The sequence below is a fragment of the Oerskovia enterophila genome, from assembly GCF_001692445.1.
Lineage (GTDB): Bacteria > Actinomycetota > Actinomycetes > Actinomycetales > Cellulomonadaceae > Oerskovia > Oerskovia enterophila.
This window is the reverse complement of sequence record NZ_MAQA01000019.1, coordinates 1-57,671: the sequence shown is the minus strand read 5'-3', so window position 1 is coordinate 57,671 and position 57,671 is coordinate 1. Positions and strand designations below refer to the sequence as shown.

Annotated in this window: 49 protein-coding genes and 2 pseudogenes (1 of these 51 running past the window's edge); 26 read left to right on the top strand and 25 right to left on the bottom strand. The window is 72.2% G+C overall.

Features of this window, described 5'->3' with window-relative positions; translation table 11 throughout:
• Positions 1 to 92: the start of an ATP-dependent helicase gene (locus OERS_RS09540; protein WP_169834206.1), read on the bottom strand. The gene continues 3,355 nt to the left of window position 1, outside the view; the window shows 92 of its 3,447 coding nt (coding positions 1-92); the start codon lies at positions 90 to 92; its stop codon lies beyond the left edge, outside the window.
• A 129-nt stretch (positions 93 to 221) separates the two neighbouring features.
• The gene (locus OERS_RS09535; protein ID WP_068625584.1) at positions 222 to 1,067 is read right to left on the bottom strand and encodes a DUF3152 domain-containing protein; all 846 of its coding nucleotides are present in this window, start codon (positions 1,065 to 1,067) and stop codon (positions 222 to 224) included.
• A 222-nt stretch (positions 1,068 to 1,289) separates the two neighbouring features.
• On the opposite strand from OERS_RS09535, the gene OERS_RS09530 reads away from it, so the two are divergent.
• Positions 1,290 to 1,973, top strand: a complete 684-nt coding sequence (locus OERS_RS09530; protein WP_068625599.1) for a TetR/AcrR family transcriptional regulator — start codon at positions 1,290 to 1,292, stop codon at positions 1,971 to 1,973.
• 133 nt (positions 1,974 to 2,106) lie between these two features.
• Complete coding sequence (locus OERS_RS09525; RefSeq protein WP_056647744.1) at positions 2,107 to 2,331, top strand: DUF3107 domain-containing protein; 225 nt, start codon at positions 2,107 to 2,109, stop codon at positions 2,329 to 2,331.
• Positions 2,332 to 2,548: 217 nt separating this feature from the next.
• Here OERS_RS09525 and OERS_RS09520 read toward each other — a convergent pair whose 3' ends face one another.
• Positions 2,549 to 3,286 carry a ferritin-like fold-containing protein gene (locus tag OERS_RS09520; RefSeq protein ID WP_068625583.1) on the bottom strand — a complete coding sequence of 246 codons (738 nt, stop codon included), beginning with the start codon at positions 3,284 to 3,286 and terminating at the stop codon, positions 2,549 to 2,551.
• 420 nt (positions 3,287 to 3,706) lie between these two features.
• On the opposite strand from OERS_RS09520, the gene OERS_RS09515 reads away from it, so the two are divergent.
• Positions 3,707 to 5,446: a DEAD/DEAH box helicase gene (locus OERS_RS09515; protein ID WP_068625582.1), complete on the top strand. Its 1,740-nt coding sequence runs from the start codon at positions 3,707 to 3,709 to the stop codon at positions 5,444 to 5,446.
• Between the two features lie 127 nt (positions 5,447 to 5,573).
• On the top strand, positions 5,574 to 6,044 hold the full coding sequence (locus OERS_RS09510; RefSeq protein WP_056762486.1) for a VOC family protein: 471 nt from the start codon (positions 5,574 to 5,576) through the stop codon (positions 6,042 to 6,044).
• Between the two features lie 48 nt (positions 6,045 to 6,092).
• On the opposite strand, the gene OERS_RS09505 is transcribed toward OERS_RS09510, so the two are convergent.
• The 4 genes from OERS_RS09505 to OERS_RS09490 form a co-directional block, all read right to left on the bottom strand.
• A complete protein-coding gene (locus tag OERS_RS09505) occupies positions 6,093 to 7,874 on the bottom strand; it encodes a beta-N-acetylhexosaminidase (protein ID WP_068625581.1) in 1,782 nt (593 codons plus the stop codon).
• A gap of 223 nt (positions 7,875 to 8,097) precedes the next feature.
• Entirely contained in the window at positions 8,098 to 8,712 is a 615-nt protein-coding gene (locus OERS_RS09500) for a MarC family protein (protein WP_225220218.1), read from the bottom strand.
• A 31-nt stretch (positions 8,713 to 8,743) separates the two neighbouring features.
• Positions 8,744 to 9,583, bottom strand: coding sequence for a PHP domain-containing protein (locus OERS_RS09495; protein ID WP_068625580.1), 840 nt, complete (start codon positions 9,581 to 9,583; stop codon positions 8,744 to 8,746).
• Between the two features lie 124 nt (positions 9,584 to 9,707).
• Entirely contained in the window at positions 9,708 to 10,160 is a 453-nt protein-coding gene (locus OERS_RS09490) for an Lrp/AsnC family transcriptional regulator (RefSeq protein WP_068625579.1), read from the bottom strand.
• Positions 10,161 to 10,278: 118 nt separating this feature from the next.
• On the opposite strand from OERS_RS09490, the gene OERS_RS09485 reads away from it, so the two are divergent.
• Complete coding sequence (locus tag OERS_RS09485; RefSeq protein WP_068625578.1) at positions 10,279 to 10,896, top strand: LysE family translocator; 618 nt, start codon at positions 10,279 to 10,281, stop codon at positions 10,894 to 10,896.
• A 91-nt stretch (positions 10,897 to 10,987) separates the two neighbouring features.
• Positions 10,988 to 11,893: an alpha/beta fold hydrolase gene (locus OERS_RS09480; RefSeq protein WP_082848834.1), complete on the top strand. Its 906-nt coding sequence runs from the start codon at positions 10,988 to 10,990 to the stop codon at positions 11,891 to 11,893.
• Positions 11,894 to 12,048: 155 nt separating this feature from the next.
• Here the strand turns inward: OERS_RS09480 and OERS_RS09475 are convergent, their stop codons facing one another.
• Positions 12,049 to 14,742 (bottom strand): GH92 family glycosyl hydrolase, encoded by a 2,694-nt coding sequence (locus OERS_RS09475; protein ID WP_083201346.1) that lies wholly within the window; start codon positions 14,740 to 14,742, stop codon positions 12,049 to 12,051.
• 379 nt (positions 14,743 to 15,121) lie between these two features.
• Between OERS_RS09475 and OERS_RS09470 the strand changes: the two genes are divergently transcribed.
• Complete coding sequence (locus OERS_RS09470) at positions 15,122 to 16,663, top strand: aminopeptidase P family protein (protein ID WP_056647714.1); 1,542 nt, start codon at positions 15,122 to 15,124, stop codon at positions 16,661 to 16,663.
• A 111-nt stretch (positions 16,664 to 16,774) separates the two neighbouring features.
• On the opposite strand, the gene OERS_RS09465 is transcribed toward OERS_RS09470, so the two are convergent.
• Positions 16,775 to 17,524 carry a class I SAM-dependent methyltransferase gene (locus tag OERS_RS09465; RefSeq protein WP_068625597.1) on the bottom strand — a complete coding sequence of 250 codons (750 nt, stop codon included), beginning with the start codon at positions 17,522 to 17,524 and terminating at the stop codon, positions 16,775 to 16,777.
• A gap of 130 nt (positions 17,525 to 17,654) precedes the next feature.
• Here OERS_RS09465 and OERS_RS09460 point away from each other — a divergent pair, with 130 nt between their 5' ends.
• The 3 genes from OERS_RS09460 to OERS_RS09450 all read left to right on the top strand — a co-directional run bounded on the left by OERS_RS09460 (position 17,655) and on the right by OERS_RS09450 (position 20,596).
• Complete coding sequence (locus OERS_RS09460) at positions 17,655 to 18,680, top strand: ATP-binding cassette domain-containing protein (RefSeq protein ID WP_068625576.1); 1,026 nt, start codon at positions 17,655 to 17,657, stop codon at positions 18,678 to 18,680.
• Positions 18,677 to 19,516 carry an ABC transporter permease gene (locus tag OERS_RS09455; RefSeq protein ID WP_082618279.1) on the top strand — a complete coding sequence of 280 codons (840 nt, stop codon included), beginning with the start codon at positions 18,677 to 18,679 and terminating at the stop codon, positions 19,514 to 19,516. Before OERS_RS09460 ends, OERS_RS09455 begins: the two co-directional genes overlap by 4 nt.
• Before the next feature lie 84 nt (positions 19,517 to 19,600).
• On the top strand, positions 19,601 to 20,596 hold the full coding sequence (locus OERS_RS09450) for a TetR/AcrR family transcriptional regulator (protein ID WP_068625575.1): 996 nt from the start codon (positions 19,601 to 19,603) through the stop codon (positions 20,594 to 20,596).
• 76 nt (positions 20,597 to 20,672) lie between these two features.
• Here the strand turns inward: OERS_RS09450 and OERS_RS09445 are convergent, their stop codons facing one another.
• A complete protein-coding gene (locus OERS_RS09445; protein WP_197487017.1) occupies positions 20,673 to 21,164 on the bottom strand; it encodes a MarR family winged helix-turn-helix transcriptional regulator in 492 nt (163 codons plus the stop codon).
• Between the two features lie 92 nt (positions 21,165 to 21,256).
• Between OERS_RS09445 and OERS_RS09440 the strand changes: the two genes are divergently transcribed.
• On the top strand, positions 21,257 to 21,646 hold the full coding sequence (locus OERS_RS09440; protein ID WP_068625573.1) for a cupin domain-containing protein: 390 nt from the start codon (positions 21,257 to 21,259) through the stop codon (positions 21,644 to 21,646).
• A gap of 26 nt (positions 21,647 to 21,672) precedes the next feature.
• Here OERS_RS09440 and OERS_RS09435 read toward each other — a convergent pair whose 3' ends face one another.
• From OERS_RS09435 to OERS_RS09395, 9 genes are all read right to left on the bottom strand, one after another.
• Positions 21,673 to 22,524, bottom strand: coding sequence for a general stress protein (locus OERS_RS09435; RefSeq protein WP_068625572.1), 852 nt, complete (start codon positions 22,522 to 22,524; stop codon positions 21,673 to 21,675).
• 139 nt (positions 22,525 to 22,663) lie between these two features.
• Positions 22,664 to 23,500 (bottom strand): class II fructose-bisphosphate aldolase, encoded by an 837-nt coding sequence (locus OERS_RS09430; protein WP_056647705.1) that lies wholly within the window; start codon positions 23,498 to 23,500, stop codon positions 22,664 to 22,666.
• Positions 23,501 to 24,481: a 1-phosphofructokinase family hexose kinase gene (locus OERS_RS09425; protein WP_068625571.1), complete on the bottom strand. Its 981-nt coding sequence runs from the start codon at positions 24,479 to 24,481 to the stop codon at positions 23,501 to 23,503.
• Positions 24,478 to 25,527, bottom strand: a complete 1,050-nt coding sequence (locus OERS_RS09420; protein WP_197487018.1) for an ROK family protein — start codon at positions 25,525 to 25,527, stop codon at positions 24,478 to 24,480. The genes OERS_RS09425 and OERS_RS09420 overlap by 4 nt, the downstream gene beginning before the upstream one ends.
• Positions 25,524 to 26,420, bottom strand: coding sequence for an SIS domain-containing protein (locus OERS_RS09415; protein ID WP_068625570.1), 897 nt, complete (start codon positions 26,418 to 26,420; stop codon positions 25,524 to 25,526). Before OERS_RS09415 ends, OERS_RS09420 begins: the two co-directional genes overlap by 4 nt.
• A 104-nt stretch (positions 26,421 to 26,524) precedes the next feature.
• Entirely contained in the window at positions 26,525 to 27,385 is an 861-nt protein-coding gene (locus OERS_RS09410; protein ID WP_231907682.1) for a DeoR/GlpR family DNA-binding transcription regulator, read from the bottom strand.
• On the bottom strand, positions 27,382 to 28,296 hold the full coding sequence (locus tag OERS_RS09405) for a carbohydrate ABC transporter permease (protein WP_231907683.1): 915 nt from the start codon (positions 28,294 to 28,296) through the stop codon (positions 27,382 to 27,384). Before OERS_RS09405 ends, OERS_RS09410 begins: the two co-directional genes overlap by 4 nt.
• On the bottom strand, positions 28,293 to 29,237 hold the full coding sequence (locus OERS_RS09400; protein WP_056647697.1) for a carbohydrate ABC transporter permease: 945 nt from the start codon (positions 29,235 to 29,237) through the stop codon (positions 28,293 to 28,295). The genes OERS_RS09405 and OERS_RS09400 overlap by 4 nt, the downstream gene beginning before the upstream one ends.
• A gap of 105 nt (positions 29,238 to 29,342) precedes the next feature.
• The gene (locus tag OERS_RS09395; RefSeq protein WP_056647694.1) at positions 29,343 to 30,584 is read right to left on the bottom strand and encodes an extracellular solute-binding protein; all 1,242 of its coding nucleotides are present in this window, start codon (positions 30,582 to 30,584) and stop codon (positions 29,343 to 29,345) included.
• A 284-nt stretch (positions 30,585 to 30,868) separates the two neighbouring features.
• Here OERS_RS09395 and OERS_RS09390 point away from each other — a divergent pair, with 284 nt between their 5' ends.
• From OERS_RS09390 to OERS_RS09380, 3 genes are all read left to right on the top strand, one after another.
• Entirely contained in the window at positions 30,869 to 32,191 is a 1,323-nt protein-coding gene (locus tag OERS_RS09390; RefSeq protein ID WP_056647690.1) for a magnesium transporter MgtE N-terminal domain-containing protein, read from the top strand.
• A complete protein-coding gene (locus OERS_RS09385) occupies positions 32,184 to 32,816 on the top strand; it encodes a DUF1003 domain-containing protein (RefSeq protein WP_068625569.1) in 633 nt (210 codons plus the stop codon). The genes OERS_RS09390 and OERS_RS09385 overlap by 8 nt, the downstream gene beginning before the upstream one ends.
• 100 nt (positions 32,817 to 32,916) lie before the next feature.
• Positions 32,917 to 33,762: a hypothetical protein gene (locus OERS_RS09380; protein WP_068625568.1), complete on the top strand. Its 846-nt coding sequence runs from the start codon at positions 32,917 to 32,919 to the stop codon at positions 33,760 to 33,762.
• A gap of 107 nt (positions 33,763 to 33,869) precedes the next feature.
• On the opposite strand, the gene OERS_RS09375 is transcribed toward OERS_RS09380, so the two are convergent.
• On the bottom strand, positions 33,870 to 34,667 hold the full coding sequence (locus OERS_RS09375; RefSeq protein ID WP_068625567.1) for a maleylpyruvate isomerase N-terminal domain-containing protein: 798 nt from the start codon (positions 34,665 to 34,667) through the stop codon (positions 33,870 to 33,872).
• A gap of 34 nt (positions 34,668 to 34,701) precedes the next feature.
• Here OERS_RS09375 and OERS_RS09370 point away from each other — a divergent pair, with 34 nt between their 5' ends.
• The 11 genes and pseudogenes from OERS_RS09370 (at position 34,702) to galK (ending at position 48,261) form a co-directional block, all read left to right on the top strand.
• A complete protein-coding gene (locus OERS_RS09370) occupies positions 34,702 to 35,871 on the top strand; it encodes an Mrp/NBP35 family ATP-binding protein (protein WP_068625566.1) in 1,170 nt (389 codons plus the stop codon).
• A gap of 417 nt (positions 35,872 to 36,288) precedes the next feature.
• Positions 36,289 to 37,308 (top strand): efflux RND transporter periplasmic adaptor subunit, encoded by a 1,020-nt coding sequence (locus OERS_RS09365; protein ID WP_068625565.1) that lies wholly within the window; start codon positions 36,289 to 36,291, stop codon positions 37,306 to 37,308.
• The gene (locus tag OERS_RS09360; RefSeq protein WP_082848837.1) at positions 37,305 to 38,198 is read left to right on the top strand and encodes an ABC transporter ATP-binding protein; all 894 of its coding nucleotides are present in this window, start codon (positions 37,305 to 37,307) and stop codon (positions 38,196 to 38,198) included. Before OERS_RS09365 ends, OERS_RS09360 begins: the two co-directional genes overlap by 4 nt.
• Positions 38,195 to 39,394, top strand: coding sequence for an ABC transporter permease (locus OERS_RS09355; RefSeq protein WP_068625564.1), 1,200 nt, complete (start codon positions 38,195 to 38,197; stop codon positions 39,392 to 39,394). The genes OERS_RS09360 and OERS_RS09355 overlap by 4 nt, the downstream gene beginning before the upstream one ends.
• A gap of 558 nt (positions 39,395 to 39,952) precedes the next feature.
• Positions 39,953 to 40,927 (top strand): hypothetical protein, encoded by a 975-nt coding sequence (locus tag OERS_RS09350; protein WP_068625563.1) that lies wholly within the window; start codon positions 39,953 to 39,955, stop codon positions 40,925 to 40,927.
• A gap of 23 nt (positions 40,928 to 40,950) precedes the next feature.
• A complete protein-coding gene (locus OERS_RS09345) occupies positions 40,951 to 42,594 on the top strand; it encodes an efflux RND transporter periplasmic adaptor subunit (RefSeq protein ID WP_248948488.1) in 1,644 nt (547 codons plus the stop codon).
• Complete coding sequence (locus tag OERS_RS09340; protein ID WP_231907684.1) at positions 42,591 to 43,388, top strand: ABC transporter ATP-binding protein; 798 nt, start codon at positions 42,591 to 42,593, stop codon at positions 43,386 to 43,388. The genes OERS_RS09345 and OERS_RS09340 overlap by 4 nt, the downstream gene beginning before the upstream one ends.
• Complete coding sequence (locus OERS_RS09335; RefSeq protein ID WP_082848838.1) at positions 43,388 to 44,689, top strand: ABC transporter permease; 1,302 nt, start codon at positions 43,388 to 43,390, stop codon at positions 44,687 to 44,689. Before OERS_RS09340 ends, OERS_RS09335 begins: the two co-directional genes overlap by 1 nt.
• Before the next feature lie 195 nt (positions 44,690 to 44,884).
• Positions 44,885 to 45,745: a DeoR/GlpR family DNA-binding transcription regulator gene (locus OERS_RS09330; protein ID WP_197487019.1), complete on the top strand. Its 861-nt coding sequence runs from the start codon at positions 44,885 to 44,887 to the stop codon at positions 45,743 to 45,745.
• Positions 45,742 to 46,923 (top strand): annotated as a pseudogene (gene galT / locus OERS_RS21985) (galactose-1-phosphate uridylyltransferase); the annotation flags it as partial. The gene OERS_RS09330 and the pseudogene galT, both read left to right, overlap by 4 nt.
• Positions 46,897 to 48,261, top strand: a complete 1,365-nt coding sequence (gene galK, locus OERS_RS21735) for a galactokinase (protein WP_409365923.1) — start codon at positions 46,897 to 46,899, stop codon at positions 48,259 to 48,261. The pseudogene galT and the gene galK, both read left to right, overlap by 27 nt.
• Here galK and OERS_RS09320 read toward each other — a convergent pair.
• The 3 genes from OERS_RS09320 to OERS_RS09310 all read right to left on the bottom strand — a co-directional run bounded on the left by OERS_RS09320 (position 48,238) and on the right by OERS_RS09310 (position 54,801).
• A complete protein-coding gene (locus OERS_RS09320; protein WP_068625561.1) occupies positions 48,238 to 50,427 on the bottom strand; it encodes an MMPL family transporter in 2,190 nt (729 codons plus the stop codon). The genes galK and OERS_RS09320 overlap by 24 nt on opposite strands.
• A 266-nt stretch (positions 50,428 to 50,693) precedes the next feature.
• Positions 50,694 to 53,891 carry a family 16 glycoside hydrolase gene (locus OERS_RS09315; protein ID WP_068625560.1) on the bottom strand — a complete coding sequence of 1,066 codons (3,198 nt, stop codon included), beginning with the start codon at positions 53,889 to 53,891 and terminating at the stop codon, positions 50,694 to 50,696.
• A 295-nt stretch (positions 53,892 to 54,186) separates the two neighbouring features.
• Positions 54,187 to 54,801 carry an ArsR/SmtB family transcription factor gene (locus OERS_RS09310; RefSeq protein WP_231907685.1) on the bottom strand — a complete coding sequence of 205 codons (615 nt, stop codon included), beginning with the start codon at positions 54,799 to 54,801 and terminating at the stop codon, positions 54,187 to 54,189.
• A gap of 221 nt (positions 54,802 to 55,022) precedes the next feature.
• Between OERS_RS09310 and OERS_RS09305 the strand changes: the two genes are divergently transcribed.
• Entirely contained in the window at positions 55,023 to 56,150 is a 1,128-nt protein-coding gene (locus OERS_RS09305) for an MFS transporter (protein WP_248948486.1), read from the top strand.
• Between the two features lie 21 nt (positions 56,151 to 56,171).
• Here the strand turns inward: OERS_RS09305 and OERS_RS09300 are convergent, their stop codons facing one another.
• Positions 56,172 to 56,975, bottom strand: coding sequence for an exodeoxyribonuclease III (locus tag OERS_RS09300; RefSeq protein WP_068625559.1), 804 nt, complete (start codon positions 56,973 to 56,975; stop codon positions 56,172 to 56,174).
• Between the two features lie 271 nt (positions 56,976 to 57,246).
• A pseudogene (locus OERS_RS09295) lies at positions 57,247 to 57,671 on the bottom strand (hypothetical protein); the annotation flags it as partial.

Sequence of the window (57,671 nt, the reverse complement as noted above, 5' to 3'; positions counted from 1 at the left end):
TCGAGCGCGGCCCGCTGGGTCGCGTCGAGCAGGACGGGCACCGTGGAGGCGGTGTCCGGCAGGACGAGGCGGAGGTCCGGGTGGTGCAGCACGGGAAGATCTCATCACGAGCCACCCACACTCCCGCGCACCCGGCGAGGGCCTCGCCCGAGCCCGCCCCGGGCTCGCGGACGGCGCCCCGGCCGCTGCCCGGAAGGTGCCCCGGACGACACCCCGCCCGGCTACCCGAACGTCGGCCACCCGTTGGGCAGGCAGCCCTCGGTCGACATCGACTGCTGCACCATGACGGGGGCGAGCGTCCCGGGTGCGGGGCAGCTCACGTGCCGGTGGCCCAGCACGTGCCCGACCTCGTGGTTCACCAGATAGTGCCGGTAGAGCCCCATGTCGCCGTCGAAGTCCGAGGCTCCCTCGACCCAGCGCGAGAAGTTGAGGATCGCCGCACCCGTCACACCGCACGAGTACGTCCCGCCGGTCTTGAGCGGGGCGCACATCCGGTCGGTCGTCGCCGGGCTCGCCAGGACCACGCGGATGCTCGCGTCGCCCCCCGTCCGGGCGAACGTCACACCGTCGACCGGCCCCCAGCCCCGTGGGTCGTTGAGGGTCGCCATGACGGCCGCGGCGAACGTCTCGCCGTCCACGGGCAGCCTCGCCTCGACCTCGATCCGCACGGTCTTGACCGTCCCGGCCCCCGGCGCGGCGACCTCCGCGGGCACGACCACGAGCGCGCCGCCGAGGTCCGGCACCACCTCGGTCCCGACCAGGCCCGACCCCGCCTCGACCTCCCGTTCGAGCACGAGCGGGAGCGACCCGGGCCCGTCGAGCCCCAGCTGGGGGTCGCGGACGGACCGGCTCGCGACGTCCTCGCCCCGGTTCTCGGGAGCCGCGGGGGCCTCGTCGACCGCCTGCCCGACGGCGCCGCTCACCGGGGCTTCCGACGCACCGTCCGCCACCGCGACGTCGGTGGCACCGGGTGCTCCCGGCAGGAGCGACCCCGCTCCGAGCCCCCCGGCCCCGAGCCCGGCCAGCAGCCCGACCGACGCGAGGACGAGAGCAGGACCGCGACGCATCCCGCGCCTGCGGACCCGTCCCAGACGCGCCCGGGCGCGCGACCTGCGCGAGGTGCGCGGCGCCGTCGGGCGCGAGAACGGGGCCTGGCCTGCACCTTCATGCCACTGCGGGGACCCCTCCGGGCGTCCCCTCGATCCGTCGTGGGGGGCTTCCGGGGGCATCACGTGTCCATGATCGCACCGCCCGTCACGGCCCGACGCCGCGGCCCGTACTATCGCCGCATGTCGGGGGTCGCAGAGAAGTCGAGAACCACACGGTCCATCGCCGTGCGCATGCCGCGGGACGAACGGCGCGCGCAGCTGCTCGCCGTCGCCGAGCGTCTGTTCTCCGACCACGGCTACCACCACATCACCATGGACGACATCGCGGACGGCGCCGGGGTCAGCAAGCCCGTGCTCTACCGGCACTTCCCGTCCAAGCTCGACCTCTACATGGCCCTGGTCGACGAGCAGGGCGCTGCGCTGGTCCGTTCGGTGCGCGCCGTCCTGGCGCCCTTCCGCTCCGCGGCCCCCGGCACGTCGTCCGGGGACCTCGACGCCCTCGCGGTCGACGGGCTCGCCGTGATCGAGGGGATCGTGCGGGCCTACGTCGACTACGCGCGGTCGGCCGGGCCGTCGGCCGGGCTCCTGTTCGAGTCCGACGTCATGCGCGACCCCGGTGTCCGGGCTCGCGTGCTCGAACCCGACGAGGTCAACGCGCGCGAGTTCGCCGAGGTCCTCGGCCGGCTCACGTCGCTCACCGGGCAAGAGGCGCTCGTGGTCGCCCGGACCTGCACCGCGATCGCCCGGACCGCGGCGACCGAGGCCGTCCGCGCCGAGAGCGACGTGACGACCGCCGAGCTCACCCGCCTGCTGCCCGCGCTCGCCTGGCGAGGCGTCCACGGGATGCTCCGCCGCGACGCCTGAGGATCGGGGCCGCTCGGGACTCCCACCAGCGCGGGAGCACCCGAGGTCCTCGGGAATCTCGTTAGTATCGGAGGAGTTGTCGACCAGTGGCCGGCGGGATCACCCGCGGGCGACGCTCGCGAAGGAGAATCACGTGGAAGTCACCATCGGTGTGCAGAACTTGGCCCGCGAGCTCGTGATCGAGACGGAGGAGACCACGGAGGCCGTCGCCGCCGCCGTCTCGGCCGCCCTGGCGGGCGGTCCGGCACTCGAGCTGCTCGACTCGCGCGGTCGCCGCGTCATCGTCCCGACGTCGTCGATCGGCTACGTGGAGATCGGAACCGAGGAGCAGCGTCGGGTGGGCTTCGGCTCCCTCTGAGAGCTCACGCAGAACGAGGGCGGTGCCCCGGCCGGTCGGCCGAGGCACCGCCCTCGTCGTACGTCGCGACGTCCTGAGGTGCTCAGGCCGCGAGGCTGTCCCGGACCGCTCAGGCCGCGAGGCTGTCCCGGACCGCTCAGGCCGCGAGGCTGTCCCGGACCGCTCAGGCCGCGAGGCTGTCCCGGACCGCTCAGGCCGCGAGGCTGTCCCGGACCGCTCAGGCCGCGAGGCCCAACCGCCCCATCCTGCGCGTGTGCTCCGCCGTGAGCTGCGAGAAGACCCACGCCTGGCGGTCAGCGGCCGTCCCCGTCGCGTCCGCGGCTCCCGGGGTCCCCGCCTCGGTGCGGTGCCCAGCGCCGTCCGCGAGGAGCCTGCTCAGCCCCTCACGCTCGGAGAGCAGCGTCTGCACCAGCCCGAGCGCCTCGCCCACGAGCCGCCGTCCCCACAGGGCGAGCCGCGACGCGAGCACGGGGTCTGCCGCCGCGGCGTCCGCGATGACGGTGGCCGAACGCTCGGAGTCGACGCCGTCCGAGAGGATCTCGAGCACCAGGTCGCGCGACTCGTCGTCGAGCCCGTCCGCGGCGAGGCGGCAGAAGTCGTCGGCGACACCGTGACCGACGTACCCCTTGAGCACGCCTTCCCACCAGGTGCTCGACGGCGTCCGCGCCTCGAAGTCGTCGAAGATGCCGTCGAACGCGCCCATCTCGGCCTCGGGGTCGGCGCCCAGGTCGGCGATGCGCTCGAGGACGCGCTCGTGGCGCGCGAGCATCTTGCCCGCGTGGCGCGAGAGCTGGTGGCGCTGCGCGAGGGTCGGAGCGTGCGCCGCGTCGGCCGCGAGACGGCCGAAGGTCGCGAGCTCGGTGTACGCGATGAGGCCCAGCAGACCGACCGCGTCATGGTCCGTGGCGAGCTTCTCGGTAGCGACGGACGGGTCGTGGTGCTGCGGCTCGCTCATCGGGTCAGGATAGTCGAGTCGCGCCGAGCGTCCCCCGTCGTGGGACGCGACATGACGGGCAATGATCGGCTTGACGGGTGCTGTCCGATAGTATGGGGGGGTACATCGGTTGCCCGGTCGTCCGAATCCCCGGTCCCCGGTGGGTGCTCGTGAGCCCCACCCCGTGCCGAAAGACTTGCGAACGACACTGCACGACGCCGACCTCGGTCGGTGCGCGCGGGCGGAACCGGGGTTCGCGCCTCACGGCCGACGACCCCCGACGACGTCTTCGCGGCGAATACCCACGATCGGCTGCCGGCCACTAGGCGCGAGAGACCGTACCTGCCTGGGATCTTCCCGGAGCATCGTGGACCCGCCAACCGTCGGGTCGATCACGCACGTGCGGGGCCTCGCGCCAGACATCAGAACCACGAGGCACCAGTGACCACCACCGAAACACCTGTCGAGCCCACCGAGCTCGACCTCACCCCTGCCGAGGCCCCTGTCGACGACGCACAGGGCACGCTCTCGTCGAGCGTCCAGGCCAAGGACGTCTCCTTCGCGGACTTCGGTGTCCGCCCGGAGATCGTCGAGGCGCTGGCCGACGCCGGCATCACCCACCCGTTCCCCATCCAGGCCATGACCCTGCCCGTCGCGATGTCGGGGCACGACATCATCGGCCAGGCCAAGACCGGTACCGGCAAGACGCTGGGCTTCGGCGTGCCGCTGCTGCACCGCGTCATCGCCCCGGGCGAGGAGGGCTTCGACCAGCTCCCCGCACCGGGCAAGCCGCAGGCCCTCGTCATCGTGCCGACCCGTGAGCTCGCGGTCCAGGTCGCCGGCGACCTCGAGGCCGCCTCGGCCAAGCGCAGCGTCCGCATCATCCAGCTCTACGGCGGCCGTGCGTACGAGCCGCAGATCGCAACGCTCAACGCGGGCGTCGAGGTCGTCGTCGGCACCCCCGGTCGCATGATCGACCTCATGAACCAGGGGCACCTCAACCTCACGCGCGCTCGCTGCGTCGTGCTCGACGAGGCCGACGAGATGCTCGACCTGGGCTTCCTGCCCGACGTCGAGAAGCTCCTCTCGCGCACGCCCGCGGCCCGCCACACCATGCTGTTCTCGGCGACCATGCCGGGCGCGGTCGTCTCGATGGCCCGCCGCTACATGACGCAGCCGACGCACATCCGGGCCAACGACCCGGACGACGGCGGCCAGACCGTCAAGAACATCAAGCAGGTCGTCTACCGCGCGCACGCGCTCGACAAGGTCGAGGTCCTCGCTCGCATCCTCCAGTCGGAGGGTCGCGGCCTGACGATCGTGTTCGCGCGCACCAAGCGCACGGCCGCCAAGGTCGCCGACGAGCTCGCCGACCGCGGCTTCGCGTCGGGCGCGATCCACGGCGACCTGGGCCAGGGCGCCCGCGAGCAGGCGCTGCGCGCCTTCCGCTCGGGCAAGATCGACGTGCTCGTCGCGACCGACGTCGCGGCCCGCGGCATCGACGTCGACGACGTCACGCACGTCGTGAACTACCAGTGCCCCGAGGACGAGAAGACCTACCTGCACCGCACGGGCCGTACGGGCCGCGCGGGCAACAAGGGCACGGCCGTCACGTTCGTCGACTGGGACGACGTACCCCGCTGGTCGCTCATCAACAAGGCCCTGGACCTGAACATCCCGGAGCCCGTCGAGACGTACTCGACGTCCCCGCACCTGTACTCGGACCTCAACATCCCCGAGGGCACCAAGGGCCGACTGCCCAAGTCCGCGCAGACCCGCGCGGGCCTGGACGCCGAGAAGCTCGAGGACCTGGGCGAGACCGGCAAGCGCGGCGGCTCGCCGTCGTCGGCGCGCGGCGGTCGGGACGCAGGCCGCGACGCGGGCCGCTCGGGCTCGCGCGACGCCGGTCGGTCGGGTGGCCGCGACAGCGGTCGCAGCAGCTCGCGCGACGCCGGCCGGTCCGGTGGACGTGAGGGTGGCCGCAGCTCCGAGGGCGCGCAGCGTTCCTCGGCACCGGCCGTCTCCACGGGTGCGGAGCAGGCTCCGCGCGCCGAGGCTCCGGCCGCCGGGGCGTCCGCGGACGGCGCTCCGTTGCGTCCGCGCCGCCAGCGCAACCGTCGCCGCACGCACGGCGGCGGCTCGGGCGCCGGCACCACGGGGGCGCCGGCTCCGGCCGAGTGACCCTCGACGCACGACACCGACGGCGGGCCGTCGCTCCTCGGAGCGGCGGCCCGCCGTCGTCCCGGGAACCGTCATGCGCGCGGGCGCAGCGGCGGCGTGCCCGGCGGGTCGGGGCTAGCGTTGATCCATGGAACCTCGCGTCAGCCTGATCACCCTGGGGGTGCGCGACGTCGCCCGGGCACGCGCCTTCTACGTCGACGGGCTGGGCTGGGCACCCGTCAACGAGGTGCCGGGCGAGGTCGTCTTCCTCCAGGTCGGTCACGGCCTGCTGCTGTCGCTGTGGCGCCGGGCCGACCTCCTCGAAGAGGCCGGTCCCGGCATCCACGAGGGGCACCACGGTCCCGAGCCCGTGACGCCCGTCGCGCTCGCGCACAACGTCGGCTCGCCCGCCGAGGTGGACGACGTCCTGGCGAGCGCGCTCGCCGCAGGAGGCTCCGTCGTCGTGCACGCGCAGGTGCGCGCCTGGGGCGGCTACTCGGGGTACTTCGCGGACCCGGACGGGTTCCGCTGGGAGGTCGCCCACAACCCGGGCCTCGTGGTGTCCGACGACGGGCGGGTCACGTTCGTCGCGGCCGAGCCCGACCCCGGGGCCTGGTAGGTCCTGGCGGGACGCCGTCAGCCGAGGCGGGTGCGGCCCCTCACGCCGTCACGGGGCCCAGTCCACGTCGGCGACCTGGTTCCACCCGATGCCCGCCGCGGTCCAGCGCGGGGACACCTGGACGAGCCGGTCACGGAAGTCCGGATAGCTACGGTCGGCCTGCTCCGACCACGCGACCTCCGCCGTCGCCGGCAGGCGCGGGAAGAGCATGAAGTCGGCGTACTGGTCGACGGGCACGAACACGTCGGTGCTCGTCGGCAGGCTCGCGAGGCTGTCGGGGTAGGAGCGGTCGGACCACAGCAGCACCTCGACGCCCGCCATGTCGGACTCGTCCGCCAGGGTGCTCTTCCCGTCGGGCGAGGTGAGCTCGGTCGCCGGGTCCCAGCCGTACGCCTCCTCGAGCGTGATGCGCGAGGCCCACTCGAGGCCGTACGGGGTGTCCTCGTCGTACTTCATGTCGAGGTACGTGCGGTCGGCGGGCGACATGATGAGCCGGGCGCCCTTGTCGAGCGCGGCCTGGACGTCGACCAGGTCGGCGTTCGTCGCCTCCCCGCCGATGACCGGGCGCAGCCGTTCGCCGACACCCCAGTACTGGATCAGCGCGCCGGGCGGGAGCGCCTCGGACGCCCCCCACTGGTGCCAGCCGATCACGGTCTTGCCGTGACCGGTCGCGATCTCGTTGGCCGCCTCGGCGTAGCTCTGGTACCAGCCGGGCGGGCTGGGCGCCTCGTCGCCGCCCAGGTGCAGGTACGGGCCGGGGTTCTGGCCCGCGACGGACGCGAGGACCGTCTCGAGGAAGCCCTGGACGTTGCCCAGGTTCTCGTCGCTCGCGCAGACGATCGGGTTGTTGACCTCGGGGCCCCAGTACAGCGGGGTCGGGACGCCGTCGCAGGTGAGCGAGCCGAGCGACGCCTGCGCCGCGAGGGTGTGCCCCGGCCCGTCGATCTCCGGGACGACCGTCATGTACTTGTCGCGCGCGTAGGCGACGATCTCCGCGTACTCGTCCGCGGTGTAGTACCACCGCTCACCGTCCCCCGTCCCGGGCTCCCACCCCTCCTGCGTGGTGGAGCCGACCTCGGTGAGCTCGGGCAGGGCGTCGACCGCGATGCGCCACCCCTGGTCGTCCGTCAGGTGCAGGTGGAGTGCGTTGAGCTTGTACGTCGACGCGTGGTCGATGAACCGCTTGACGGACTCGACCGGGTAGAAGCGGCGCGCGACGTCGAGCATCGCGCCGCGGTAGGCGAACCGGGGCTCGTCGGAGATGGTCACGGCAGGTGCCGTCCACCCGCCCGCCGGCTCCTCCTGGACCGTCGTCGCATCGATCTGCGCGGGGAAGAGCTGTCGGAGCGTCTGCACGCCCCGGAACAGACCGGGGGGCGACGTGGCGGTCAGGACGATCTGCTCGTCGTCGACCGTGAGCTCGTAGGCGTCGACACCCGTGTCGTCGAGCAGGCCGTCCCGCTCCCAGACGACCTCGGTGTCCGGCACGAGCTCGAGGCGGATCTCGCCCACGGCGCCGTCGACCGCCGGGCCGAGCGGCAGGTCGAAACCGGTCGCGGTCCCGAGGTGCTCGGCGAGCTCCTCACCGACGTGGTGGACGTCCGGGGCCATGACCTCGGGCGTGACCAGCGCGATCGTGGAGTCCGCGTCGAGCACGAACGCGCCTCCCCCGTCGACCCTCACGTCCGTGGGCACCGGCACGAGCCCGAGGCCGGCCGAGGCGACGTCCTTCTCCTCGGGAGTGCATCCCGCGACGAGCGAGACGGCGAGTACGCCGAGGGTGATCGTGGTGGTGAGGGCGACCGGTCGACGGCGACGCGGTGAGTTCATCAGCACTCCTTCGATACTCATGACGGAAGGATGCGACGCGCCCTCCGGGACTCACCCTAGGACGTGGGTGCGATACCAGGACGGGGACGTCCGTACCGATCGGGTAACGCCCGTCGGGCTCGCGGACCGTCGCGCGTCGGCGCCGACCATCGTGCCTGGACAGCACGACGCCCGCGAGACCATCAGGTCTCGCGGGCGTCGGGGCGCTACGGTCGGCCGGGCGTCAGCTGGCCGCCTGGACGAACGCGGTGACGGCGTCCGCGACGAGCTGCACCGCGATGGCCGCGAGCAGCAGACCCGCGATGCGGGTCACGAGGATCGTCCCCGAGTCCCCGAGGACACGGTGGATGACGTTCGCGAAGCGCATCGCCAGGAAGAGCGTGATGTGGACCGCGACGACGCCCGCCGCGATCGCGACCCAGTCCGCAGCGGACCCGTCGGCTCGCTGGACGAACACCATGGTCGCGACGATCGCACCGGGGCCCGCGAGGAGCGGCGTGCCGAGCGGGACCAGGGCGACGTTGACGCCCTTGTTGCCCGACGGCGTCGGCTCCTCCATCTTTCCCGTGAGCAGCTCCATCGCGACCAGCAGCAGCAGGAGCCCGCCGGACGCCTTGAGCGCCGGGAGCGAGATGCCCATGTAGTTGAGGATCTGCTGGCCGAACACCGCGAACGACACGATCACGCCGAACGCGACGAGGATCGCGGTCCTGGCGGCCTGGTTGCGCTGCTTGGCGCCCATGGCGCTCGTCAGGCCCAGGAAGATCGGTACCGTCCCGGGAGGGTCCATGATCACGAACAGCGTGATGAACACCTCGGTGAAGAGGCGGAGGTCCATGATGTCGTTCACGACATCACCGCCCGCGCCGTCATCGGATCACGTCCAACGTGCCTAGCTCCTCGATCGTCTCCAGCACTCGTGGTGCTGTCGTGTTCTCGCCGAGCCGGTTCGGTTTGCCGGCTCCGTGGTAGTCGCTCGAACCCGTCACGAAGAGGCCCAGGGTGTGGGCGATGTCCTCGAGACGGGCAACTTGCTGTGCGCTGTGGTCGCGGTGGTGCACCTCGAGCCCCAGCAGTCCTGCGTCGGCCATCTGCTCGATGACCGCGTCCGGCACCACGCGCCCTCGCCCGTCGGCGCCCGGGTGGGCGAAGACGGGCACCCCGCCCGCTGCGCGCACCGCGCGCACGGCGTCCAGGACGTCAGGGGCGTAGTGCGGCACGTAGTAGCCCGTGCCGGGGTGCAGGATCGTGGCGAATGCCGCCGAACGGTCGCTGACGTGGCCGGTGGCCACCAGGGCGTCCGCGATGTGCGGGCGCCCGATCGTGGTCCCCTCCTCGGTCTGCGACAGGACATCTTCCCACGTCAGCGGGTAGTCCTCGCCGATCCGCTCGACCATGCGCCGGGCCCGCGAGACGCGGTCGACGCGCGTGCGCTCGGTCTCGGCCAGCAGGTCGGGGTGCGTGGGGTCGTGCAGGTAGCTCAGCAGGTGGACCGAGACGTGCCCCGAGCGGGCCGAGATCTCCGCGCCCCGCACCAGCGCGATGCCGCTGCGGGTGGCCGCTCGCGCGGCGTCGGCCCAGCCCGCGGTCGTGTCGTGGTCGGTGAGGGCCACGACGTCGAGCCCTGCGGCGGCTGCGTCCTCGACGACCTGCGCCGGGGCGTCGGTCCCGTCGGACGCCGTGGAGTGGGTGTGGAGGTCGATGAGCACCCCCTCAGGATAGTGAGCGCGCGCGTCGAGGCCCGCCGGGAGGGCCCGACGGCGGCGCTCACCGGAGAGGACCGGTCCGGCCGGTCTGCTGCGGCCTGCGTGCGGCACGGCACCGCGAGGCCACCTACAGCGGCAGCGGCCTGTCCTCGACGACGCTCTTCATGACGAGCGTCGAGCTCAGGCGCATCACGCCGGGCAGGGTCGAGAGCCGCTCGTCGTACAGCACCTGGAAGCCCGGCAGGTCGCTCGCGACGACGCGCAGGAGGTAGTCGGGGTCGCCGAAGAGGCGCTGGGCCTGCAGGACGTTCGGGACCTCGACGACCGCGGTCTCGAACGCCTCGAGCGTCTCCCGCGTCGCGGACTGCATGGTCACGAAGAGGAGCGCCTCGAAGGTCAGCCCGACCGAGCTCGCGTCGAGGTGCGCGCGGTAGCCGCTGATGACCCCGGAGCGCTCGAGCGCCCGCAGCCGCCGGTGGCACGGCGAGACGCTCAGGCGGACCCGTTCGGCGAGCTCGGTGAGCGTGAGCCGGCCGTCCTGCTGCAGCTCGGCAAGGATCTGCCGGTCGATGTCATCCATGCGAAGGATCTTTCCACTCGGTCACGATCCAGGGCAAGAAGTTGGAAGCACTTTTGCCGTGTTCCGACCTAACGTTGCTCTCGCGCCGGAGGTCGGCGCACACGCCCCTGGAGGAACGATGCCCGTCGCCACGATCGCCGCGTTCTGGGCGGTGTCGCTCGTCTTCGTCGTGACGCCGGGAGCCGACTGGGCGTACGCGATCACGGCCGGCCTGCGCCACCGGTCGGTCCTGCCCGCGGTGGGCGGGATGCTGGCCGGCCACCTCGCGGCCGCGCTGGTCGTCGCAGCCGGGGTCGGCGTCCTGGTGTCCCGCTCCCCGGCTCTCCTGACGGTCCTGACGATGCTGGGCGCGGCGTACATCGCGTGGCTCGGCGTGACGATGCTCGCCCGTCCGGGTGGACCCGTCACGGAGGGAGACCACGTCGCGGGGTCGTGGGTGCGCCAGGCCGCGAAGGGCCTCGGGACGAGCGGGCTCAACCCCAAGGTCCTCCTGCTGTTCCTGGCGCTGCTGCCGCAGTTCACCGACCCCGCGGGGCGCTGGCCCGTCGGTGCGCAGATCGCGGCGCTGGGCGCGGTGCACATGGTCGGCTGCGCCGTGGTCTACCTGCTCGTGGCCTGGGGGGCGCGGCACGTCCTGCGCTCCCGGCCCGGGGCGTCGCGGGTCGTGACACGGGTCTCGGGCGTCGCGATGATCCTGATAGGCACCGCGCTCGTCCTCGAGCAGGCGATCGGCTGACGGCCTCGTCCCAAGGCCCGCACAGGACGTTCACGGGAGGCTCCCCGTGCTTTCGCACTGCTCCCAGGTGGCGCTGGCAGCATCCGAAGCGATGCGAAACAGCCAGCCCTCCCTCCGGGCCTCCGCCTTCCCGTCCGACCCGTCGATCGACCTCCTCCCGAGCCTCGCGCAGGCGTCCTCGGCCGGGCCCCCTGCCGCCGTCGTGTTCGTGCACGGTGTGCGCACCTCGAACGCGATCTGGGGGCGTCAGCTCGCCCACGTGCGCGAGGCGGGCCACCTCGCGGTCGCGGTCGACCTGCCGGGGCACGGCGAGCGCAGCGACGAGCGGTTCACGCTCGCACGGGCCTTCGAGATCCTGGACGATGCCGTCGCGTCCTTCCCCGACGACGTCCCCGTCGTCGTGGTCGGGATGTCGCTCGGCGGCTACACGTCGCTCGCGTACGCGGCGAGCCACCCCGACCGGCTCGCGGGCATCGTGGCGTGCGCGTGCAGCGCCGACCCGCGCGGCAAGCCCGTCGCGCTCTTCCGCGAGGCCGCGAGCCTCATGGACGCTGCGGGCACCGCGACCCGTCGCGCGCTGGGCCGCGTCCAGGACGTGCTGCGCGCCGGAAGGTCGCTGCCGGGTGGAGCACGCGCCTCGGCCCAGCTCACCGGGGCCGGCACGTTCGCCGACCCGCGGCTCCCCGGCCGGCCCGCGTGGCAGGTCGTGACCGACGTGCTGCACGAGCTCGCGGGCCGCTCCTCGCGCGCCGACCTCCGCGCCGCCAAGGTGCCGGTCTGGCTCATCAACGGCCAGCGCGACCACCTGCGCCTCGACGAGAAGCGCTACCTCGACACGGCCCCCGACACAGCCCTCGTGGTCGTGCCGCGCGCGGGCCACGACGTCAACCTCGACGCCCCCGACGCGTTCAACGACGCGCTCTCGCGGGCGCTGGGCGACCTCACGAGCCGCTGGTCCCCCGCTCGACGCCTCGAGCCGGTCGGCGCGGCCGCGTGACACGACCGTCCTGAGCGCCACGCCCGGCGACCCCGGGCCGTGACGACCCAGGACCGACAAGGCCCCAGGCACCCGAGGCGAGAACCGCCGTCGGGCACCTGGGGCCTTCTTCCTGCTACCTGCTCACCTCCCGCACCGGCACGTGCGGGCCGGCGTCAGCCGCAGGACGTCGCCGGGTAGGCGACCTCCACCGTGCGCGGCTCGGCGCCCGGGAGCGTCACCGTGACGCTCGCCGTCCCGGCCTCGACCGAGCCCGAGCGCGCGTTGAACGTCTGCGCGGCGCTCTTGCCGGGCTGCAGCCCGTGGAACGACTTCGTCCCGAACGGCGTCGCCAGGACGACGTCGACCGCGGTGTCGGCCGAGCTCGTGGCCTTGACCGACACCTGGGCGTTCTTGCCCACGCAGCGCACCGTCGCGGTGACCTCGACGGGCAGCGGCGGGAGCGGCGCCGACAGGCTCGGGATGCGGTCAGCGGGCGCGGTGCCCCACGTGAGGCCCGCGCTCGAGTCGGCCAGGTCGAACTCGAGCGTGCCGCCGTCCTGGATCGCCGAGGCGTCCATCCACGCGGCCGTGTGCTCGGCCCCGTCGAGCGTGACGCCCGAGACGTAGCTCGGCAGGTCCTCGTTGGCCCCCTCGGCCGAGATGGCGAACGTCGTGCCCGCGTCGGTCGTGACGGTCGCGGACTGGACCTTGGGCGCGTTGAGCGCGAGCATGCCCGAGCCCGGCAGGACGGGCTCGAACCCGAGCGCGGCCATGACGTACCAGGCGGCCAGGGTGCCCAGGTCGTCGTTGCCGACGCCCCCGCCCGGCGTGTTCGGGAACCGGTTGAGGTTCGCAGCCAGCACGTCGTTCGTCTTCCACGGCTGCCCGACGTACCCATAGAGCCACGCGTTGGTGATCGTCGGCTCGTTGCCCGGGTTGTAGCGGATCGTCTGGTAGTACGAGCTGCCACCGCGCGCCCACGTCGAGGGCGAGACGCCCGGCTTCGCCGCGAGCGCCGGCATGTCGAAGTAGTAGTCGAGACGCTCGACGAACGCGTCCTCACCACCCATCGCCTCGGCCAGACCCGTGACGTCCTGCGGGACCATCCACTGGTACTGCCACGGGACACCCTCGTGGAAGCCCGTGCGCGTGACGTCGGTCAGCTCGGGGAGAGTGACGAACGTACCGTCGGGGCGCTTGGCGTTGACCATGCCCTGGAAACCGCCCGAGAGCTCGACGTCCGGGTTCCACAGCGTCTGCCAGTTGCGGCCCTTGGCGAGGAAGGCCTCGGCGTCCTCGGTCTTGCCGAGGCGCTGAGCAGCCGCCCCCAGGCCCGCGTCGGACAGCGCGAACTCGAGCGTCGACGAGCCGCCGTGACGGTACTCCTCGTACTGCCCGCCCAGGCCGCCCTCGTTCTCGGGGTAGAACGGGATGTGGCCGTTCTCGTTGTAGAAGGCCGCGCTCTGGCGACCCACCGACGCGACGCCGGCAGGCGGGGCCGTCGTGGCGTTCTCCACGAGATAGCCCCAGAGCTCGTCCGAGATGTCGTCGGGCACGGTGCCCATGGCGAAGTTCTCCGCGAGCCACGGCGTGACCGGGTCGCCGGCCATGATGTTGGTCTCGAGCGCGCCCAGCGACCAGCGGGGCAGCCAGCCGCCCTCGACGCGGTGCTGGTACATCGAGCGGACGATGTCCTCGGCGCGCTCGGGGAGCAGCAGGGCGTGCAGCGTCGCCTGGGTGCGGTACGTGTCCCAGAGCGAGAAGTTCTGGTAGTAGTCCCAGCCGTCGGCCTGGTGCTCCTCGAGGTCCATGCCGCGGTACCGGCCGTCGACGTCGTTGCCGATCGTCGGGGACAGCAGCGTCTTGTAGAGCTGGGTGTAGAAGATCGTGCGCTTCTCGGGCGAGGCCTCGATGTCGACGCGGCCCAGCTCGGTGTTCCAGGCGTCGCGCGCCTCCTCGCGGATCTCGTCGAACCCGACCTGGACGCCGTCGCGCACGGCCTCGGCCTCACGGTTGCCGCGAGCGCCGTCGACGCTCACGAAGGACACGCCCACGCTCACCTCGACGTCGCGGTCCGTGGTCGTGTCGAACACCGCGACGGCGCCGTTGCGGCCCGTCGTGACCTGGCTCGTGGTCGAGCCCGCGGTGTAGACGCCGGTGGTGCCCCACGTGCCCGACGAGGACACGGGGCGGTCGAACGTGGCACTGAAGAAGTAGCGCTGCTTGGCGGGCGTGCCGCCGCAGAAGCCGCCGTTGTCGACCCAGCCCTCGAGCGTGTGGTCGTCGACCCACGTGACCGAGCTGGCGCCGGCGTCGCGCAGCGTCTGCCCGACGTTGAACGACAGGTGCGACGTGGTCGAGGCCGGGAACGTGTACCGGTGCGCACCCACGCGGGTGGTCGCGGTGAGCTCTGCGTGCACGTCGTTGGCGAGCGTGACCTCGTAGAAGCCGGCGACCGCCTTCTCGGTGCTCGCCTGGTCCTTGATCGCGATGGGGGTCCGGGCCGTGCGCGGGGCCGCGGTGGTGTCCGGGGTCACGAGCAGCTCGCCCGCCGCGGGGCAGCCTGCGCTGTTGACGTGCCGGTGGCTGAAGCCCCAGACCCGCCCGGCGTTCTTGCTGTAGGAGGTCGAGGCGTAGGAGTTGGAGTTGTCCGGGCTGAGCTGGACCATGCCGAACGGGACCGTGGCGCCGGGGTAGGCGTTGCCCTCGCTCTCCGTGCCGACGAAGGGGTTCACCTCGAGGGAGTGGTCCACGGGCGGGCGCGGTTCAGACGGGTCCTGCGGAACTGCGGCGACCGGGGAGGCGATGCCCGCCCCGATCAGCAGCGCGAGCCCCGCGGAGAGCGTGGCGAGTCGTGATCGTCTCATGTGTGTTCGTCCTCTTCGACGTCCGAGCGGGCAGCGATGCCCACGACGCTCAGGCCTCGTCCGGCGCGCACCGGTGCGCGGTCCGGCGCCCGTCCGACGACGACGTGGGGTCGCGAGAGCGGCTGGCACCGGTGCCGGACGACGAGCGTCCGCGGCCCAGCATTCCCGCGAATGACTGCGCTGTCAATTATGAATGACAGCGCAGTCATCTTTTGCTGCGGCAGGGCTGCTCGACAGCCGCACGCGCTCCCCGAGAGCATCCGGAGCACATCCGAGCGCCGCCCGGGCGCGCCGCGCGCCACGGCACCTCTGCGCCCGAGGAGTGCTCCGCCGTCGGGCCGCACGCGCCCTCCCGGCGACCGATGGGAGACTGGTGGCCATGAGCAACGACACCACCCCCGTCAGCGCCCCGGCCGCGGAGTCCGAGCAGGAGATCGCCGCCCGGAACGACAACCGGTCGCACCGGCCCGACTCCGAGGCCTTCAAGGCGTTCATCACGAGCGGCTGGGCGCCACGCGCGAGCAGCGACGTCGAGGCCGGCGCCGCCGCCCCGTACACCGCCGCCCGCCGCGCCGAGCTGTCCGCAGGCTTCGCGGGTGCGCGCCTCGTGATCCCCGCCGGCCCGCTCAAGGTCCGTTCGAACGACACCGACTACCGGTTCCGCCCGCACTCGGCGTTCGCGCACCTCACGGGACTCGGCACCGACCAGGAGCCCGACGCGGTCCTGGTCCTCCACCCCGTCGAGCCCGGCACGGGCGACGACGGCTCGAACCACCACGCCGTCCTCTACGTACGCCCTCTCGCGGCGCGCGACACCGACGAGTTCTACGCCGACTCGCGCTACGGCGAGTTCTGGGTCGGGGCCCGCCCCAGCCTCGACGACGTCACGACCCTCACCGGGATCGAGGCCGCGCACGTCGACGAGCTGCGCGACGCGCTCGCCAAGGACGTCGGCGAGCACGTCGTGCTGCTCGTCGTGACCGGGGCGGACGAGAACATCGAGGCCCTCGTGGAGGCCATCCGCCTCGAGAACGGCCAGGCCGACGACGCCGCCGCGGACGCCACGCTCGTCGAGGCCGCCTCCGAGCTGCGCCTGGTCAAGGACGCGCTCGAGGTCGCGCACATGCGCGAGGCCGTCGACGCGACGATCGCGGGCTTCGCGGAGGTCGTGCGCAACCTGCCGCGCGCGACCGGGCACCGCCGCGGCGAGCGCGTCATCGAGACGACGTTCGACGCGCACGCCCGCCTCGAGGGCAACACGGTCGGCTACGAGACCATCGCCGCCGCGGGCGAGCACGCCACGACGCTCCACTGGATCCGCAACGACGGCCAGGTCCGCACGGGCGAGCTCGTGCTGCTCGACGCCGGCGTCGAGGTCGACTCGCTCTACACGGCCGACGTCACGCGCACGCTGCCCGTCGACGGCACCTACACCGACGTCCAGCGCCGCATCTACACCGCGGTGCTCGACGCCGCCGACGCGGCCTTCGCGGTCGCAGTCCCCGGGGCCCGCTTCCGCGACATCCACGCGGCCGCGATGGAGGTCATCGCCGAGCGCCTCGCCGAGTGGGGCCTGCTGCCCGCGACCGCCGAGGAGTCCCTCGCCCCCGAGGGCCAGTTCCACCGCCGCTGGATGGTGCACGGCACGAGCCACCACCTGGGCCTCGACGTGCACGACTGCGCGCAGGCACGCCGCGACCTGTACGTCGACGGCGTCCTGGAGCCCGGCATGGTCTTCACGATCGAGCCGGGCCTGTACTTCAAGAGCGACGACCTGACGGTCCCCGAGGAGTACCGCGGGATCGGCATCCGCATCGAGGACGACGTCCTGATCACGCAGGACGGCAACGAGAACCTCTCGGCGGCGCTCCCCCGCCGCCCCGAGGACATCGAGGCGTGGATGGCCTCGCTGCGCGACTGAGCACGGCCAGGCTGTCGGAAGGGGGCCGGGGTACACCCCGGCCCCCTTCTGACGCCCCAGCGTCGCGGGCCGCACGCGTCCGACCCCGGTACGGCGTCGACGCCCCGCGGCTCAGACGGCGCGCGCGACGACGAGCAGCTCGCCGGCCCCCTCTCCGACGGCCTCGCGCCCCCACCCGCCGTCGACCTGCTCGACGGCGAACCCCGCCGCCTCGACGCTCCGGCGCACCACGTCCTCGGCACGGAACCGCAGCGTCGCGGTGCTCGTGAGCTCGTCCCCCTCGGGCATCTCGTAGCCGAGCGTGAAGTCGACGACGCCGTCACGCTCGCCCGTGACCTCGCTCCAGGTCTGCACGACACGCCCGTCGCTCAGCGTCACCGGGTCACGGTCGTCGGGGGCGTGCCACGCCTCCCAACCACGGTCACGGGGGTCGCGGGTGTCGAAGACGAGGAACCCGCCCGGCACGAGGGCCTTCCGGAGGTCGGCGAGGACGCCCGCCCACTCGTCGTCGGCGACGAAGAACTGGGCCACGTGGCTCGTCATGAGGGCGACGTCGAACGCGTCCGCGGGCGCGTCGGCGGACGTCCCGTGGATCCAGGTCACGGCCTCACCACCGGGACGTCGCCGGGCCGCGTCGAGAGAGGCGCCCGCGGGGTCGATGCCCGTCACCTCGTGCCCGGCGTCCGCGAGCGCCACGGTCAGCCGACCCGTGCCGCACCCGAGGTCGAGCACCCGCCCGCCCGGGCCCTCGGCCGCGCGGGCGAGGAAGTAGTCGTCGTCCGGACCCCAGGTGTTCTGGGCGTCGTAGACCTCGACGAGGCGGGCGTGACGGAACTCGGCCTGGTGCGTGGCGGGCTGCATGCCGTCACGGTATCCGGCCGTCCGTGCGCGGGTCACGGGAAATCCACCTCTTGTGTACGGCACACACAGTGCGTATGGTCTACACAGTGTAGGAGGTACACAACAGTCTGCGACGCACACGGAGGTAGCGATGCCCGACCCGATGATCGACGTCCGGGGACTCACGAGGTCCTACGGATCCCACGCCGTCCTGCAGGGCGTGGACCTGTCCGTCCGACGAGGCGAGATCTTCGCCCTCCTCGGACCCAACGGCGCGGGCAAGACGACCGCCGTCAACATCCTCACGACCCTCGTCCGCCCCGACGCCGGGACCGCGACCATCGCGGGGCACGACGTCGTCCGCCAGGCCGCGAGGGTCCGCGAGGTCATCGCGCTCACGGGCCAGTACGCCTCGGTCGACGAGTTCCAGACCGGCGAGGAGAACCTCTCGATGATGGCCACGCTCGCGCACCTGCCGCGAGCAGCCGTCAGGGCCCGCACGGCCGAGCTCCTCGACCGCTTCGACCTCACGGACGCCGCCCGGCGCCGCGTCGAGACGTACTCGGGCGGTATGCGCCGGCGTCTCGACCTCGCGATCAGCCTGGTCGCGAGCCCCCAGGTCCTGATCCTCGACGAGCCGACCACCGGTCTGGACCCGCAGTCTCGTTCCGAGCTCTGGGACGTGGTCCGCGAGCTCGCGGCCGACGGCATCACGGTCCTGCTCACGACCCAGTACCTCGAGGAGGCGGACCGGCTCGCCGACACCATCGCGGTGCTCGACGGCGGGCGGATCGTCGCCCGCGGGACCGCGAGCGAGCTCAAGGCCCTCGTCCCCGGCCAGCACGTGCGGGTCGACGTCGAGGACTCCCACGCGCTCGCGTCCGTCCAGCAGATCGGCCTCGAGATCTCCGAGGTCGACGAGAAGGACCTCGCGGCGCTGGTCCCGACGACGGACCCGCTCCGCACGGTCCGCGACGTCCTGGCGCGGGCCGACGAGCGCGGCATCCCCGTGACGGGCGTGTCCGTGGTCAAGCCCTCGCTCGACGACGTGTTCCTCGCCCTCACGGGATCACGCGCCGCGCGGGCCACGATCCAGGCACAGGGCACCCCGACCACCCCGTCCGCCCCCACCCAGCCCGCGGTCTCCCCCGCGACGACGAAGGCAGGCCTGCGATGAGCACCACGGCACCGACCACCACGCGGCGCCCCGCACCGGGACGCCCCTCGCGCACGGCACCGGCCCGCGTCGGCCAGTCCCCCGCGACCGCGCTGCGCGACGTCTCGGCCATGACGGGCCGCGAGCTGCGGCGCACGCTGCGCAGCGTCGACGGGCTGGTCACGGCCCTCATGCTGCCCGTCCTCATCATGCTCGTGTTCGTCATCGTGTTCGGCGGGGCGATCGAGGACGACGGGAGCTACGTCGACTACGTCGTGCCCGGGATCCTGGTCCTGTGCCTGGGCTTCGGCTCGGCGACGGCCGCGCTCTCGGTGGCCCAGGACATGACGAGCGGCACGATCAACCGCTTCAAGACCCTGCCGATCTTCGGCCCCTCGGTCCTGTGGGCGCACGTCCTGGCCAGCACGGTCCGCAACCTCGTGTCGGCCACGCTCGTCCTGCTCGTGGCCGTCGCGCTCGGTTTCAGTCCCGGGGCCGACCTGGGCGGCTGGGTGGGCGTCGCGGGCTACCTCGCCCTCATGGTCCTCGCGTTCACGTGGCTGAGCTGCCTCGCCGGCCTGGTCCTGAGCGTCGACGCCGCGGCGAGCTTCAACATGTTCTTCCTGTTCGTGCCGTACCTGTCGAGCGGGTTCGTGCCGGTCGAGACCATGCCGACGTGGCTGCACGGCTTCGCGATGCACCAGCCGTTCACACCCATCATCGAGACGTTGCGCGCGCTGCTCTCGGGGACATCGACCGCGGGGCAGCTCGGGCCGGCGCTCGCGTGGCTCGTGGGCATGTTCGCGGTCTCGTGCGCCGCGGCGTCGATCCTCTACCGGCGCCGGACGGCGCACTGAGGGCGCTCGACCCGTGCGGCCCACGCCGTTCCCGCCCGTCTCCGCCCGGACGGCGATCACGACCGGAGCAGCGATGATGTACCCATGACGGACACCACCGATCCCGGCCTGCCCCACGCCATCGCCCTGGCGTGGGGCGTGGCCGAGAACCCGCAGCGCGGCCCTCGTCGCGAGCTGAGCATCGAGCGGATCGTCGAGCAGGCCATCGAGATCGCCGACGCCGAGGGGCTCGGGGCGCTCTCGATGAGCAAGCTCGCGGCGGCCCTGGGGTACACGACCATGTCGCTGTACCGGTACGTCACGAGCAAGGACGACCTGCTGCTCCTCATGCAGGAGCAGGCGATCGACGTCGACCTCCCCTCGGGGGCGCAACCCGAGCTCACCGCGGTCCTGGAGGGGCGGATCCCCGCAGGGGACGAACCCACGTGGCGGCGTGGCCTGCGCGAGTTCGCGCTCGCGTCGCTCGCGGTCTACGAGGCCCACCCCTGGTTCCTCGACGTCGCGGTCCAGGGGGTCCCGCTCACGCCCAACAACCTCCGGTTCGTCGACCTGGGCCTGCGCGCGATGCACGGCACCTCGCTGTCCGACGCCGACAAGCTCGCGATGATCATGCTCGTCACGAGCTACGCGCAGAGCGCCGCCCGGATCCAGCGCGAGCTGCGCGGGGCCCGGCAGGACCCGGCAGGGCGCGACGTGAGCGGGGCCGCGTACGCCGAGGTCTTCTCCGAGCTCGTGACGCCCGAACGCTTCCCGTACCTGCACCCCGTGGTCGCCTCGGGCGCCTACCTGAGCGAGGACGACGGGGTCGACGACGTCGTGTTCGGCCTCGAGCGGGTCCTCGACGGGATCGGGGTCTACGTCGAGCGGACGCCCGCCGAGCGCGCCGAGTCCCCGCTCCCCCCGCACGAGGAGCGCGAGGCCGCCGAGCTCTATGCGCGCGACGCCAGGGTCAAGGAGGCGTCCAAGGCTCGTCGCGAGGCCGAGAAGGCCGTGCGCGAGGCCGAGAAGCGCCTCAAGGAGGCACGCAAGCGCGAGCGGGACGCCGCGAAGGCCGCGGCCGAGCGGGCAGCCCGCGACTGAGCCCCGCGGAGTTGTCAGAAGGTGGCCGGAGCAGGCCTCGGCCACCTTCTGACAGCCGGCCCGTCGGTGCTGCCCGTCAGGCCCTCGGCCGCTCGTCCGGGGTCGAGGAGCGCTGCGAGAGCCAGCCGGGCAGGTCCCCGACAGGTCGTTCGTCGGCCACGTCGGCGAGGGCCTCGACCAGCGCGTCGAAGCGGGCGTCACCGAGCGTGCGCCGCCACCCGTCCATAACGCGTTCGAAGCCTGCCGCGCTGGCCGCCAGGAACTCCTCGGCGCGGGACGTCCGGCGGAGCAGCACCGCTCGGCGGTCCCCCGGCACGGAGTCCCGGACGACGTAGCCGACCTTCTCGAGGCCCACCGCGGTCTTGGCCGCTGCCTGCTTCGAGACGCCGAGGCGCTGGCCCAGCTCGTTGATCGTGCAGCCGTCGGGCCCGATCGCCTGGAGCGCGAACCCGTGCAGCGGCCGCGCCTCGGGATGCCCCTGCTCGGCGAGCTCGCTGTGGAGCGCATCGATGCTGCCGCGGAACGCACCGGCGAGGAGCAGGACGACGCGCCATCCGGGTTCGCTCACCGACTCACCTCCATCTAGACAACATGGTTGACGATATCGCACCGGCATGGTTCCTTTGAAGGACAACAACGTTGTCCATCTAGGGAGTCGACATGCCTGACATCAAGATCGCCCGCACGGACACCCGCGTCACCGAGACGCCGAACGCCTCGATGACGACGCTGGCCTCCCCCACGCAGGGCGGCACCACGACGGTGAGCCTGTGGCGCGTCTCCATGCGTGCCGGCCAGCGCGGGCCCCGCCACACGTTCGACGTCGAGCAGGCGTGGCACCTGCTCGACGGTACGGCGACGGTCGTCGTCGACGACGAGACCGTCGACCTGTCGGTCGGCGACACCGTGGTCCTGCGCGCCGACGTGCCCCGTCAGGTCGGCACCGGGTCGGGCGCCGAGTTCGTCGTCACCGGCCTCGTCGGCGGGCTGGCTACCCCGACCTCACCGGACGGCACCGGCGAGCCGGTCTCGCCCGCCTGGATCGGATAGCCACACCTCGGCGCGAGCCCGGGAACCTACCGCGTGCCCGACGACGTCTCGTCGGTCGCGCCGTCGGCCGCAGCCTGGGCGTCGGTCGCCGGGGCGGGGTGCCCCTCGGCGGGCGCGCCGTCGGCAGGAGCGGGCGGCGTGAGGTCGCTGCGCATGGCCCCGTAGCGCGGCGCGCCCGAGGGCGTGGTCCAGCGCGGGTCGGGCGTCCTGACCGGAGGTGCCGGCTGGGCCGGCGCGTCGGCCGGCTGGACCGGCGTCGCGACGGGAGCCGGAGCGTGCGGGGCCGTCGGCTGCTGCGTCCCCCACGTCTGCCCCGGCTGCTGGCCGGGAGCCTGGCCCCACTGGCCCGGCTGCGCAGGCGGACCCGCGACCGGCGGGACCTGGCGCGCGATGGCCGCGGCGCCGTCGGGCATCTGGGACAGGAGGCGGCGTGCGTCGCCCGCGCGCTCCGCGAGGCACAGCAGCGAGTACGACGAGGCGACGATCTGGCTCGACGAGGTGAAGTCACGCTTGCCGCCCGTGAGCGAGTACGACAGCACCGAGAACAGCAGGCCGAAGCCCGCACCCAGTCCGATCGCCGCGAGCATCAGGCCGCCGCCGCTGTTGAACATGTAGAGCAGCAGGCCCACGAACAGGCCGAACCACGCACCGGACGCGAGGCCCGCGAGCGCCACCCGACCGTACGTGAGGCGGCCCATGACGCGCTCGACCATGCGCAGGTCGGTGCCGACGATGGTCACGTACTCGACGGCGAACTTGTTGTCGGAGAGGTAGTCGACGGCCTTCTGCGCCTCGAGGTAGGTCGCGTAGGACGCGATCTGCTCCCCGCTCGGCGGCGTCGGGACCTTGGGCGCGGAATTGGGACGAGTCATGCTCATCTGCCCAGTCTCCCGTACAAGTCGGCAGGAGGCGAGGGCGTTCACTCAGGGGGTATCACCGGGGCAGAGGGCGGACGTCGGGGGAGAGGGCCGGCACCCTCTCCCCCGACGACGCCCCTCGGCCTCCCGGGAGAACCCGTCAGGCCGCGTTCAGCACACCCAGCAGCCGCACGACCTCGTCGCGCATCGCGTCGCGGCCCGCACCGAGGTACTTGCGCGGGTCGACGACGGTCGGGTTCTGCTCGAGATAGGTGCGCAGCGCCCGCGTCAGGGTGTTGTTGAGGTGGGTCGAGATGTTGATCTTGGTCATCCCCTCCTCGACGGCACGCGTGAGGTCGGCGTCGGCGACGCCCGAGGACCCGTGCAGCACGAGGGGCACCGGCACGACCGCCCGCAGCTCGGCGATCCGCTCGAAGTCGAGCGAGGCCGTGCGATCGGTCATGGCGTGCGACGAGCCGACCGCGACCGCGAGCGCGTCGACGCCGGTCGCGGCGACGAACGCGACGGCCTCGGTCGGGTCGGTGCGCACGCCCGGGGCGTGCACCCCGTCCTTGCCCCCGACCTTGCCGAGCTCGGCCTCGACGAAGACCCCGCGGGCGTGGGCCTCGCGCACGACGTCGGCGGTCGCCTCGACGTTCGCCTCGTAGTCGAGGGCCGAACCGTCGTACATGACCGAGCCCATGCCCAGCTCGATGGCCTCGCTCACGAGGGCGCGGTCCTCGGCGTGGTCCAGGTGCACCACGACGGGTGCGCTCGACGCACGGGCGATCGCGAGCGTCGCGAGCGCGATCGGCTCGAGCCCGCCGTGGTACTTCGCGGCGTTCTGGCTGATCTGCAGGACGACGCCCGTGCCGGCGCGTGCGGCCGCGGCCACGAAGGCCTCGGCGTGCTCGACCTGGATCACGTTGAAGGCGCCGACCCCCCGGCGCTCGGCGCGGGCTCGGTCGATCAGCTGGCTGGCGGTGACGAGCGGCATTCAGTCCTCCGTGGTTCTCGGGGTGTCGTTCACGTTCTCGGTCAGGACGCGGTCGGCGAGCCGCCGCACGTCCTCGGGGTCGACCTCGCCCGCGACCGGCTGCAGCACGGCTGCGGCCGACGTGGCGACGGTCAGGGCGAGGCGCTCGGCCCAGGGCCGTCCGACGCTCACCGCGAGGGCCGCCATGGCGGCGTCGCCGGCTCCCGTCGGGTTGCCGTGCACGGGGGCGTCGAGCCGGGCCCTCGCCGCAGGGGCCGTGGAGCCCGGCGCGAACGCCGCGAGCCCCTTCTCACCGTCGGTCACGACGACGTCCCGCGCGCCCAGCGCCTGGAGCGCGGCCACGCCCTGGGTCAGGTCGTGCGTCCCGGTCGCCTCGGCGAGCTCGGCGCGGTTGGGCTTGATCAGGTCGGCGCCCGCCTCGGCGGCCCAGAGCAGGCCCGGCCCCGAGACGTCGGCGTGGACCGGGCAGCCGGCCTCGCGCAGCGAGCGCACCAGGTCGGTGAAACGGGCCTGCGTCGTGCCCGGTGGGAGCGAGCCGGAGATCGTCACGACCGGACGGTCCGCCGCGCGGGCGACCGCGGTACGGACGAGCAGGCCCCACTCCTCCTCGCTGAGCACGGCCCCCGGTTCGTTGAGGACCGTGGGGTGACCTCCGTCGTCGGGCCCCGCGTGCTCGGGGACGACCGCGACCGCCTGCCGCAGCGCGCCCGCGACCGGCACGAGAGACGCGGGCTGGCCCGCGGCCTCGAGGTCCGCCGCGAACGCCGGTGCGAGGAGGCCACCCACGGGGGCGACCGCGACCGAGTCCCCGCCCAGCGCGCGCACGACGCGCGCGACGTTGACCCCCTTGCCGCCCGCGCGGGCGGCGACCGACCGGACGCGCAGCGCCTCGCCCGGGTCCAGGCGGTCGACCCCGTACGTGACGTCCCACGCGGGGTTGGGCGTGAGGCACAGGACGCGGACCTGCCCGGGGCCCGTCACAGCGACTCCAGCGCGGCCGCGCTCACGGCGTCCCACGCGAGGACCGTCGCACCGTACGTGCCGGCCGCCGGTCCCAGCGTGGCCGGGACGAGCCGGGGCGCCGGGTGGATCGTGAGGTACGAGCGCACCGCGGCGTCGAGCGGGACCATGAGGTCGTCGCCCGCGCGCACGAGCCCTCCACCGATCACCACGACGGGCAGCGCCAGGACACGGACCATCTCGGCGACGAGCTCGCCGAGGCGGTCGACCGCGCGGTCCCAGACCTCGCGAGCCACGGCGTCGCCCGCGTGGGCGCGCGCCAGGACCTCGGCGGAGCCGGGCACCTCGTCGGTCGTCGCGCCCGTGAGCTCGCGATAGCTGCGCGCCATGCCCGCGGCCGACGCGAACGTCTCCGCGCACCCGGTGCCGCCGCACGGGCACGGCGCCCCGCCGTGCGCGCCACCGTGCCCGATCTCGCCCGCGTACCCGCCGCCCACGTAGACCTGACCGTGCAGGACGACCGCCGCAGCGATGCCCGTGCCGATCGACACGTAGGCGTGGTCGGGCGCCCCGCGGCCCGCGCCCAGGCGGGCCTCGGCGAGGCCCCCCGCGCGCACGTCGTGGCCGAACCCGACGGGCAGGCCCGTCGCGTCCGCGACGACCTGCCGCAGCGGCAGGTCGACCCAGTCGAGGTTCTCGGCGCTCACCACGAGGCCCGCCCCCTCGTCGACCGTGCCCGGCACCGCGAGCCCCACGCCCCGGACCTGGTAGCCCGCAGGGACCTCGGCGCGCAGGGCCTCGACGGCCGCCAGGACCGCGGCGACCGAGGCCTCGGGTCCCTCGGCCGCCCGGGTGGGGGTGACCCGCTCGACGAGGATCTCGTCGAGCCCGTCCGGGTCGGTGCCGCGCGCGACGAGCGCGGACTTGATGTCGGTCCCGCCGACGTCGAGCGCGATCACCGCCGGGCGCAGGCCTGCCCCCGTCGCTCCCGCCGCCGCCCCTCCACGGGACGACGGCGAGAGGTCCGGGACGGCGGGGAAGGCGAGCTGCTCTTCCCCGACCATCATGATGCCGAGTCCTCCAGGATGATCGAGCGCGTCAGGTGACGCGGGGCGTCGGGGTCCAGGCCCTTGCGCTCGGCGTTCGCGACAGACAGGAGCTGGCAGCGCACGAGCGTGAGCTGCGCGTCCTCGTCGAAGCGCACCACGAGGGCCCCCGTGCGCTCGATGTCCTCGACCAGGCCCGGGACCTCGGCGCCGAGCAGGATCACGGCGCTCGTCTCATCGGAGATGCTGATGGGACCGTGGCGGTAGTCCATGGCCGGGTACGCCTCGGCCCAGGCGAGCGACGCCTCGCGCATCTTGAGCCCCGCCTCGTTCGCGAGCCCCACGGCCATGCCGCGCCCCAGGAACGTGAACTGGGTGCGAGCCAGGACTGCCTCGGGGACCTCCCAGCCCACGACCTCCTCGGCTGCGGTCGCGAGCGCCTCGATGTCGTCGCCGAGTCCGGCACGCAGGAGCGTGAGCGCGGCCGTCGCGAACCGGGTCTGGACCACGGACTGCTCGTCGGCGAAGGGCATCACGACCACGTCGTCCGCGGCGCCCGCACCGGGCGAGGTCGGGTCACCGACGATCGCGAGGGTCCGCTGCTTGCCGTCGAGCACCTCGAGGAGGTGCAGGATCTCGGTGGTCGTCCCGGAACGGGTGATCGCCACCACGCGGTCGTACTCACGGCCCACCGGGTACTCGCTGCCGGCGAACGCGTCCGTGACCCCCTGACCCAGCTCCTCGCGGCGGGCCGCGTAGGCCTGGGCGATGAACCAGGACGTGCCGCAGCCGACGATCGCGACGCGCTCGCCGGGCTGCGGGAGGACAGCGGCGCTCTCGGCCGCGAGGCGGGCCGCCTCGCGCCAGACCTGGGGCTGGCTCGCGATCTCGACGCTGACGTGGGAGGTGCTCATGGTGATGTCAAACCCTTCTGGTGTGGCCACCGGGTCGCGCGGTCGGCGCGGTCCGGCGTCCGTCGTGGTGCGGACGTGTGTGGCGGGAGCGGCGGGGGCTCGTCCTAGACGACGATGACCTCGACGCCTGCGTCCCGCAGGGGGGCGAGCTGTTCCTCGGTCGCTCCCGAGTCGGTCACGAGCGTGGTGATCCGGGAGATGTCGCAGATCTGCGCGAACGAGCGCTCGCCGACCTTGTCGGAGGTCCCGACGGCGATCACGTGGCGCGAGTGCTCGACGAGCGCGGACGTGACCCCGGCCTCGTCGGGGTCGCCGCACGTGAGGCCCGCCTGGGCGTCGATGCCGACCATGCCGAGCACGAGCACGTCGAGCCACAGGGTGCGCGCCATGCTCACGGCCAAGGGGCCCGTCAGCTCGTAGGACTGGGCACGTGCCGTGCCGCCGAGGCAGACCGTGCGCAGCTGCGGGCGCAGGACGAGCTCGGCGGCGATGTTGAGCGCGCTCGTCACGATCGTGTAGACGTGCTCGCCGTTGCGGGCGGCGTGCTCGGACCCCTGGTCGGAGAGCTCGCCGAGCGCCTTGGCGACCAGGGTCGTGGTGCGCCCGCCGTTGAACCCGATCACGGCCTGGTCAGCGTGGCGTTGCGTGACCAGGTGGGCCGCCGCCTCCGCGAGGCGCTGACGGTCGTCGAGCTGCTTGCCGTACCGGCCGGGAAGCCCGTAGGCGACCGAGGCCGCCACGATCCCCCCGTGGGTGCGGTGCGCGAGCTGCCGGTCCGCCATCTGGTCGAAGTCCCGGCGCACGGTCGACTCCGAGGTGCCGAACAGCTCTGCCACCTCGGTGACGGAGAGCCGGCGGCGGTCCGCCAGGAGCGCGAGCATGCGCTCCCAGCGGACCGACTTGCTGAGTCCGCCCGACGGCTCGGCGGCGCCGAGCTCGTGGGTCGCGTCCTCGATGCGTGTCACTTGATGCTCCCTGCGGTCAGACCTCCGACGAGACGCTTCTCGATGATCGCGAAGAGGATGATGACAGGCACGATGGCGACGATCGAGACGCCGAACACGTACTGCCACGCCGAGTCGTACTGACCCACGAACTTCGTCAGCGCCACGGACAGCGGCTGGTTGCCGGCCGTCGAGAGAATGACGAGGCTGGCGGCGAACTCGTTCCACGCAGCGACGAAGGTGAAGATGATCGCCGTCACGATACCGGGCCAGACCAACGGCAGGTTGATGCGGAACAGCGTCGCCCACCGCCCCGCTCCGTCGATCTGCGCGGCCTCGTCGATCTCCTGCGGGACGCTCGCGAAGAAGCTGTGCATGATCCACACCGCGAACGCCAGGTTGAAGGCCGCGTTGACCAGGATCATCGCGAGCCAGGTGTCGACGATCCCGAACGCGAGGAACTGCCGGAAGAGGCCCGCGACGAGCACTGCGGGCTGGAGCATCTGCGTGACCAGCACGAGGAACAGGAAGGCCATGCGCCCCGGGAACCGGAAGCGTGCCGTGAAGTACGCGGCCGGCAGGGCCACGACCAGGACCAGGACCGTCGCCGCGACCGAGATGACGATCGTGGAGACGAGGTTCTGCGGGAGCGGCGTCTCCGGGGTGGACCACATGGTGACGTAGTTGTCGGGGTGCCACTGCTCGGGGAAGTACGTCGGCGGGATCCGCAGGATCTCCGCCCGGCTCTTGAGCGAGCCGAACAGCATGATGCCGTAGGGCAGCAGGAAGAGCAGCGCCACGAGGATGCCCGCGACGACCCGTCCGGGGATCGACCCGCCCGAGCCGGGGCCCCCGGTCGCATACCTCGACGGCTTCTTGAGGGGCTGCGCGGGGCGAGCGTCCGGCTCGCGCGTCAGGACTCCGTTGCTCACTCGTCCACTCCCTTCATCGGCTTGACGATGCGCATGTAGAGCGCGATGACCGCGATCACGATCACGAAGTTCACGACCGACAGCGCGCTCGCCTGGTCGACCGCGCGGTCGGACTGGATGAGCTTGAAGATGAGCGTGGTCGTGGTGTCCGCGTCGTATCCCGGGATCGATCCCGTCATGAGGCGCAGGATCGGCAGCGAGTTGAAGACGTTGATGATGTTGATGATCGCGGCGACCGCGAGAGCGGGCTTGAGCTGCGGCAGGATGATCGAGAAGTAGACCTGCCGGTGCGAGGCGCCGTCCATGCGTGCCGCCTCGACCACGTCGCTCGGGATCGACTGGAGCCCCGCGAGGAGCGTGTACGTGGTGAAGGGCAGCGAGACGAACACCGCGACGACGATCGCGACGACGAACGCGGACGTCGCGTTCTTGGTGAAGCCGAAGTCCGGGCTGTCGAGGATGCCCACGTCCGCCAGGAACTGGTTGATGATGCCGTAGTTGGGCTGGAGCCCGTAGTAGACGACGGTCGTGGTCATCACGACGCTCGCGGCCCACGGCACGATGACCGCGAGGCGGACGATCTGCCGGCCGGGGAACTGCTTGTTGAGGAAGTTGGACAGCGCGAGCGACAGGACGACCGTGAGGGCGACGACGGCGACGACCCACACCGCGGTGTTCGCGAGCACGCGAGGCAGCGCGGGGATCGCGAAGACGTCCAGGTAGTTCTGGAACCCGGCGCTCCCCCGGTCGATGCCCGACTGCGAGATGTCTCGGGTCGAGCTGAAGACCATGTACCCCGCAGGGAACAGGACGATCAGGATGATCAGCGCGAGGCTGGGGCCGATCCAGGGAAGCGCGGAGAGCAGCTCCCGGAACGAGCGGCGCGGCCGCTCGGGTGAACCGGCGGCGGGCGCCGGGGCGGTGGTGGTGGTCGAGCTCATCGAGGTCCTTCGGTGCCGGGTCCCTGGTCCCCGCGGCACGGGCCGGTCGAGCCGGCCGTGCCGCGGGGACCAGGGACTGCTGGACGGGCAGTTACCGGTCCGGGGTCAGGAGTCGCCCTTGGCCTGGATCTCCTGGAGGACCGCCGCTGCGTCCTTGCCCTGCGCGACCTGGCCGATGAGCGACTGGATCGCGCCCTGGGTGGCCGACCACTTCGGGTTCGTCGACGGGTAGAACTGCGCGTCGGGCAGGAGAGCGAGGAACGGCGCGATGGACTCCTTGGTCGCGAGCTCCTCCGAGCCGGACTTCGTCACGGGGATGAAGCCCTCGGCGTCGACCCACGGCACGTACACGTCGGGCGTGTAGTAGTAGTCGAGGAACTTCTTGATCGCGTCCTGCTTCTTGCCGTCGTTCTTGAAAGCCATCAGGTGGTCGGCGACGCCCAGCGTCACGGGCGAGCCGTCCTTGGTGGCGATCGGCGCGGTGCCGTAGTTCAGGTCGGGGTTCTTCTCGGCGATCTGACCGATCGTGGGCGGCAGGCCGACGATCATGCCGATCTTGCCCTGGATGAACGTGTCGATGAGGGGCGTGCGGTCGGACGCACCGGCGTCGGGCTGCGTGAGGCCGCTCGTGGCGAGCTTCTGGAAGAACTGGGTCGCCTCGAGGTTCTCGGGGGTGTCGACCGTGATCTCCGACGCGTCGCCATAGCCGCCACCGCCTCCGAAGAACCAGATGCCGGCCTCGGCCTGGGCCTCCTCCGAGCCGAGCGGCAGGCCGTAGCCGTACACGTCGCCCAGCGCCGAGATCTTGGTCGCGGCGGCCTCGAGCTCGTCCCACGTGGTGGGAGGCGCCGTGACGCCCGCCTTCTCGAAGATGTCCTTGTTGTAGAACATGGTGCGGGCCGAGGCGATGAGCGGCAGGCCGTACTGCGTGCCGTCGATCGAGGCGTTCTCGACGAAGGACTCCTGGAAGTCCGCGACGGTGTCGGGCGAGAGGACCTCGTCCGCCGAGTAGAGCAGGTCGTCCTCGACGAACCCGGCGAAGGCGTCGATGTTGAGGATATCGGGGGCCTGGTTCGACTGGACCTTGGTCCGGACCACGTCGTTGATGTTGTCCCAGGACTGGACCTCGAGCTTGACGTCGATGTCCGTGTTCTCTGCCTCGAAGCCCTTGATCACGTCCTCCCAGAGCGACTTCGTCTGGTCGGAGTAGGTGGGAACCAGGAGGTTCAGGGTCGTGGCGCCGTCGGCCGCCGTGCTGTCGCTGCCGCTGTCGCCGCCGAAGCCGCACGCCGAGAGGGCGAGGCCCGCGACGATCGTCATGCTGACGAGCCGGATCGGGTTCTTCATGAGTACTTCCTCCGCTTCATTGCATTGAGGTGTTGCTCGAGCTGTGTCGCGGCAGGGTGCTCTGCCGCGATGAGGGCTCCGTCACGTTCCGTCACCAAGGATGACAGATCATGATCGATTGCGCCTCGTTGGTTCCAGATTCAAGCAGGTTGCACTCGTCTAGTCCAGTGGTCTCCGCGAGAAATCAGGTCACGACTTGGCCACGGTCCGCGGGTTCCCCGGCCCGCCCGCGCCGTCCGGCCCGTCGGGGCGCCACCCCGACGGGCGGTGCGTAGTCTTGCGACGTGAGTGCAACTACCCGCGTCTTCGTCGCGCGCCTGGCCGGTACGGCGGTGTTCGATCCCCTCGGTGACCAGGTCGGACGCGTGCGCGACGTCGTCGTCCTCCTCCGCCCCAAGGGGGCTCCCCGCGCGGTGGGCCTCGTGGTCGAGGTCCCCGGGCGACGGCGCGTGTTCCTGCCCCTGACCCGCGTCACGAGCATCGACGCCGGGCAGGTCATCAGCACCGGGCTCGTCAACATGCGCCGCTTCGAGCAGCGCGCCATGGAGACCCTCGCGGTCAGCGAGCTCCTCGACCGCACCGTGCAGTTCGTCGACGGGTCGGGTTCCGCGACCGTCGAGGACCTCTCGATCGAGAAGCAGCGCACGGGCGACTGGCTCGTCAACCAGCTCTTCGTGCGCCGTCACACGACCCCCAACGCGCTCGGCATCCGGCGGCGGGGCGACGCGTTCGTGGTCGAGATCGGCGCGGTCACGGGGCTCGCCGGCACACCCGAGACCCAGGGTGCCGCCCGCCTGCTCGCGGCCTACGACGACCTCAAGCCGGCCGACCTCGCCGACGTCCTGCACGACCTGGGCGACACGCGCCGCCTCGAGGTCGCCACGGCCCTCGACAACGAGCGTCTCGCCGACGTCCTGGAGGAGCTCCCCGAGGACGACCAGGTCGCGATCCTCTCCGGCCTCGACACCGACCGCGCCGCCGACGTCCTGGAGGCCATGCAGCCCGACGACGCCGCCGACCTCCTCCACGAGCTCCCGCAGGAGCAGGCCGCCGAGCTCCTCGAGCTCATGGAGCCCGAGGAGGCGCGCGACGTGCGCCGCCTGCTCGCCTACGGCGAGGACACCGCGGGCGGTCTCATGACGACCGAGCCCGTGATCCTGGGCCCCGAGACCACGATCGCCACGGCGCTCGCCCAGATCCGCCGCAAGGACGTGCCCCCGGCGCTCGCCGCGATGGTGTTCGTCGTGCGCCCGCCGCTCGAGACCCCCACGGGCCGCTTCCTCGGCATCGTGCACTTCCAGAAGCTCCTGCGAGAACCACCGCACGTCTCGGTCGGGTCGGTGCTCGACTCGGACATCGAGTGGGTGCGCCCCGACGCGCCGCTCGGGCGCGTCACGCGTCTGCTCGCGGCCTACGACCTGCTGGCACTGCCCGTGCTCGACGACGAGAAGCGCCTGCTGGGCGCCATCAGCGTCGACGACGTGCTCGACCACATGCTCCCGGACGACTGGCGCGAGACCGACGACGAGTCCGAGGAGACGAGCCTGGGCACCCAGACCCCCGCGTCGTCCGCGTTCCCCGTCCGCCGAGGAGGTCACCGTGGCTGAGCGCCTCGACACCCCCAAGGCCGCGCGCCGCACCCTGCTGCCCCGCGTGCGGGTCGAGCAGGACGCGTTCGGCAAGATCTCCGAGGGCATCGCCCGCTTCATGGGCACCCCGCGGTTCCTGCTCTACATGACGGTCTTCTGCCTCCTGTGGCTCGGGTTCAACACGTGGGGACCCGAGTCCCTGCGGTTCGACTCCGCCGCGCTGGGCTTCACGGCGCTGACCCTGATGCTCTCGCTCCAGGCGTCCTACTCGGCACCGCTCATCCTGCTCGCGCAGAACCGCCAGACGGACCGCGACCGCGTGAGCGCCGAGCAGGACCGCCAGCGCGGCGAGCGCAACCTCGCGGACACCGAGTACCTCGCACGGGAGATGGCGGCCCTGCGTATCGCGCTGAGCGAGGTCGCGACGCGCGACTTCGTCCGCTCCGAGATCCGCAACCTGCTCGAGGAGCTCGACGAGAAGGAGACCGAGCGCGCGGAGGCCGCCCGCGCCGACGGGGCGGAGCGCCCGGGGCTCGACTCGCCGCTCCCCCGGACCGCGCAGCCACCGCGGAGCGGGACGCGCGACGCACGCCGGACCTCGGGAGGAGCCCGCCGCGCGGACGCCCCGCCCGAGCCGCGCTGACGCGCACACGGCGGATCAGAGCAGGACGACGACCGGCGGGTCGGCCCCGGTGGCAGCCCCTCGATCCGACCCGGCGGACGAAGCGCCCGAGGAGGTCCCGATGACGTGGTACATCACCGATCAAGAGCCCGATGACACGGGCCGTCGGTACCGACTCTTCTTCAGCAACGAGAAGGTCACCGACCGTCACCTCGACATGTTGCGCGACGAGGGCGTGACGGCGGTCAACCTCTGCGGACGGGCGACATCGGGACGGTCGCCCGACCGACTCGCCTTTCTCGGTGACCTGTCAGGCGTCGTCTACCACGAGCTGTGGGACATCGGCTCCGCGGTCCTGCCCAGCTCGTCGTTCGAGCATCTGGAAGTGCTCAAGCTCGCCGGGAGAAGCACGGCCAAGGTCGACCCCGCAGATCTGCCACGTCTCCGGTTCTTCGTCGGGCGCGCGGAGAATCTGCACCCTGGGCGGTTCGGTGAGACGATGCGCTGGCTCGCCCTCGACCGCTGGCAGGACCGAGAGGTCTCGGCCCTGCCGTTCGGTCAGGGAATCGAGTACTTGCGGGTCGGATGTGAGGGCCAAGAGGTCTCTTTTCACGGGCTCGACGCGCCGGCTCTGGAGATCCTCGAGCTTCACGACGTGGAGGTCGAGTCCCTCGCCGGGCTCCAAGGGGCGCCACACCTGAGGACGCTGAGCCTGCAACCTCCAGGTGACGGCCCCAGCTCGCTGCGGGAGATCGACATGCGACCGCTGGCCGTCCATCAGGACCTTCAATGGCTTCGGATCGGCCGACAAGGCAGGATGACGCATCTCGAGGCTCTGGCCGAGGTCCGGACGCTCCGACAGGTCCACGGATACAGGTCCTTCTTCCCGCCGAGCCACCTCGACCAACCGTGGGCCGACCCGTTGCGGGACTCCAGACTCGTCGCACGCCTCGTCCGCGAGGGGTGACAGCGCCGCGCCCCGCGAGCTCATCGCTCGGTGCCGCTCCTGGACGGACGATCCCCGCCTGCCCGCCGGCCCTTCTTCGAGAACCTTCGCCAGCACGGGCACGGGCCCTACTGCGTCTCCTGCCCAGCGACCGCGCGCAGGCGGTCCGCCAGCGCCGCGTCCCCGTGGACGACCAGACCGTCCCGCTCTCCGCGTCCCCAGAGCCACAGGTCGAGGTCCCACGCGGCGCCCGAGACCTGCGTGGTCGTCGATCCCGGCAGGTCCACGAGCTGCGCCGAGTCGAGGTCGTACGCGGTGCCCGACTCGGGTCCGGTGCCCGTGAGGCGCCCGAACGCGAGCTCCCACGAGCGGGGCGTCTCGCCGGGGCCGTCGACCGCGACAGCGACCGTGCTCCCGTCGGGGGTGAAGGTCGCCCACTCGGGGATGCCGTCGACCAGCACGCGCAGGATCTCGTCGACCCCGTCCGCGGCCACCTCGGGGTCGGCGCTCGAGACGTCCCGGCCGGCGGTCTGCTCGGCGTCCACCCGGTGGACGAGCGCCTCGTGCGCCTGTCGGCGAGCGACCCACCCGACGGTGCGGCCCGCGTCGTGCCACGACCAGCACGGCTCGGCGGGGTCACGGCCCGCGAGCGCGGCGAGCAGCCTGGCGGTGGCCTCGGCAGCGAGCGTCGGCAGGGCCCCGTCGTCATCGGGCCGCGGGAGGGTGCGCACGTCGTCGCCGTCGAGCCCGCGCCCTTCCGCGGGCCCGACGACGGCGCTCCAGAAGTCCTGCACCTCGGCCAGGTGGTACGTCAGGTCCGCCGCGCCCCACTCGGGACAGGCCGGTACGCGGGCGTCCGGCCGTGCCGCGCGGACGGCGTCGAGGAAGAGTGCCGAGTCACGGGCGATCGAGGCGAGGGCGTCCATCCTCGAACGCTAGACGCCCGCTTAGGATGGGGCCATGGCTGGCGGCTCCGCAACACCCACGACCGATGCACTCGAGGACCTCGTCCGGACGGCTCTGACCCAGGTCATGGACCCGGAGATCCGGCGCCCCGTGACCGAGCTGGGGATGGTGCGCTCGGTCGACGTGAGCATCGACGCGGCTGCCGCGGGGGGTGCGCACGTCGTGGTCGGCATCGACCTGACGGTCGCGGGCTGCCCCATGAAGTCGACCCTGGTCAAGGACGTCACGGCCGCCGCGCAGACCGTTGCGGGCGTCGGGAAGGTCGACGTCGACCTGGGCGTCATGAGCGCCGAGCAGCGGACGGCGCTGCGCACCATGCTGCGCGGGGGCGTCGGCGAGCCCGAGATCCCCTTCGCCAAGCCGGACTCGTTGACCAAGGTCTACGCGATCGCCTCGGGCAAGGGCGGCGTGGGCAAGTCGTCGGTGACTGCCAACCTCGCGGTCGCGCTCGCCGCGGACGGCCTCAACGTGGGCGTGGTCGACGCCGACATCTACGGTTTCTCGATCCCGCGCATGCTGGGCGTGGACCGGGCTCCGACGCGCGTGGACAACATGCTGCTGCCGCCCGTCGCGCACGGGGTCAAGGTCGTCTCGATCGGCATGTTCGTGCCGCAGGGTCAGCCCGTGATCTGGCGCGGTCCCATGCTGCACCGTGCGCTCCAGCAGTTCCTCGCGGACGTCTACTGGGGCGACCTGGACGTGCTCCTGCTCGACCTGCCGCCGGGCACGGGCGACATCGCGATCTCGGTCGCCCAGCTCCTGCCGTCGAGCGAGATCGTGGTGGTCACCACGCCGCAGGTCGCTGCCGCGGAGGTCGCCGAGCGCGCGGGGTCGATCGCGACGCAGACGCAGCAGGGCGTGCTCGGCGTCGTCGAGAACATGTCGTGGCTCGAGCAGCCGGACGGGTCCCGGCTCGAGCTGTTCGGGTCCGGCGGCGGGGCGAAGGTCGCCGAGAACCTGTCGAAGGCGACGGGCAGCCCCGTCGAGCTCCTCGGGCAGGTCCCGCTCGACGTGACCCTGCGCGAGGCCGGTGACGCCGGCACACCTGTCGTGCTGACGAACCCCTCGTCACCGGCCGCGGTCGCGCTGCGCCAGGTCGCGACGCACCTCGCCACACGGAGCCGCGGGCTCGCCGGCCGCCGCCTCGGGCTCTCGCCCGTCTAGGTCGCAGCGCACCCGAGAGCACGCTCTCCGCGCACGGGCCCGGTCCGCACGGACCGGGCCCGTCGTCGTCGGGCCTCCGGCCGACCGCGTGCTCCGGTTGCCCGACGACCCACCCCCCCACCTCGATGGGACGGCTGTCCCTCGCGGCACGCTCCGGGCGCGGCGACCGGACGTCTGGACACCCCTCGTGTCGGCCGGTGTATGGTGCGCAGATCGTTTGTCAGAAGTGCGACCAATGAGGGTTGTCCAGGGGGACGCAGGCAGACATCACGGCAGGAACCTGACCTGATCGTGATCTTTCGCGCATCCATCTCATACCTGAGGTGGATACGTGGGCGCTCGCCCACCCCCTAGTCTTCCCAGAGCATGCCTGGACCTTGAGCTGTCGGCTCATCGGATTTCACCTGGAGACCTGCCGTGGGCGTCACACGCCGGATCATCTTCCCTGCCCTTCGTCTCGTGATCTGGGCGGTGATCGCGGTGACCCTGGTGGTGATCGCGTTCAAGTCGGCCCCCCAGGCGGCGGGCGACGCCGAGTTCCCGTCGGCCGTCGTGACCCTTCCGCAGGTGGAGGTCGCCAAGGGCCCCATCACCAACACCGTGACCCTCACGGGCTCGGTCGTCGCGGACCCTGCCGGCCAGGAGAAGGTGACCCAGGTCGGCAAGGTCACGGCCGTGCACGCCAAGGTCGGTGACGTCGTCGAGGCCGGTGCCCCGCTCCTCGAGGTCACGCTCGAGACACCGCAGGACCCTCTCGTCACCACCAACAAGGAGACGGGCGAGGAGACGGTGACCGAGCGCAAGCCCAAGGTCACCCGGACCACCATGAAGGCCGGCTCGGCCGGGACCCTCGCGACGTTCACCGCGATCAAGGACCAGGAGGTGAGCGTCGGCGAGACGTTCGCCTCGGTGTCCCCCGGGACGTTGTCGGTGACCGCGTCCATGCTCCCCGAGCAGCAGTTCCGTCTCCTGACGATCCCCACCGAGGCGACGGTCACGGTCACGGGCGGCCCCGCCCCGTTCACCTGCACCGCGCTGCGCATGGGCACGGCGGCGGCCGCCCCGGCGGCGGGCACCGAGGAGCCGGGCACCGAGCCCGGCGCGACGCCCTCGGCGTCGATCACGTGCGCCGTCCCGGCAGGCACGGTCGTGTTCGCGGGACTGGCCGCCAAGCTCGAGGTGACCGCGGGCTCGGCCGAGGACGCCCTGCTGGTCCCCATCACCGCGGTCCAGGGCTCGGTCGAGACGGGCAACGTGTGGGTCGTGGCCGAGGACGGCACGAACACCGAGAAGGCCGTGAAGCTCGGCATCACCGACGGCACGCAGGTGCAGATCGTCGAGGGGCTCGCCGAGGGCGACCTGGTCCTCGAGTTCGTGCCCGGGCAGGACGTCGCGCCGGTCGACGAGGGCATGATGTACGGGGGCTCGGCCGGATGAGCCTGCTCGAGCTGCACGGCGTGACCCGGTCGGTCCGTCTCCCCGACGACCGGATCCTGGAGATCCTGCGCGGGATCGACCTCACGGTCGACGCGGGCGAGCACGTCTCGATCGTCGGGCGTTCGGGGACCGGCAAGTCGACCCTCCTGAACATCCTGGGCCTGCTGGACACGCCCACGGCCGGCGAGTTCCTGCTCGACGGCGTCCCGATCGGCCGCCTGTCCGGCCGGGTCCGCGCGCGCCGGCGCGGGGCGGACTTCGGATTCGTGTTCCAGCAGTTCAACCTGCTCCAGGCGCGCACCGCGCTGGAGAACGTCGCCGCTCCCCTGCTCTACGCGCAGGGCAAGCAGTTCTGGAACCGCAGGACGCTCGCCGCCGAGATGCTCGAGCGCGTGGGCCTGGGCGACCGTCTCGACACCATGCCCGAGAAGCTCTCGGGCGGCGAGCAGCAGCGCGTGGCCATCGCCCGCGCGCTCGTCCGCGGCCCCCGCGTGATCCTCGCCGACGAGCCCACGGGCGCGCTCGACGTCGACACGGGCGGCGAGGTCATGGACCTGCTCGACACGATCGCCCAGGAGAACGGGTCCGCTCTCATCGCCATCACCCACGACCTCGCGGTCGCCTCGCGCGCCAAGCGCCACTTCCGCCTCGCGGAGGGCGTCCTCACGCCCATCGCGATCGGCGCCCGCAGCGCGGGTTCGCTCGACGGGCTGGGCACGGCCATGGAGCACGTGCCCGACGGCGAGGACCACCAGGCCGAGCACGTCGCCGTCCCGCTGGGCGCGGTGGCGTCGTCCGCGCCCCTCGCCGACGCGGCCCGTGGCCGCGCGCCCTCCGGCGCGGGCGACTCGCTCGACGACCTCTTCGGCGACTCGGTGGTGGCCTCGTGACCGGATTCTTCGGAGCCCTGGCGGAAGCCTGGGACGAGCTGCGGGTCCACAAGCTCCGCGTGCTTCTGGCCCTGATCGGCGTGGCCGTGGCGGTCTGCGCGATCACGACGATCACCGCGGCCGGCGACATGCTGCGCCAGGTCTCGGCCGAGTCCAACGAGCGATGGAGCGGGCGCCCCGCGACGCTCAACGTCAGTGCGTACCCGACGGGCCAGGAGATGCCGGGGATCGAGGAGTACGTCGCGGCGTACGACGACATCGTCGCCCGGTACGAGGTCGAGCACTCGTCCATGGTCATGTGGACCCAGACCCCGTTCCGCTTCCCCAGCGGCACCCTCCAGGCCCAGACCAACGCCGTCAGCGCCGACTGGGCGACCATGCACCGGTTCGTGGTCGACGGCGGCCGGTGGTTCACCGAGGCCGACGAGGAGAACCTGTCCCCCGCCCTCGTGGTCAACCAGTCGTTCCTCGATACCCTCGGCCAGCGCATCGAGGACCACCCGACCATCGTGATCGGGGGCGAGAACCCGGTCCTGGCGACGGTCGTCGGCTCCTACCCGGACAGCTGGCCCGGCGAAGGCCCGTCCGCCTACATGCTCGTGGAGTCCCACCTGCGGTGGGCCTCCCCCGAGGCGCTCATGAGCTCCGGCGTGCCGTCGCTCGAGCTCTGGGTCCCCCCGGACACGGTCGACGTGCTCACCGAGGCCGTCCGCCGCGACCTGACGGGAGCGATCCCCGGGACGCAGGTCGACGTCAACCGCATGGACAGCCCCGACATGAGCATGATCGACGGCGCGACCAAGTGGGTCATCCTCGGGGTCAGTGCGATCGCCCTGCTGCTCGGCGGGCTGGGGCTCGTCAACATCGCGCTCGTGACCGTCCGGTACCGGATCCGTGAGATCGGCATCCGACGCAGCTTCGGCGCCTCGTCCGGTCGGGTCTTCTTCTCGGTGCTCATGGAGAGCGTCGTCGCCACGGTCGTGGCCGGAGTCGTGGGCGTCTCGCTCGCGGTCGTGATCCTGCACAACGTCCCGCTCGACACGCTCATGGGCTCGACCGTCCAGGACCGTCCCGGCTTCCCGGTCTCGGCCGCCGTCACGGGCATGGTCGCCGCGGTGAGCGTCGGCGCGCTCGCCGGGCTGATCCCCGCGCTCGTCGCGGTGCGGGTCAAGGTGATCGACGCCATCCGCTACTGATCCACGTGGTGGTGGCAGGCCGGCGAGCGCGTCGGTCCGCTTCCACCGTGCCGCGCGAGGCTGACCGCGCATCGTGTCGACGACGCTCGTCCTCGGGGGGACACCACGCATGAGCACCGCTGCACCCGCGCCCGACCGGGTGCTGCTCGCCGGAGCGGCGCCACGAGCCCGCAGACACCGGCTCACCGCCGACGCTCCCGTCCTCTGGTCCCCTCCGGCAGAGCCTCGTCTCCCACGGCGGCCGACCGGCGGCCCGAACCAGGCCCGTCGCAGCGAGGCGACCTGGTGCCGCTCCCGCAGCGGGCTGCGCACTGCTCGACCCGCAGCGAGACCGACACCCCCGGCACGAGCCAGGAACCAGACCCGAGACGTGCCGACCCGTCGCGCACACCGTCGCAGGGCTCGCAGCTCGGTGCCCGGACGCCCGAGCACCTCGAGCCCCCTCGACGGTGGCCGACCTCTACCCAGGACAGGCGTCGAGCCTCTCCGCGCCGGTGCCGATCCCACGTGACCGAAGCAACCGAACATGTCCGTACCGACCGAACAAAGGAATCCACCATGCGTCGACCTTCGACCCGCCCCGTCGCCGTCACGGCCCTAGGCCTCTCCGGGGTCTTCCTCCTCTCCGCGTGCTCGGGCGGTGGCGCCCCCGCCGCCGACGAGGACAGTCCTCTGACGGCGTACTACGAGGAGGTCTACGGGGACTTCCAGAGCGACGAGCAGCAGAAGAAGATGGAGGAGCAGCAGCGCAAGGTCGAGGAGCTCGTCGCCACGTGCATGTCGGAGCAGGGCTTCGAGTACGTCCCGGTCGACCAGAGCATGACGAGCTGGTCCTCCGAGAACCCGACCGACGACCCGGAGAAGTACGCCGCCGAGTACGGCTACGGCATGACGATCTATCAGGAGCCGTCGGCCGAGGAGCAGGCGGAGATGGACGCCTACGTCGACCCGAACCAGGACTACGTCGACGCGATGTCCGAGACGGAGCAGACCGCCTACTACACCGCTCTCCACGGCGAGATGTCCACGATGGAGTACGACGAGGACGCGGAGATGCCCGAGTACGACCCCTCGACGGCGGGCTGCTACGGGAGCGCGCAGGAGGAGGTCAGCGGCGGCCAGCAGGAGCTCTGGGAGTCCGAGGAGATGACGGCGTTCAACGACGCCACCACGAAGCTGTACGAGGACGTCGCCCGCGATCCGCGCCTCGAGGAGGTCACCTCGAAGTGGGCCGACTGCATGGCTGACGCAGGCTTTGACTACGCCACCCCGGAAGAGCCGTCGGAGTTCTTCATGAACGCGTCGAACGACCTCTACTCCGGGGAGAACCCCGAGGGCCCCAGCGAGGAAGACCTCACCTCGCTGCAGGACCAGGAGAAGGACACCGCCGTGGCGGACTACGCGTGCAAGACGAAGGTCGGCTACGACAAGGTCCAGCGGACCGTCCAGTTCGACCTCGAGTCCGCGTTCATGAAGGACAACAAGGACATGCTCGACCGCGTCGCGGCGGCCTACAAGGAGTCCCAGCAGTGAGGGGCCCTCGATCCCGTCGCGCAGTGAGCGCGTCCACGGACGACCTGTTCGGCGGAGGCTCCGCACCGACGGTCGAGCTCGATCCCGAGGACACCGGTCAGGCGCCGGACACGGACGCCACGCCTCCGAAGGAGCCGGGCACCGGGCTGCGCGGGCACCGACTCATCTGGCTCGTCGCGGGCGTCGCAGTGCTGAGCCTCCTCGCGGGCATCCTCGTGAGCCGCCTGATCGTCTCCCCCGCGCAGGCTGCGGCGGACGCCAAGGCTCCCGCCGCCGGTCTCATCACCGTCCCGGTCGAGACGAAGGTCATCGCCAACGACGTGACCCTGCGGGGTGACGTCAAGTACGACGACGCCGTCCAGGTCAAGGTCGAGACGGCGGACCTCGGCGGCCCGGCCGTGGTGACCGGTCAGGTGCCCACGGTCGGGGCCGAGCTGGGACAGGTCTCGGTCGCGCTCGAGGTCTCGGGGCGTCCGGTCGTCGTGCTGCCCGGTGACCTTCCTGCCTACCGCACCCTGCGCGTCGGGGTCTCGGGTCCGGACGTGAGCCAGCTCAAGGCGTCGCTCGCGGCCGTCGGGATCGACCCCGGCAAGGTCGACAGCAACGTCTACGACGCCTCGACGGCGGCCGCGGTCGACAAGCTCTATGCCACGGTGGGCTACCCCTCGCCCGCGAGCGACGAGGAGGCTCGGGCCGGGGTCGAGAGCGCCACCCAGGGGGTCAAGGACGCCGAGGCGAACCTGGACGCCGCCCAGGGCGCTCTCGCGGCTGCCAAGGGTGGGGCGACCGACGTGGAGAAGCTCCAGGCCGACAACGCGGTACGCGCTGCCGAGCGGGCTCTCGCGACGGCCGAGGCCGAGGGGGGCGACGTGGCCGGTGCACAGGACGAGCTGCGGCTCGCCAAGGCTCAGCGGGCCGAGGTCGACAAGCCGAAGAACGTGGCGGAGCAGTCCGCGGCGGTCACGACGGCCCAGCGTCAGCTCGAGGACGCCAGGAAGGCCCTCTCCGAGGCCCGCAGCGCGACCTTGACCGCACTGCCGGCGAGCGAGGTGCTGTTCCTCGCGAGCCTGCCGCGCAGGGTCGACGAGGTGCTCGTCGAGCGTGGGGCGACGATCTCGGGGCCCGTCATGGCGGTCTCCGGAGCGGCGCTCGTGATCGAGGCCTCGGCCGCTGCCTCGGACGCCGAGCTCCTGCAGCCCGGAGCGAAGGCCACGTTCGTCCTTCCGGACGACTCCGAGGCGACCGCGACCGTGGTGTCGGTCGAGGCCCGCAAGGCCGAGGCCGAGGGCAAGGGCGGCAGCGGCGGGAACGGTGGCGACTCGGGCTCGGGAGCGGCGAAGGGCGCGCGCTTCACGGTCGCGCTCACGCCCGACGCCCTGACCCCCGAGCAGGTCACCCTCCTCCAGGGGAGCAACGTGCGCCTCACCATCCCGGTGAGCTCGACCGCGGGCGAGGTCCTCGCGGTTCCGCTCGCCGCGCTGACCGCCGGCCCCGGGGGCGAGTCCCGCGTCGAGGTCGTGCGTGGCGACGCGAAGGCGTCCACCACCAAGGACCGCGACACCGAGCTCGTCGCCGTGCAGACGGGCCTGGCGGCCGGTGGCTTCGTGGAGATCGTCTCGTCCGACGGATCCCTCGAGGTGGGCGACAAGGTGGTGGTCGGCAAGTGACGGGCGACCTCGACCGGCTCGGCCTGAACGGGCGGGCAGGGTCTCCGACGGGTGTCCTCGACGACGGCGAGAGCCGACCGGCGGGCCCGCCCGCACCAGGCGTCGACACGCCCGAGGCAGCCCCCGCGGTCGTCGAGCTCGTCGACGTCACGCGGAGCTTCCCCGGGCCTCCCGTGGTCGACGCCCTGAGGTCGGTGAACCTCCGCATCGACCCGGGCGACTACGTGTCGATCATCGGCCCCTCGGGCTCGGGCAAGTCGACCCTGCTCAACCTGCTCGGTCTGCTCGACCGACCGAGCTCGGGCGACTACCTGCTCGACGGCGTGCCCACCGGACGCGCCTCGGAGTCGGTGCGCTCCGCCCTGCGGGGCGGACGGATCGGCTTCGTCTTCCAGTCGTTCCATCTGCTGCCGCACCGCACCGTGCTCGACAACGTCCTGCTCGCGACGCTCTACAGCGGCGTGCCACGGGCCGAACGACAGGACCGGGCTCGCGCTGCCCTCGACCGCGTCCACCTCTCGCACCGCGTCGACTTCACACCGACCACGCTGTCGGGTGGGGAGCGCCAGCGCGTCGCGATCGCCCGTTCGGTGGTGGCGAGCCCGCACCTGCTGCTGGCCGACGAGCCGACGGGAAACCTCGACTCGACGAACTCGGTCGAGATCATGGAGCTGTTCGACGAGCTGCACGCCGACGGCCTCACGCTCGTCGTGATCACCCACGACCCGGCCGTGTCCGCACGGGCCCGGCGACGGGTGCGCATCGCCGACGGCCGGCTCACGGAGCTCGACTGATGGGGCTCCTACGACCGCTCCGCGAGCGGCTGACCGAGCGCAAGAACGGCGCCCCGTCCCCGAGGGTCCACCGAGGGCGGGCTCGGGACCGCTTCAACGCCAGGGACCTGTTCGCCGAGGCCGCGCACGGGATCGGAGCCCGGCCCGGGCGCCTGGTCCTGACGATCCTCGGCACGGTCCTCGGCATCGCGTCGGTCGTGATCACGGTCGGTCTCGCGCAGACCGCCGCGGGCCAGATCAGCCGCCAGTTCGACGCCGTGGCCGCGACCCAGGTCGTCGTGGTCCCCGAGAAGACCCAGACCATGTCCGGCGAGGACCGTCCCAAGGGCCGCATCCCCTGGGACGGAGCGCAGCGGGTCGCGCAGATCAACGGCGTCCTCGATGCCGGCCTGGTCGCGGTGGTCGACGTCGGCGAGAGCCGGGTGACCGCCGTGCCCGTCAACGACCCGTCGGTGGCAGCGAAGTCCACCCCGCAGGTCCTCGCCGGCACGGGAGGCCTGCTCGACGCCGTCCGCGGCCAGGTCGTCACGGGTCGCTTCTTCGACGAGGGGCACGACGCCCGCAAGGACCGGGTCGTGGTGCTCGGAGAGCGTGCCGCCGAACGGCTCGGCATCAACCGGGTCGACAGCCAGCCGTCGATCTTCATCGGCGAGAACGCGTACACCGTGATCGGGATCTTCTCCGACGTGAAGCGACGCACCGACCTGCTCGACGCCGTGGTCCTGCCCGCGGGCACGGCCCAGCAGGACTTCGCGGCGGGTCCGCCCGAGGAGCTGCAGATCCACATCGAGACCGGGGCGGGGAGCCTGGTCGCCGAGCAGGCCCCGGTCGCCCTGGACCCCAACTCCCCCGAGGTGTTCAAGGTCCAGGCACCGGCTGACGGTTCGAAGCTCCAGCAGGACGTCCAGGCTGATATCAACGCGATCTTCCTCGCCCTGGGCGGCATCGCGCTGCTCGTCGGTGGTCTCGGGATCGCGAACGTGACGCTGCTGTCGGTCATGGAACGGGTCGGGGAGATCGGGCTCCGGCGCGCGCTCGGTGCGACCAAGCGGGACATCGCCGGGCAGTTCGTGGTGGAGTCCGTCGTGATCGGCCTCCTCGGCGGACTGGTGGGTGCGTCGCTCGGGGTGTTCACCGTGGTGATCGTCTCGGTCGTCCAGGACTGGACACCCATCCTGGACATCTGGGTCGCGATCGGCTCGGCGCTCCTCGGTGGCGTGATCGGGCTCCTCGCCGGGACCTATCCGGCGCTCAAGGCGGCGGCGATCGAGCCGATCGCCGCACTGCGGGGAGGGATCTAGCGTTCGTCTCCCCACGACGGCCGTCCACCTCGCGGGGTGGGCGGCCGTCGTGCGCCACGGAACGTGCCCGACACGGCCCGTTCGCCGTCCGCCGTCACCGGTTCGCCCACCCGCCGAACCCAGAGCTACGCCCCGCCTCGGTGCCGGCCATGTTGGCTCTTGTTGCTTTCTGTTCGAATGTGTCACCATGGCAGCATGCTCGCCTCCCAGCGCCACGAACGCATCCTCGCGGGGCTCCGCGACCACGGAGCCGTCAGGATCGCCGACCTGACCCAGGAGCTCGGCGTCTCGGACATGACCGTGCGCCGCGACCTCCTCGAGCTCGCCGAGCAGGGACTGCTCCGCAAGGTCCACGGAGGCGCGGTCTCCCCGCAGGCCACGTCGCACGAGCCCGGGTTCGAGGCCAAGAGCGCGCTCGCTCTCGACGAGAAGCGCGCGATCGCCCGTGCCGCCGTCCGCCTCGTCTCCCCCGGCTCCTCGATCGCCCTGTCGGCAGGCACCACGACGCACCTGCTCGCGGTCGAGATCGCCGCGGACCCGCGGCTGCGCCCCCTGACCGTCGTGACCAACTCGCTCCCGGTCGCCGAGGCCCTGTACCGCGCGGGCGACCCGCAGCTCGAGACCGTGCTCACGGGCGGGTCGCGCACGCCGTCGGACGCCCTGGTCGGTCCCCTCACCGAGGCCGCGCTCGCGAGCCTGCGCGTCGACCAGACCTTCCTGGGCGCGCACGGCGTGAGCGTCGAGGCGGGGCTGACGACGCCCAACCTCGACGAGGCCGCGACCGACCGCGCCCTGGTCGCGATCGCGGGACGCACCGTCGTGCTCGCCGACCACACCAAGTGGCGCACCACGGGCCTGAGCGTCTTCGCACGGCTCGACCAGGTCGACGTGCTCGTGACCGACGACGCCCTCCCGGCCTCCGACCAGGAGGCCGCGCGCGACGTCGTCGAGCAGCTCGTGGTCGCCTCTCCGCCCGATGGTCCGCCGGCCCCGCAGTCACAGCCCACCCAGACCCCACCCACCCCCGCACCCCAGGACGGTCGTACCTCCCGATGAACCAGCACCTGCGCCGCACCCCGACCCGCCTGGCCGACGGCCGCGAGCTCGTCTACTTCGACGACTCGCCCGCGTACGTCGCGGGCGAGCTCACGCGTCGGCTCGACGACCCCCGGCCGCTGGGCGACCGGTTCGCCGCCGTGACCGGCCCCGACGGGCACGAGCACCCCTATACGGGCCCCGAGATGCGCCTCGACCCGCTCTCGGGCGACTGGATCCCGATGGCCGCGCACCGCATGAACCGCACGTTCCTGCCCGCTGCGGACTCGTGCCCGCTGTGCCCGGCCCGCCCCGGCGCGGCCTACTCGGACGGCGAGGTCCCGGACACCGACTACGACGTCGTGGTCTTCGAGAACCGCTTCCCGTCGCTGCAGTTCGTGCCGGGCGTCTCCGACGTCGAAGGAGCGCTCGAGGGCGAGGGGACCCTCGAGACCCGCGCTCCGGCGTCGGGCCGTTGCGAGGTCATCGTCTTCTCGAGCGACCACTCGTCGTCGTTCGGCGCGCTGCCCCCGCAGCGCGTGCGCACCATCATCGACGCGTGGGCCGACCGCACCGAGGCCCTCGGACGCGAGCCCGGCGTCGAGCAGGTCTTCTGCTTCGAGAACCGCGGCCAGGAGATCGGCGTCACCCTGCACCACCCGCACGGCCAGATCTACGGCTACCCGTACATCACGCCCACGACCCGCGCGATGCTCGAGCAGGCCCGCGCGCACCACGAGCGCACGGGCGGCAACCTGCTGCGCGACGTCCTCGACGCCGAGCTCGCGGACGGCCGCCGGATCGTCCTGGAGACCGAGCACTGGGTCGCCTACGTGCCCTTCGCGGCCCGGTGGCCCGTCGAGGTGCACGTCGCGCCGCGCCGGGACGTGCCCGACCTCCCCGCGCTCACCGACGCCGAGCGCGACGACCTCGCGGTCGCCTACCTCGAGCTCCTGCGCCGCCTCGACCTGTTCTTCGAGGGGCCCGACGGCGCGCCCGTCCCCCTGCCCTACATCGCTGCCTGGCACCAGGCCCCGGTGCGCGAGGGGCGCGAGCTCTCGCGCCTGCACCTGCAGGTCTTCTCCGTGCTGCGCGCACCGGGCAAGCTCAAGTACCTCGCGGGCTCGGAGTCGGGCATGGGCGCGTGGGTCAGCGACACCACCCCCGAGCGGATCGCGGCGCGCCTGCAGGCGCTCGCCCCGGCCCCGGCGGCACAGTGGGTCGAGTCCTGGCCCGACGACGTCGGTGCGGACCGCGTCCGGCAGGCCTTCGCGGCCGCGTACCCCGCGGACGGCACGGAAGGCGGGGACGAGGCGGACGGTGCCCCCGAGGTCCGCGTCTACGCCGCGCCGGGGCGCGTCAACATCATCGGCGAGCACACCGACTACAACGCCGGGCTGTGCCTGCCCATCGCGCTCCCCCACCGCACGTACGTCGCGCTGCGCCCCCGGACCGACTCGGTCGTGCGTCTCGCCTCGGCCCAGGAGCCCGGCGCCGCGTGGACCGGGCGGCTCGAGGACGTCGCACCCGGAGCCGTGACCGGCTGGGCCGCGTACGTGGCCGGGGTCGCCTGGGCGCTCGGGCAGCACCTCGAGGCGACCGGCGGTTCGGCCGAGACCATCCGTGGCTTCGACGCCGTGGTCGACTCGTGCGTGCCCTACGGCGCGGGCCTGTCGTCGTCGGCCGCGCTCGAGTGCTCGGTCGCGGTCGGGATCGACGACGTCGCCGGCCTGGGTCTCGCGGCCACCGACGCCGGGCGGGCGACGCTCGCAGCCGCCGCGATCCGCGCCGAGAACGAGGTCGCGGGCGCCCCGACGGGCGGCATGGACCAGTCGGCCTCGCTGCGCTGCGCCGCGGGCCATGCGCTGCTCCTCGACTGCCGGCCGGGGCTCGACCCGGTCGACGCCGTCGAGCAGATCCCGTTCGACCTCGCGGCCGAGGGGCTCGCGCTGCTCGTGATCGACACCCGGGCCGAGCACGCGCTGGTCGACGGCCAGTACGCGCAGCGACGTGCGACGTGCGAGGCGGCCGCCGCGACCCTGGGGCTCGCGAACCTGCGCGAGCTCGCGGACTCGGTCATCGCTGCCGGCGCTGCCGAGGGAGACGCGGCGGCCCGCGAGGCCGCGGCCGCCGAGGCCCTCGCCGCGGCGCTCGACCGGCTGCCCGACGACGTCTCGCGCCGCCGCGTGCGCCACGTCGTGACCGAGATCGCCCGGACCCAGGACCTGGTGTCGCTGCTGCGCGCGGGGCGAGCCTCCGACGTCGGGCCGCTCATGGACGCGTCCCACGCGTCCCTGCGCGACGACTACGAGGTCTCCGCGACCGAGCTCGACGTCGCGGTCGAGGCCGCACGCGACGCCGGCGCGCTGGGAGCCCGCATGACGGGCGGCGGGTTCGGGGGGTCCGCGATCGCGCTGGTCCCGGCCGAGCGTGCGTCCGCGGTCGCGGACGCCGTGGCCGGCGCCTTCGCCCGCGCGGGCCTCGGGGCGCCCGGGTTCCTCCTGGCCGTGCCGTCAGCCCCGGCCGGCGCCTGCTGACGCACCGCTGCCCACGAGGGTGCGCGGCGAGGGCTCCTCGCCGCGCACCCCGTCCGGCTCGACGCCGCGGCCTGGGCCCCTCCGCCCGCCCGGGAACCACCAGTTCCAGCGTCCCATGAGCGACATCGAGGCCGGGAGCAGCAGGCCGCGGACGATCGTGACGTCGAGCAGGACCGCGACGGCCATCCCCACACCGATCTCCTTCATGGCCACGAGGTCGCCCAGCGCGAAGCCCGCGAACACGATCCCGATCGACACGGCCGCGACCGTGATGACAGGACCCGACGCCACGACGCCCGCGAGGACGGCCCGGTCGTTCGCGCGGCGGTCGTCCCCGGTCCGTCGACGCCACTCCTCCGAGATGCGCGCGAGGAGGAACACCTCGTAGTCCATCGACAGGCCGAACAGGAAGACGAACAGCAGCGCGGGACTCGTGGCGTCGATCGTGCCCGTGGGCTCGAAGCCCAGGAACCGCGCGCCCCAGCCCCACTGGAAGACCGCGACGAGCACCCCGAGCGACGCGGTCAGCGCGAGCAGGTTCAGGACCAGCGCCTTGAGCGGGACCACGACCGACCGGGTGAGCCAGCCCAGCAGGAGCATGGCGGGCAGCACGACCGCGGCGAACGCCCACGGGAGCCGGTCCCGCGACTGCTGGGTGGCGTCGACGAGCTCGGCCGCCGGCCCGGCGACCTGCACCGAGAACGGCACGTCGAGCCCTCGGACGTACCGGACCACGGACTGCGCCTCCTCGCCCGTGGCCGTGCCGTCGGGGGTCACCTCCGCGACCGTCACGTCGGCCGGGAAGTCCTCCAGGTGCTGGACGTCCTCGACGACCGGCAGCCCGTAGACCGCGTCGAGCAGCGACCGGACCTGCGGGTCCTCGACGGGGGCCCCCAGGAGGAGAGTGACGGGCTGGACCCCCAGGACGTCGAAGTCCTGCTCGACCTTCTCCTGCGCGACCCGCTCCTGCGTGCCCGGCGGGAGCGACCGCGCGTCCGAGCTCCCCAGCGTGAGCGAGGCCAGCGGGGCGCTCAGGAGCAGGAGCACGGCCGCCGAGCCGAGCGTGACCGCGACCGGCCTGCGCTGGGCGAACGACGCCGACCGCGCGAGGAGACCGGCCCCCGTCCTCGTCCGTCGGCGTGCCCAGGTCCGGGTCCGCGGGGCGGGGATCGACGCGTGCAGCACCGCGACCAGGGCCGGTACGAGCGTGATCCCCGCGACCGTCGTCAGACCGACCACGAGCAGGCCGCCCAGCGCCATGCTCGCGAGCAGCGGGTCGGCGAGCACGAGCAGCCCCGTGAGCGCCGACGCGACGGCCAGCCCCGACACGAGGACCGCCCGTCCTGCGGTCGACACCGTCCTGGCCATCAGCTCCTCGAGCGTGGCCCCGGGAGACCGGTCGCGCTCCTCCCGGAACCGCACGACGACCAGGAGGCTGTAGTCGACGGCCAGGCCGAGGCCCAGGAGGGTCACCACGTTGACCGCGAACTCGCTCACGGGGACCACGCCGGCCAGGGCGCTCAACGCCAGGAGAGAGGCCGCGATCGACGCGAGCGCGGCGGCGACGGGCAGCAGCCCTGCACGCAGGCCGCCCAGCACGAGCACGAGGACCACGCACAGCACCACGAGAGCGACCGACTCGCCCACGACCGCGTCGGCCGTGGCGATGTCGGCGAACGTCCGCTCGGCCATGAGCTCGCCGCCCACGACGACCTCGGGCGCGTCGATCGTCTGCAGGACCGCCACCACGCGGTCCCCGACCTCGAGGGCCTGCTCGTCCGTGAGGTCGAGGTCGAGCTCGACCACGACGAGCGAGCTGAGCCCGTCGTCCGAGATCAGGCCGCCCGACGTGAACGCGTCCGTGACCTCCAGGACCCCGGGGATCTCACGGACCTCCTGCATGACGCGATAGCCGCTCTCGAGGAGAGAGGGAGTGAAGAAGTCGACGCCGCCGACGACGGCCGTGAGCGTCTGCCCCTGCGGGTCGAGCTCGTCGAGCAGCGCCTGCGCCTGCGCGGCGGGCGCACCGGCGGGCAGGCTGTCGACCGCGGTCGTGCGGTCGAAGACCCCGCCGCCGATCACCGCCCCCAGCAGAGCGAGCGTGACCCACAGGGCCAGGACGAGAGCTCGGAGACGGACCGTGACCCGACCGAGGTGCGCGAGCATGGTCGACTACCTCTCGACGACAGACGGAGCGTCGTCGTCGACGCCCCGGCAGATGGTGACAGACGCCGCACGACGAGGGCAAACCTGCGGTGCGGCGGTCGTGCGGGGGTGATACCGGGTGGTGCGCGGTCTCGCTGCGCAGAGTGCACGATGCGGCGGCGTCCCGCCGAGCGAGTCGCTGCCGCATCATGCACCTGGCGCGGGGCCGCTTGCTGCCGACCCCACGGGGCGGCGGCCGGTCATGCCGGCCGCCGCCCGGTCATGCGTCAGCCGCAGCTCGACGCGTCGTAGGTCGTCTCGACCACGACCTCCTTGCCTCCGGAAGTCGCCGTCACGGTCGCGGTCCCTGCCTCGATCGAGGTCGAGCGCGTCGCGAACGTCTGCTGGGCCGACTTGCCCGGCAGGACGCCGGTCATGGTCTTCTTGCCGAACGGCGTGCTGAGCACGACGTCGACGGGCACCGTGTCGTCGTTGACGGCACGCACGTTGAGCGTGACCTTGCCTGCCACGCACTTGGGCTGGACGGTCACGGACACCGCGAGCTCGGGCTCGGGCTCGGCGCCCAGGTCCTTGACGCGGATGTTCCGGTAGGAGACCGTCTCACCGGCACCGTGGTTCTGGATGCCGATGAAGCCGCTCGACAGGTCGCGCGCCGGGTCGGTGCTCGTGAAGTCGTTGACGAGCACGTCGTTGAGGTAGATCCGGATGCGGTCTCCCTCGACACGGATGTCGTACGCGTTCCACTGCCCCACGGGCTTGAGCGCCGCGGTCACGGCCGCTGCGTCAGCGCCCTGGAACGTGTAGATCGCTCCCGTGGTGCGGTCGGCCGCGTCGCTCGCGTCGATCTGGATCTCGTAGCCCTGGTTGACCGCGACCCACGGGTCGTTGCCCGGGTTCGGGAATCCGACGAACACGCCGCCGTTGTCGTCCTTGACGAGCTTCCAGTCGAGCTTGAGCGAGTACTCCTCGAGCTCCTGGGCCGTGTACCAGAGCAGACCCATGCCGCCGTTGGTGCGGATCGAGCAGTCGTCCTGGCGGCCGAACGTCCCGGAGCCCGCGAGCTTCCAGTCGGCCAGGCTCGCGAGGGTGCCGTCGAAGATCCCGCGGTAGCCGTCCTCGACGTCGGCCGGGGAGCAGATGTCGGGGTTCTGCCCGATCGACAGCACGTCCAGGTTCACGTTGCCCTGGTCGCCCTGGTCGTACTTGAGGGTGATCGTGTTGTGTCCCGCGGCGAGGTCGACGTCACGCGTGATCGTGTCCCACACCTTCCAGTCGCCCGTCGTGGGGAGGGTCCACGGACCGACCTTCTGACCGTTGACGTAGAGCGAGACGTCCTTGGCGCGCAGCTCGGTGTACGGGTGGATGCCGTTCGCGTAGCGCAGGTTGAGCGGGTAGGTGCCCGCCTCGGGAACCGTCACGGCGAACGTGCGGCCAGAGCCGACGTTCTGCATCCCGGCCGCGAAGCCGGAGCCGGAGTAGTTGCTGTGGTCCGAGCCGAGGCTCGAGCTGCCGAGCGGCTGCGCCTCCTCGGCCTCGTACCAGCCGCGGTCTGCCGGAGCGACGTAGCCCGGCAGCGAGTTGAGCGTGTACCAGGCCTCGGTGCTCAGGAGCTCGGCGCCCTCGTCCGACGCGAACGGACGCGGCGAACGCAGGTGCACGACGTGGCCGGGCTTGAGACCGTCGACCTTGAGCGTGACCGTCGTCCGGTCCTCGGACACCGTGGCGTCGGTGACGAACAGCGGCGACTCGTCGACCTTGGGTCCGCCGTACTGCTGCGTCGGCACGTAGCGCCACTGCTTGAGCGCGTAGGCGTCGGCCAGCTTCGCCACGACGGCGTCGGACACCGGGTCGGTGTACTCGATCTCGAACCCGCCCTCGACGACGCGCATCTCCTTCATGTCGAACGAGTCCTCGTTGACCGGGGAGAGCTTCTGCAGGCCGAAACGCAGCTTGCCGGACTCGCCCCAGTTGCCGCCCTCGCCCGTGCCGCCGACGTACAGCGCGCCGTCGGGGCCCGTGATGACACGGTTGGCGCCGACCTCGAGACCCGCGGTGTGGCGGAAGACCGCACCCTGGAACTCGCCGTCGACCTTCTCGAGGAACGCGCGCTGGAGTCCGCCGTAGGTGACGTCACCGAGGAGCATCTGCCCGGCGAACTCGCCGTCCTCGACGAGGATCGGGTTGCCCGGGGAGTTGGCGATCTCGTTCTGCGGGAGCCACAGCGCGGGCTGTGACACAGGGTTCGCGTCGAACTTCCCGGCAGGGGTCGTGAAGTGGTTGAAGAACTTGTCCTGCTCGATGTGGACGAGCTTGTTCGCAGGGAGCCACGCGCCCTGGTTGTCCGTCCCGAAGATCGCACCCTCGGGGCCGAAGCCGATCCCGTTCGGGGTGCGCAGGCCGCCCGCGACGTAGGTGACCTCACCCGTTGCGCGGTCGATCTTGATCGACGTGCCACGGTTGGCTGCAGGCTGCGGGGTGGTCGTCGCGCCACCGTTGTCGATCGCGACCGAGAGGTTGACGTAGAAGTAGTTCTCGTCGTGGATCAGGCCGAACGCGAACTCGTGGAAGTTGCCGCCGTCGGGCCACCCGGCGATCTTGGTGTGCGTGTCGTAGAAGCCGTCGCCGTCCGGGTCGGTGAGCTGCGTGAGCTGGTACCGCTCGGAGACGAAGATCGAGTCCTCGATGACCTCGATGCCCATGGGGTTGAGGAGCTGGTCGGCGACCTTCGTCACCGTGACGTCCTCGGGGCCGGTCGCGTCGATCACGCCGTCGAGGAGGTACACCTCGCCCGACGTCGGGTTGGGCCGCCAGCCACCGGAGCTCACGTCACCCGTGGTCACCACGGCCAGCTTCTCGTCCGGGGTGAACGCGAGGCCCGAGACCTTGGGCTCGAAGCCCGCAGGACGCAGGTCGACGAGCTCGTAGTTCGGGTTGACGGTGTCCAGGCGCAGGCCGTCGCCCGAGGTGTCCGTCGCTCCCTCGCAGTACTTGTTGCCCGGCGCGGTCACGCGCACGACGTTGGCCTCGGTGCTCAGCACCGACGTGGGGACGACCACGAACGACGTGGCTCCGGGGGTCTTCCACGCGAGCGTCAGGCGCTGCTTGTCCGTCCCCTCGTAGTACTCGACGCGCAGGTCGTGAGCGCCCGCGGTCAGGGTGATCGCGCCTTCGACCGAGGTCGAGTCGTTCGGGCCGTCGTTCTCGAGCACGAGCTGGTCGTCGATGTAGACCAGAGCGCCGTCGTCGTTCGTCACACGGAACGAGTACTCGCCGTCAGCAGGCACCGTGAGCGTCGCCAAGGCGTGGGAGATGAAGCGGTCGGACGCACCGAACTGCTCCGGGGTGCTCCAGTCGATCGTCGGCATGAGCTTGTCGACGTTGGGCGTGGTCCCCGACTTGAGGGTGCACACCGAGCCGGGGTCCTGCGCGAGCTGGAAGGTACGCAGCGTGACGCCGGGCTCCATCTCCTCGGCAGCCTGAGCGGATGGAAGCGTCCCGACGAAGGCGAGGGGGACGAGCAGAGAGGCCCCGAGCAGGCCGGAGAGGCCTCTTCGATGGCGTGAGGGGATTCGCACTGGAGATCTTCCTCCTTGAAGACGGGTCAGCGATGACTTCTCGGACCCTAGGGAGGCTTTTGCTCGCTGTCAACCAAAAGTTGCAAGTTACTAGACAGATTGAGAGGTGGATCGATCGACGCCGCCGCGCTGGGTGCACGATCCTGCTATGACACGCACGGCGAGTCGAACCAGGATCGTGGACTCAGCGCGGGTCGCGGCTCGTGTCGTGGTGGATGGCGACGAACACCGACCACGGCTCGCCGTCAGCCGCCGGCTCGCGCTGCCGGAAGTCCTCGAGCACCTCGTTGAGACGTCGCGAGAGCTCCTCCCGGCCTTCGGCATCGAGCCGCAGCCCGAGTCGCCCCATGTCGACGCTCGCCGGGTCGGCCGCCGACAGCTCCTCGAGGAAGGCATCGAGCAGCACCTGCTGCCCGCCGGGTCCCAGGTCGGCGGTCCACGACCTGCCTGTCGCGAGGTACGGCACCTCTCGCGCCCCGCGCGCTCCGGTGCGCGCAGGTTGCGCGGCCAGGAACCCCCGCGCCACGAGCGTCCGGACGTGGTGGAGCGTCGTTGCCGGATTCTTGCCGAGGAGCTGGGCGATCTCCTTGTTGGTCCGCGGCTCGTCGAGGCAGATGCGCAGGATCCGCACCCGCAGGGTCGACGCCAGAGCGCGCGCGTCGGCGTCTCGCTCGGCGACCGAGTCGCCCGTCGTGGGCAGGTCGGCCGTCGGCGCGTGGGCACCGCGGCCCGTGGTGGCGGCGACGGGTCCGGTCGCGGGTTCCTGCTCTGCGGAGGGGTTCGTACGGTCCGGGGTCACCCCCACAGGCTAACTGATTGACATTTCTCAATCACTTGCAGCACGCTGTTCCGCATGACGTCCGACGAACCGCAGGTGCGCACAGCCGCGTCCCCGCGCAGCCTGATCCACCACCGCGACTTCCGCTACCTGTGGGGCGGAGACGCGCTGGGGCAGCTCGGCGCGCAGCTCACGGGCTTTGTCCTCCCGATCTTCGCCGTGTCCCACCTGCACGCGACCGAGTGGCAGATGGGGCCCTCAACGCGGCGGAGACCGCGGCGTTCCTGCTCCTCAGCCTGCCGGCCGGGGCGTGGGTCGACCGCATGCGCAAGCGCCGCGTGCTCGTCGCGGCCGACCTCGCCCGCGCGGCGATCCTCTCGGTCGTGGTCGTCGCGGCCCTCACGGGGAACGCGAGCATGGCGCTGCTCATCGGTGCCGCCGTGGTCATCAGCACCTTCAGCCTCTTCTTCGACGTCGCGCACCAGAGCTACGTGCCCGGCCTCGTCGGGCTCGACCACGTCGTCGAGGGCAACTCCAAGCTCCAGGCGACCCAGTCCGTCGCGATGATCGCCGGCCCCGCGATCGGCGGGGTCGCGCTGCGCGTGCTGTCCGCTCCCCTCGTGATGGTCGCGACCGTCGGCACCTACCTCGCGAGCGCGCTCGCGATGGCGCGGATCAGCCACCGTGAGGACCTGCCCAGCCCGGAGAACCGGCGTCCGCTGCGCACCGAGATCGCCGAGGGGCTGCGCTTCGTCGCGAGCGAACCGTTGCTCCGGCGGATCCTCGCCTGCACGTCGCTCAGCAACCTGGGTGGGGCGATCGGCAACGCGGTCGTGGTCATCTTCGCCCTGCGCACGCTCGACGTCGGGACTGCGACGTACGGCGTCGTGCTCTCGGCGAGCGCCGCCGGCGGGCTCCTCGGCGCGGTCCTGGCCGACCGCGCGTCCCGCTGGGTCGGCCCCGCCCGGATCATCCCGGTCTCGGCGGTGTTCACCGGCCTGTCCTACGCCATCACGCCCGCCGCGGCCGTCGTGGCGGTCACGGGCGCAGGGTCCACGCTGGTCCCAGTCGTGCTCGTGGTCGGAGGCTTCGTGTTCAACCTGGCGGTCGTCGTCTACAACGTCGCGCAGGTGAGCTTCCGTCAGCGCCTGTGCCCGCCCGCGCTGCTGGGCCGCATGAACGCCTCGGCCCGTTTCATCGTGTGGGGCCCCATCCCGATCGGCGGGCTGCTCGGCGGGTGGATCGGGACCGTGTGGGGCGTGGCTCCAGCGCTCTGGATCGGGGCCGTCGTCATGACGCTGGGCGCGCTGCCGGTCCTCCTGTCGCCGCTGTCACGCATGACCGAGCTGCCGATCCCGGCCCACGACTGACCCCGGACGGGACGGGACGGGTCAGAGGTCGTACGTCGCGACCAGCGCGGCGTGGTCGCTCCAGCGGCTCTCGTAGTCGTCGGCGCGGTCGACCTCGACCTTGACCGCGTGCTCGGCCAGGACCGGGGACGCGAGCTGATAGTCGATGCGCCAGCCCGAGTCGTTGACGAAGGCTTGACCGCGCCAGGACCACCAGGTGAACGGGCCGGGCCCCTCGCCACCGTGACGCCGCCCGAGGTCCACGAACCCCAGGTCGTCGAACCAGGTGTCGAGGTAGGCCCGCTCCTCGGGCAGGAAGCCCGCGGACTTCTGGTTGCCCTTCCAGTTCTTGATGTCGACGTTCTTGTGCGCGATGTTCAGGTCACCTGCCACGACGACGAGGCCCCCCGCGGCCGAGAGCTCCCGCAGGCGCTCGGTGACCTTCTCCAGGTAGGCGTACTTCTCGTCCATCTTGGGCGTGCCGGCCGTACCGGAGTGGATGTAGGTCGAGACGACCGTGAGCTTCTCGCCGGAGGGCAGCTCGAGGTCCGCCTCGACCCAGCGGCCCGTGTCCACAGGCGGCTCCGGCTCGCCCTTGCCCAGGCCGATCCGTACGGCCGTCACGGGCAGCCGTGACGCGACCGCGACACCGGCCCGGCCCTTGATGTCGCACGCCTGGTGGGCGATGTGCCAGCCCTCGCCCAGGAGCTCGTTCAGGATCTCGTCAGGCGCGCGAACCTCCTGGAGGAGCATGACGTCCGGGGTCCGCGAGGCGACCCAGGCGTCCATCCCTCGACGGTAGGCGGCACGGATCCCGTTCACGTTGGCAGTAGCGATCGTCAGCACCCGGCCATCAAACCCCACGCCACCCACACGGGCGAAAACGGGGACGCGAGACGCTCGTCACGACCCCGGCGCCACGTCGTCAGAACCACACCGGGCCATCCACCGGCCCAGTTCTGACAACTCCTCCGCGGCACCCGCCGCGCGCAGCCCGTGACCCCCGCGACCCCCGCGACGCCAAGTTGTCAGAAGTACACCGGGCCATCCACCGGCCCAGTTCTGACAACTAGTCCGTGGCCCGTGCCCCGCCAGCCCCGCCCGGATCAGCGCACCATCACCCTCGCGCTGACGGACCAGCGGGAAGCACCGCCTCACGGAAGCGCCCCGCAAGCACGACCGTCGCGAGCGCCAGCACGGCCAGCACCCCGAACCCCAGCCGCAGCGCGTCGGTCGTCGCGAAGACCCCCGTCATCGCTCCACCGAGCACGGCGCCGACGTAGGTGAAGATGTTGAGCCGGGCCACGGCCCGGTCGGTCGCCTCCTCGACGGTCGGAGCAGCTCCGACCACGTCAGCGGCGGCACCGTCGGCCGCAGTACCGTCGGCCGCAGCACCGTCGGTCACCGCGCCGCGCCCTCCTCCCCCGAGGTCGTCACCGGACCCCGCCCGAGCAGCATCAGCCGCCCGAGCCCCCTCGTCCGCCCGCGCACCCGGCGGCACCTCCGCGTCCGGCCCGTCGACCCGCACCCCGGTCCGCACCC

Coding starts and splice junctions, on each gene's coding strand:
- OERS_RS09535 (WP_068625584.1), bottom strand. CDS start 1,067: ATGCGTCGCGGTCCTGCTCTCGTCCTCGCGTCGGTCGGGCTGCTGGCC.
- OERS_RS09530 (WP_068625599.1), top strand. CDS start 1,290: ATGTCGGGGGTCGCAGAGAAGTCGAGAACCACACGGTCCATCGCCGTG.
- OERS_RS09520 (WP_068625583.1), bottom strand. CDS start 3,286: ATGAGCGAGCCGCAGCACCACGACCCGTCCGTCGCTACCGAGAAGCTC.
- OERS_RS09510 (WP_056762486.1), top strand. CDS start 5,574: ATGGAACCTCGCGTCAGCCTGATCACCCTGGGGGTGCGCGACGTCGCC.
- OERS_RS09505 (WP_068625581.1), bottom strand. CDS start 7,874: ATGAACTCACCGCGTCGCCGTCGACCGGTCGCCCTCACCACCACGATC.
- OERS_RS09500 (WP_225220218.1), bottom strand. CDS start 8,712: ATGGACCTCCGCCTCTTCACCGAGGTGTTCATCACGCTGTTCGTGATC.
- OERS_RS09490 (WP_068625579.1), bottom strand. CDS start 10,160: ATGGATGACATCGACCGGCAGATCCTTGCCGAGCTGCAGCAGGACGGC.
- OERS_RS09485 (WP_068625578.1), top strand. CDS start 10,279: ATGCCCGTCGCCACGATCGCCGCGTTCTGGGCGGTGTCGCTCGTCTTC.
- OERS_RS09480 (WP_082848834.1), top strand. CDS start 10,988: ATGCGAAACAGCCAGCCCTCCCTCCGGGCCTCCGCCTTCCCGTCCGAC.
- OERS_RS09475 (WP_083201346.1), bottom strand. CDS start 14,742: ATGAGACGATCACGACTCGCCACGCTCTCCGCGGGGCTCGCGCTGCTG.
- OERS_RS09470 (WP_056647714.1), top strand. CDS start 15,122: ATGAGCAACGACACCACCCCCGTCAGCGCCCCGGCCGCGGAGTCCGAG.
- OERS_RS09465 (WP_068625597.1), bottom strand. CDS start 17,524: ATGCAGCCCGCCACGCACCAGGCCGAGTTCCGTCACGCCCGCCTCGTC.
- OERS_RS09460 (WP_068625576.1), top strand. CDS start 17,655: ATGCCCGACCCGATGATCGACGTCCGGGGACTCACGAGGTCCTACGGA.
- OERS_RS09455 (WP_082618279.1), top strand. CDS start 18,677: ATGAGCACCACGGCACCGACCACCACGCGGCGCCCCGCACCGGGACGC.
- OERS_RS09450 (WP_068625575.1), top strand. CDS start 19,601: ATGACGGACACCACCGATCCCGGCCTGCCCCACGCCATCGCCCTGGCG.
- OERS_RS09440 (WP_068625573.1), top strand. CDS start 21,257: ATGCCTGACATCAAGATCGCCCGCACGGACACCCGCGTCACCGAGACG.
- OERS_RS09435 (WP_068625572.1), bottom strand. CDS start 22,524: ATGAGCATGACTCGTCCCAATTCCGCGCCCAAGGTCCCGACGCCGCCG.
- OERS_RS09430 (WP_056647705.1), bottom strand. CDS start 23,500: ATGCCGCTCGTCACCGCCAGCCAGCTGATCGACCGAGCCCGCGCCGAG.
- OERS_RS09420 (WP_197487018.1), bottom strand. CDS start 25,527: ATGATGGTCGGGGAAGAGCAGCTCGCCTTCCCCGCCGTCCCGGACCTC.
- OERS_RS09415 (WP_068625570.1), bottom strand. CDS start 26,420: ATGAGCACCTCCCACGTCAGCGTCGAGATCGCGAGCCAGCCCCAGGTC.
- OERS_RS09400 (WP_056647697.1), bottom strand. CDS start 29,237: ATGAGCTCGACCACCACCACCGCCCCGGCGCCCGCCGCCGGTTCACCC.
- OERS_RS09395 (WP_056647694.1), bottom strand. CDS start 30,584: ATGAAGAACCCGATCCGGCTCGTCAGCATGACGATCGTCGCGGGCCTC.
- OERS_RS09380 (WP_068625568.1), top strand. CDS start 32,917: ATGACGTGGTACATCACCGATCAAGAGCCCGATGACACGGGCCGTCGG.
- OERS_RS09375 (WP_068625567.1), bottom strand. CDS start 34,667: ATGGACGCCCTCGCCTCGATCGCCCGTGACTCGGCACTCTTCCTCGAC.
- OERS_RS09370 (WP_068625566.1), top strand. CDS start 34,702: ATGGCTGGCGGCTCCGCAACACCCACGACCGATGCACTCGAGGACCTC.
- OERS_RS09360 (WP_082848837.1), top strand. CDS start 37,305: ATGAGCCTGCTCGAGCTGCACGGCGTGACCCGGTCGGTCCGTCTCCCC.
- OERS_RS09350 (WP_068625563.1), top strand. CDS start 39,953: ATGCGTCGACCTTCGACCCGCCCCGTCGCCGTCACGGCCCTAGGCCTC.
- OERS_RS09335 (WP_082848838.1), top strand. CDS start 43,388: ATGGGGCTCCTACGACCGCTCCGCGAGCGGCTGACCGAGCGCAAGAAC.
- OERS_RS09330 (WP_197487019.1), top strand. CDS start 44,885: ATGCTCGCCTCCCAGCGCCACGAACGCATCCTCGCGGGGCTCCGCGAC.
- OERS_RS09320 (WP_068625561.1), bottom strand. CDS start 50,427: ATGCTCGCGCACCTCGGTCGGGTCACGGTCCGTCTCCGAGCTCTCGTC.
- OERS_RS09315 (WP_068625560.1), bottom strand. CDS start 53,891: ATGGAGCCCGGCGTCACGCTGCGTACCTTCCAGCTCGCGCAGGACCCC.